51 protein-coding genes and 2 pseudogenes (1 of these 53 only partly in view) are annotated in these 56,258 nt (G+C 74.8%); 25 read left to right on the top strand and 28 right to left on the bottom strand.

The genetic code is table 11. The features are described 5' to 3' along the window. Window positions 1-31: 31 nt before the first annotated feature. The 4 genes from Q3W68_RS17435 to Q3W68_RS17420 form a co-directional block, all read right to left on the bottom strand. Complete coding sequence (locus Q3W68_RS17435) at window positions 32-421, bottom strand: DUF2267 domain-containing protein (protein ID WP_302906440.1); 390 nt, start codon at window positions 419-421, stop codon at window positions 32-34. 147 nt (window positions 422-568) lie between these two features. Next, on the bottom strand, window positions 569-2,431 hold the full coding sequence (locus tag Q3W68_RS17430) for a transketolase (protein WP_302906439.1): 1,863 nt from the start codon (window positions 2,429-2,431) through the stop codon (window positions 569-571). 80 nt (window positions 2,432-2,511) lie between these two features. After that, a complete protein-coding gene (locus Q3W68_RS17425) occupies window positions 2,512-3,750 on the bottom strand; it encodes an MFS transporter (protein WP_302906438.1) in 1,239 nt (412 codons plus the stop codon). A 205-nt stretch (window positions 3,751-3,955) separates the two neighbouring features. Then, window positions 3,956-4,975, bottom strand: a complete 1,020-nt coding sequence (locus tag Q3W68_RS17420) for a hypothetical protein (protein WP_302906437.1) — start codon at window positions 4,973-4,975, stop codon at window positions 3,956-3,958. A gap of 309 nt (window positions 4,976-5,284) precedes the next feature. Here Q3W68_RS17420 and Q3W68_RS17415 point away from each other — a divergent pair, with 309 nt between their 5' ends. Beyond that, window positions 5,285-6,193, top strand: a complete 909-nt coding sequence (locus tag Q3W68_RS17415; protein ID WP_302906436.1) for an alpha/beta fold hydrolase — start codon at window positions 5,285-5,287, stop codon at window positions 6,191-6,193. Window positions 6,194-6,241: 48 nt separating this feature from the next. Here the strand turns inward: Q3W68_RS17415 and Q3W68_RS17410 are convergent, their stop codons facing one another. The 3 genes from Q3W68_RS17410 to Q3W68_RS17400 form a co-directional block, all read right to left on the bottom strand. Next, window positions 6,242-8,029: a hypothetical protein gene (locus Q3W68_RS17410; RefSeq protein ID WP_302906435.1), complete on the bottom strand. Its 1,788-nt coding sequence runs from the start codon at window positions 8,027-8,029 to the stop codon at window positions 6,242-6,244. A 43-nt stretch (window positions 8,030-8,072) separates the two neighbouring features. Next, window positions 8,073-8,513: a DUF4395 domain-containing protein gene (locus Q3W68_RS17405; protein WP_302906434.1), complete on the bottom strand. Its 441-nt coding sequence runs from the start codon at window positions 8,511-8,513 to the stop codon at window positions 8,073-8,075. A 114-nt stretch (window positions 8,514-8,627) separates the two neighbouring features. Then, complete coding sequence (locus Q3W68_RS17400; protein ID WP_302906433.1) at window positions 8,628-9,074, bottom strand: thioredoxin family protein; 447 nt, start codon at window positions 9,072-9,074, stop codon at window positions 8,628-8,630. A gap of 223 nt (window positions 9,075-9,297) precedes the next feature. On the opposite strand from Q3W68_RS17400, the gene Q3W68_RS17395 reads away from it, so the two are divergent. The 6 genes from Q3W68_RS17395 (at window position 9,298) to Q3W68_RS17370 (ending at window position 18,102) form a co-directional block, all read left to right on the top strand. Continuing rightward, the gene (locus tag Q3W68_RS17395; protein WP_302906432.1) at window positions 9,298-10,431 is read left to right on the top strand and encodes an N-acetylmuramoyl-L-alanine amidase; all 1,134 of its coding nucleotides are present in this window, start codon (window positions 9,298-9,300) and stop codon (window positions 10,429-10,431) included. Window positions 10,432-10,688: 257 nt separating this feature from the next. Next, window positions 10,689-13,874, top strand: a complete 3,186-nt coding sequence (locus tag Q3W68_RS17390; RefSeq protein WP_302906431.1) for a penicillin acylase family protein — start codon at window positions 10,689-10,691, stop codon at window positions 13,872-13,874. A 59-nt stretch (window positions 13,875-13,933) separates the two neighbouring features. Then, window positions 13,934-15,121, top strand: a complete 1,188-nt coding sequence (gene dinB, locus Q3W68_RS17385; RefSeq protein WP_302906430.1) for a DNA polymerase IV — start codon at window positions 13,934-13,936, stop codon at window positions 15,119-15,121. 105 nt (window positions 15,122-15,226) lie between these two features. Further along, window positions 15,227-16,159, top strand: coding sequence for a hypothetical protein (locus tag Q3W68_RS17380; protein ID WP_302906429.1), 933 nt, complete (start codon window positions 15,227-15,229; stop codon window positions 16,157-16,159). A 102-nt stretch (window positions 16,160-16,261) separates the two neighbouring features. Further along, complete coding sequence (locus Q3W68_RS17375; protein WP_302906428.1) at window positions 16,262-17,479, top strand: sensor histidine kinase; 1,218 nt, start codon at window positions 16,262-16,264, stop codon at window positions 17,477-17,479. Then, entirely contained in the window at window positions 17,476-18,102 is a 627-nt protein-coding gene (locus tag Q3W68_RS17370) for a response regulator transcription factor (RefSeq protein WP_128139301.1), read from the top strand. Before Q3W68_RS17375 ends, Q3W68_RS17370 begins: the two co-directional genes overlap by 4 nt. A 6-nt stretch (window positions 18,103-18,108) precedes the next feature. Here Q3W68_RS17370 and Q3W68_RS17365 read toward each other — a convergent pair whose 3' ends face one another. The 3 genes from Q3W68_RS17365 to Q3W68_RS17355 all read right to left on the bottom strand — a co-directional run bounded on the left by Q3W68_RS17365 (window position 18,109) and on the right by Q3W68_RS17355 (window position 21,055). Continuing rightward, entirely contained in the window at window positions 18,109-18,822 is a 714-nt protein-coding gene (locus Q3W68_RS17365; RefSeq protein ID WP_302906427.1) for an RraA family protein, read from the bottom strand. Window positions 18,823-18,940: 118 nt separating this feature from the next. After that, entirely contained in the window at window positions 18,941-20,236 is a 1,296-nt protein-coding gene (locus tag Q3W68_RS17360) for an aromatic acid exporter family protein (protein ID WP_302906426.1), read from the bottom strand. 63 nt (window positions 20,237-20,299) lie between these two features. Next, a complete protein-coding gene (locus tag Q3W68_RS17355) occupies window positions 20,300-21,055 on the bottom strand; it encodes a dienelactone hydrolase family protein (RefSeq protein WP_302906425.1) in 756 nt (251 codons plus the stop codon). A 134-nt stretch (window positions 21,056-21,189) separates the two neighbouring features. Between Q3W68_RS17355 and Q3W68_RS17350 the strand changes: the two genes are divergently transcribed. Further along, window positions 21,190-21,588 carry a DUF2267 domain-containing protein gene (locus Q3W68_RS17350; protein ID WP_302906424.1) on the top strand — a complete coding sequence of 133 codons (399 nt, stop codon included), beginning with the start codon at window positions 21,190-21,192 and terminating at the stop codon, window positions 21,586-21,588. Between the two features lie 10 nt (window positions 21,589-21,598). After that, window positions 21,599-21,859: a hypothetical protein gene (locus Q3W68_RS17345; RefSeq protein ID WP_302906423.1), complete on the top strand. Its 261-nt coding sequence runs from the start codon at window positions 21,599-21,601 to the stop codon at window positions 21,857-21,859. A gap of 4 nt (window positions 21,860-21,863) precedes the next feature. Here Q3W68_RS17345 and Q3W68_RS17340 read toward each other — a convergent pair whose 3' ends face one another. Next, a complete protein-coding gene (locus Q3W68_RS17340; RefSeq protein ID WP_302906422.1) occupies window positions 21,864-22,793 on the bottom strand; it encodes a diacylglycerol kinase family protein in 930 nt (309 codons plus the stop codon). A 124-nt stretch (window positions 22,794-22,917) separates the two neighbouring features. On the opposite strand from Q3W68_RS17340, the gene Q3W68_RS17335 reads away from it, so the two are divergent. Genes Q3W68_RS17335 through Q3W68_RS17315 form a run of 5 tightly spaced genes read left to right on the top strand, consistent with a single transcriptional unit; the run spans window position 22,918 to window position 30,012 of the window. Next, on the top strand, window positions 22,918-24,621 hold the full coding sequence (locus tag Q3W68_RS17335) for a sugar ABC transporter permease (RefSeq protein WP_302906421.1): 1,704 nt from the start codon (window positions 22,918-22,920) through the stop codon (window positions 24,619-24,621). Window positions 24,622-24,668: 47 nt separating this feature from the next. Beyond that, window positions 24,669-25,235 (top strand): hypothetical protein, encoded by a 567-nt coding sequence (locus tag Q3W68_RS17330; protein WP_302906420.1) that lies wholly within the window; start codon window positions 24,669-24,671, stop codon window positions 25,233-25,235. An 11-nt stretch (window positions 25,236-25,246) separates the two neighbouring features. After that, window positions 25,247-25,792 (top strand): hypothetical protein, encoded by a 546-nt coding sequence (locus Q3W68_RS17325; protein WP_302906419.1) that lies wholly within the window; start codon window positions 25,247-25,249, stop codon window positions 25,790-25,792. Next, window positions 25,789-27,222, top strand: a complete 1,434-nt coding sequence (locus Q3W68_RS17320; protein WP_302906418.1) for a hypothetical protein — start codon at window positions 25,789-25,791, stop codon at window positions 27,220-27,222. The genes Q3W68_RS17325 and Q3W68_RS17320 overlap by 4 nt, the downstream gene beginning before the upstream one ends. 48 nt (window positions 27,223-27,270) lie before the next feature. Further along, a complete protein-coding gene (locus tag Q3W68_RS17315; RefSeq protein ID WP_302906417.1) occupies window positions 27,271-30,012 on the top strand; it encodes an AAA family ATPase in 2,742 nt (913 codons plus the stop codon). Window positions 30,013-30,037: 25 nt separating this feature from the next. On the opposite strand, the pseudogene Q3W68_RS17310 reads toward Q3W68_RS17315, so the two are convergent. After that, window positions 30,038-30,160 (bottom strand): annotated as a pseudogene (locus Q3W68_RS17310) (TetR family transcriptional regulator C-terminal domain-containing protein); the annotation flags it as partial. A gap of 5 nt (window positions 30,161-30,165) precedes the next feature. On the opposite strand from Q3W68_RS17310, the pseudogene Q3W68_RS17305 reads away from it, so the two are divergent. Then, window positions 30,166-30,534 (top strand): annotated as a pseudogene (locus tag Q3W68_RS17305) (hypothetical protein); the annotation flags it as partial. A gap of 3 nt (window positions 30,535-30,537) precedes the next feature. Here Q3W68_RS17305 and Q3W68_RS17300 read toward each other — a convergent pair. From Q3W68_RS17300 to Q3W68_RS17275, 6 genes are all read right to left on the bottom strand, one after another. Then, window positions 30,538-31,455 (bottom strand): carbohydrate ABC transporter permease, encoded by a 918-nt coding sequence (locus Q3W68_RS17300; RefSeq protein ID WP_302906416.1) that lies wholly within the window; start codon window positions 31,453-31,455, stop codon window positions 30,538-30,540. Continuing rightward, complete coding sequence (locus tag Q3W68_RS17295; RefSeq protein WP_302906415.1) at window positions 31,452-32,405, bottom strand: carbohydrate ABC transporter permease; 954 nt, start codon at window positions 32,403-32,405, stop codon at window positions 31,452-31,454. The genes Q3W68_RS17300 and Q3W68_RS17295 overlap by 4 nt, the downstream gene beginning before the upstream one ends. A 6-nt stretch (window positions 32,406-32,411) precedes the next feature. Further along, a complete protein-coding gene (locus Q3W68_RS17290) occupies window positions 32,412-33,764 on the bottom strand; it encodes an extracellular solute-binding protein (RefSeq protein WP_302906414.1) in 1,353 nt (450 codons plus the stop codon). Between the two features lie 189 nt (window positions 33,765-33,953). Next, complete coding sequence (locus Q3W68_RS17285) at window positions 33,954-34,796, bottom strand: Sir2 family NAD-dependent protein deacetylase (protein WP_302906413.1); 843 nt, start codon at window positions 34,794-34,796, stop codon at window positions 33,954-33,956. Further along, complete coding sequence (locus tag Q3W68_RS17280) at window positions 34,793-35,080, bottom strand: DUF1905 domain-containing protein (RefSeq protein WP_069088624.1); 288 nt, start codon at window positions 35,078-35,080, stop codon at window positions 34,793-34,795. The genes Q3W68_RS17285 and Q3W68_RS17280 overlap by 4 nt, the downstream gene beginning before the upstream one ends. Before the next feature lie 4 nt (window positions 35,081-35,084). Continuing rightward, a complete protein-coding gene (locus tag Q3W68_RS17275; RefSeq protein ID WP_302906412.1) occupies window positions 35,085-35,729 on the bottom strand; it encodes a DUF998 domain-containing protein in 645 nt (214 codons plus the stop codon). 133 nt (window positions 35,730-35,862) lie between these two features. Between Q3W68_RS17275 and Q3W68_RS17270 the strand changes: the two genes are divergently transcribed. Then, window positions 35,863-37,146: a histidine kinase gene (locus tag Q3W68_RS17270; protein ID WP_302906411.1), complete on the top strand. Its 1,284-nt coding sequence runs from the start codon at window positions 35,863-35,865 to the stop codon at window positions 37,144-37,146. After that, window positions 37,134-37,793, top strand: a complete 660-nt coding sequence (locus Q3W68_RS17265) for a response regulator transcription factor (RefSeq protein ID WP_302906410.1) — start codon at window positions 37,134-37,136, stop codon at window positions 37,791-37,793. Before Q3W68_RS17270 ends, Q3W68_RS17265 begins: the two co-directional genes overlap by 13 nt. A 7-nt stretch (window positions 37,794-37,800) precedes the next feature. On the opposite strand, the gene Q3W68_RS17260 is transcribed toward Q3W68_RS17265, so the two are convergent. Continuing rightward, window positions 37,801-38,223, bottom strand: a complete 423-nt coding sequence (locus Q3W68_RS17260; RefSeq protein WP_302906409.1) for a thioesterase family protein — start codon at window positions 38,221-38,223, stop codon at window positions 37,801-37,803. Window positions 38,224-38,294: 71 nt separating this feature from the next. On the opposite strand from Q3W68_RS17260, the gene Q3W68_RS17255 reads away from it, so the two are divergent. After that, complete coding sequence (locus tag Q3W68_RS17255; protein ID WP_302906408.1) at window positions 38,295-39,038, top strand: N-acetyltransferase; 744 nt, start codon at window positions 38,295-38,297, stop codon at window positions 39,036-39,038. A 4-nt stretch (window positions 39,039-39,042) separates the two neighbouring features. On the opposite strand, the gene Q3W68_RS17250 is transcribed toward Q3W68_RS17255, so the two are convergent. Then, window positions 39,043-39,348 (bottom strand): DUF1330 domain-containing protein, encoded by a 306-nt coding sequence (locus tag Q3W68_RS17250; RefSeq protein ID WP_302906407.1) that lies wholly within the window; start codon window positions 39,346-39,348, stop codon window positions 39,043-39,045. A 164-nt stretch (window positions 39,349-39,512) separates the two neighbouring features. Here Q3W68_RS17250 and Q3W68_RS17245 point away from each other — a divergent pair, with 164 nt between their 5' ends. The 3 genes from Q3W68_RS17245 (at window position 39,513) to Q3W68_RS17235 (ending at window position 41,311) form a co-directional block, all read left to right on the top strand. Next, entirely contained in the window at window positions 39,513-40,475 is a 963-nt protein-coding gene (locus Q3W68_RS17245) for a hypothetical protein (RefSeq protein ID WP_302906406.1), read from the top strand. Window positions 40,476-40,515: 40 nt separating this feature from the next. Next, window positions 40,516-40,848 carry a putative quinol monooxygenase gene (locus Q3W68_RS17240; protein WP_302906405.1) on the top strand — a complete coding sequence of 111 codons (333 nt, stop codon included), beginning with the start codon at window positions 40,516-40,518 and terminating at the stop codon, window positions 40,846-40,848. A 103-nt stretch (window positions 40,849-40,951) separates the two neighbouring features. Further along, window positions 40,952-41,311 (top strand): hypothetical protein, encoded by a 360-nt coding sequence (locus Q3W68_RS17235; protein ID WP_302906404.1) that lies wholly within the window; start codon window positions 40,952-40,954, stop codon window positions 41,309-41,311. Window positions 41,312-41,353: 42 nt separating this feature from the next. Here Q3W68_RS17235 and Q3W68_RS17230 read toward each other — a convergent pair whose 3' ends face one another. Then, window positions 41,354-42,193 (bottom strand): S1 family peptidase, encoded by an 840-nt coding sequence (locus tag Q3W68_RS17230; protein ID WP_302906403.1) that lies wholly within the window; start codon window positions 42,191-42,193, stop codon window positions 41,354-41,356. A 383-nt stretch (window positions 42,194-42,576) separates the two neighbouring features. Here Q3W68_RS17230 and Q3W68_RS17225 point away from each other — a divergent pair, with 383 nt between their 5' ends. Continuing rightward, window positions 42,577-44,022: an endo-1,4-beta-xylanase gene (locus tag Q3W68_RS17225; protein ID WP_302906402.1), complete on the top strand. Its 1,446-nt coding sequence runs from the start codon at window positions 42,577-42,579 to the stop codon at window positions 44,020-44,022. 115 nt (window positions 44,023-44,137) lie between these two features. Then, the gene (locus Q3W68_RS17220) at window positions 44,138-45,070 is read left to right on the top strand and encodes a superoxide dismutase (RefSeq protein WP_302906401.1); all 933 of its coding nucleotides are present in this window, start codon (window positions 44,138-44,140) and stop codon (window positions 45,068-45,070) included. Window positions 45,071-45,112: 42 nt separating this feature from the next. Here the strand turns inward: Q3W68_RS17220 and Q3W68_RS17215 are convergent, their stop codons facing one another. Beyond that, window positions 45,113-46,687, bottom strand: a complete 1,575-nt coding sequence (locus Q3W68_RS17215) for a Na+/H+ antiporter (protein ID WP_302906400.1) — start codon at window positions 46,685-46,687, stop codon at window positions 45,113-45,115. Window positions 46,688-46,763: 76 nt separating this feature from the next. After that, window positions 46,764-47,384, bottom strand: a complete 621-nt coding sequence (locus Q3W68_RS17210) for an L-threonylcarbamoyladenylate synthase (protein ID WP_302906399.1) — start codon at window positions 47,382-47,384, stop codon at window positions 46,764-46,766. Window positions 47,385-47,481: 97 nt separating this feature from the next. On the opposite strand from Q3W68_RS17210, the gene Q3W68_RS17205 reads away from it, so the two are divergent. Together Q3W68_RS17205 and Q3W68_RS17200 are read left to right on the top strand one after the other, a co-directional pair. Next, window positions 47,482-47,850, top strand: a complete 369-nt coding sequence (locus Q3W68_RS17205; protein ID WP_302906398.1) for a hypothetical protein — start codon at window positions 47,482-47,484, stop codon at window positions 47,848-47,850. Window positions 47,851-48,111: 261 nt separating this feature from the next. Beyond that, complete coding sequence (locus tag Q3W68_RS17200; protein ID WP_302906397.1) at window positions 48,112-51,096, top strand: glycosyl hydrolase; 2,985 nt, start codon at window positions 48,112-48,114, stop codon at window positions 51,094-51,096. Window positions 51,097-51,150: 54 nt separating this feature from the next. Here Q3W68_RS17200 and Q3W68_RS17195 read toward each other — a convergent pair whose 3' ends face one another. From Q3W68_RS17195 to Q3W68_RS17175, 5 genes are all read right to left on the bottom strand, one after another. Beyond that, the gene (locus Q3W68_RS17195; protein ID WP_302906396.1) at window positions 51,151-51,531 is read right to left on the bottom strand and encodes a VOC family protein; all 381 of its coding nucleotides are present in this window, start codon (window positions 51,529-51,531) and stop codon (window positions 51,151-51,153) included. 45 nt (window positions 51,532-51,576) lie between these two features. Then, the gene (locus Q3W68_RS17190) at window positions 51,577-52,443 is read right to left on the bottom strand and encodes an SDR family NAD(P)-dependent oxidoreductase (protein WP_302906395.1); all 867 of its coding nucleotides are present in this window, start codon (window positions 52,441-52,443) and stop codon (window positions 51,577-51,579) included. 83 nt (window positions 52,444-52,526) lie between these two features. After that, window positions 52,527-52,973 (bottom strand): glutaredoxin domain-containing protein, encoded by a 447-nt coding sequence (locus tag Q3W68_RS17185; RefSeq protein WP_302906394.1) that lies wholly within the window; start codon window positions 52,971-52,973, stop codon window positions 52,527-52,529. Further along, window positions 52,973-55,765: an FAD-binding and (Fe-S)-binding domain-containing protein gene (locus Q3W68_RS17180; RefSeq protein ID WP_302906702.1), complete on the bottom strand. Its 2,793-nt coding sequence runs from the start codon at window positions 55,763-55,765 to the stop codon at window positions 52,973-52,975. Before Q3W68_RS17180 ends, Q3W68_RS17185 begins: the two co-directional genes overlap by 1 nt. 46 nt (window positions 55,766-55,811) lie before the next feature. Then, window positions 55,812-56,258, bottom strand: the 3' portion of a protein-coding gene (locus Q3W68_RS17175; RefSeq protein WP_302906393.1) for a nucleotidyltransferase domain-containing protein. 324 nt of this gene lie beyond the right edge of the window; only the last 447 of its 771 coding nucleotides appear in the window; its start codon lies beyond the right edge, outside the window; its stop codon occupies window positions 55,812-55,814.

Below are 56,258 nucleotides of genomic sequence, written 5' to 3'. Positions count from 1 at the left end.
GGAGGCGTTAACAGGGGGCCCTTCCTTTCGCTCAGGCGGGGCGCGGGGTGGGCTGGGCCAGTTCGGCGATCTCGCGGGGCAGCTGGGACAGCGCCCGGTTGAACTGGGCCGGCCCGACCACCCGGTGCAGCGCCTGCAGCACCGCCCGCGCGCCGCGCTCGGCGTCGGACGGCGTCGCACCGGAGCGCTCGGCGACCCGGCGCAGGAACTCGTCGTACCCGAAGACCTCGGGCTCCTCGACCCGGGCGCGGGCCAGCAGCGGGCGCAGCTCGTGCGCGACGTGCGCGGACAGGTCATCGGCCTCGCCGCCACTGATGCGTTCGGCGAGCGTGCGCAGCGTCGCCTCGGTCAGCGCGCGGGCGGTCTCCACCGGCACGCCGGCGCGGGCGGACACCCGCGCGTAGAACTCGGGTTCGGCCATCGTCGGTCCTCCCGTCGCAACGGCAGCGTGGCTACCCGCCGCCGGCCACGGCAAACACGGCCGCCGCCCCGGCTCACCCCGGCACGGTCCAAGCCCCACGCCGCGGTTCCCGGCGGGCACGGCTCAGGCCAGGGCCCGCGCCGCCGGTCAGGCCAGGGCCCGCGCCGCGGAGACGATCGCGCCCACGCCGATACCGGCGCGGTCGAGCTGCTGGGCGGGGGTGCCGGAACCGGGCAGCCCGCGTACGGCCAGGTGGTTGACCCGGGCCGGCTGGCCCAGGTCGGCGAGCGCCTCCAGCACGGCCGAGCCCAGGCCGCCCTCCGGATAGTGGTCCTCGACCACTACCAGCCGCCCGCCGGTCTCCACGACGGCCTCGGCCAGGCGCTGCCGGTCCACCGGCTTGATCGAGTACAGGTCGATCACCCGCGCGTCGATGCCCTCGCGGGTCAGCTCCTCGGCGGCGGCGAGGCACAGGTGCACAGTCACGCCGGTGCCCAGCAGCGCCACGTCCCCGCCGTCGCGCACCGTCCGGCTGCCGCCGATCGGGAACGGCTCGCCGTCGTCGTAGAGCACCGGGTACTTGCCGCGCGTGGTGCGCAGGTAGCTCACGCCCGGCTGGTCGGGCATCTGGGCGACCAGGGCCGCGCAGGAGACCGCGTCGGCCGGGCACAGCACAGTGGAGCGGGGCACCGCGCGCAGCGCCGCGATGTCCTCCAGCCCCATCTGGGACGGGCCGTCCGGGCCGATCTCCACCCCGGCGTGCGAGCCGACGAGCGCGATGTCGGCGCGGGACACGCCCGCCATCCGGATGAAGTCGTACGCCCGGGACCAGAACGCGGCGAACGTCGCCGCGAAGGGCCGGTAGCCGCGCACCGCCAGGCCCACCGCCGCGGCGGCGAGCTGCTGTTCGGCGATGAACATCTGGAAGAACCGATCCGGGTACGCGGTGGCGAAGCGCTCCGCCCGGGTGGAGTCGCTGACCTCGCCGTCGAGCGCGACCACGTCGGGCCGGGCGGCGCCGAGGGCGCGCAGCGCGTCGCCGTACGCGTCCCGCGTGGCCACCTTCGCCCCGCGCTCGTACTGCGGCAGCTCGGGTGACCGGATCTCCGGCGCGGCGGCCCGCGGCGCGGGCGGTGGCTTCGGTCCGGCGACCCGGATGCGCCGGGGGCCGCCGAGCGCCCGCACGGCCCGGTCGGCCAGTTCCGGGTCGAACGGCTTGCCGTGCCAGGCCGGGTCGTTCTCCACCTCGGGCACGCCCTTGCCCTTGACGGTGCGGGCCAGCACCACAGTCGGCCCGGTGGCGTCGCGTGCCTGCCCGTACGCCTCGTCGATCGCGCCCAGGTCGTGGCCGTCGACCAGGATCGCCTGGCAGCCGAACGCCTCGACGCGCCGGCGGTAGGTGTCCAGGTCCCACTCCAGCTCGGTGGGGCCGCGCTGGCCGAACCGGTTGACGTCCACGATCGTGGTGAGGTTGCGCAGGCCGTAGTGCCCGGCCTTGTCCAGCGCCTCCCAGACCGAGCCCTCGGCGGTCTCGCTGTCGCCGCACAGCACCCAGATGTGGGCGGGCGACCGGTCGAGGTACTGGGCGGCCAGCGCCACCCCGACGCCGACCGGCAGGCCCTGTCCGAGCGAGCCGGTGGCCACGTCCACCCAGGGCAGCACCGGCGTGGGGTGGCCCTGCAGGCGCGACCCGGACCGCCGGTACGTCTCCAGCAGCTCCTGCTCGCTGATCGCGCCGGTGGCCCGGAACACCGCGTACAGCAGCGGGGAGGCGTGCCCCTTGGAGAGGATCAGGTGGTCGTTGCCGGGGTTGCCGGGGTAGGACCAGTCGTAGCGCAGGTGCCGGGCGACGAGCACGGCGAGCAGGTCGGCGGCGGAGAGGCTGGACGTGGGGTGCCCGGAGCCGGCCGTCGTGCTGCACCTGATCGCGTCCACCCGCAGTTGGGCGGCCAGCTCCGCCAGCCCGGTCAGGTCCTCGTCGCGCAGTGTGCGCTCTGCTTCCAACGTCACAGCGATCGTCCCCCGGGCTCGCCGAACTTCCGGACCAACGCTAGGCCGCGAACGCGACCATTGGTCCCTTTTCTGGCGATTCACGCTCGACCGGTGAGCAGCCACAGCGCCACCAGCAGGTACGGCAGCACGGCGAACGCGAACGCCGCCGGGTTGCCGACGGCACCGGCGAGCAGCCCGTACCCGCCGTAGAGGGCGACGACGGTCAGGTCGGTGGCCATCCCGGCCAGCGAGGTGACGGTGGCCCGGGCCGGCCCGGCGATCCGGGCCTGGAGCCGCACGTCGGCGAGCACGGTGGCCAGCTGGAACGCGGCGAACGCCGCCGCCAGCAGCAGGAACCCCGCCGGGTGACGCAGCAGCGCCCCGGCCGCCGTCGCGCCTGCCGCGAACACCAGCAGACCGGCGTACCCCCGGTGCGACAGCCGCTCGCCCAGCGGCGCGAGCAGCCCGCCCACAGTCATCCCGGCCCACACCAGCAGGAGCAGCAGTGGCACGCCCGCCTCGGCCATGCCGCTGTCGGCGGCCAGCAGCCCGGTGTACTCGTCCAGCCCGCCCCAGATCGCGGTGACGGCCGCGACCAGCAGCACGGCGGCGCGGACACGGCGGTCGGCCCGCACCTCGCGCAGGCCCAGGCGCAGGCTGTCCAGCCAGCCGGGCTCGTCCTCCGGCTCCTCCCCCGGCTCGTCGCCCGCGCCCCGCCCGTCGGGCGCGGCGCCCGGGAGCGGCGCGGACGGTGGCCGGCGGTGTTCCGGGAAGCGGGCCGCGACGGCCGCCGCCAGCAGGCACGTCGCCACGCTCGCCGCGCCGACAGCGAGGTAACCGCCGAGCGCGAACACCGGCCCGGCGAGCACCCCCGAGCCGACCGCGCCGAGCACCTCGGCGGTGCGGGTCCGGCCGATCAGCCGGGCGTACCGGTCGACCGCCCCGAGGCGTCCCAGCTCGGTGAAGACGAGCGCCTCCAGCGCGCCGGAGCGCAGCGCGCCACCGGCGCCCCAGAGCAGGAACCCCACGGCGAACGCCGGATAGGACGGCACCAGCACCCAGAGCGTGAACCCGCCGGCGGCCAGCAGCGGCGCCAGGCAGAGCAGCAGGCGACGCGACACCGCGTCGGCCCACACGCCGGAGGGCACCTCCAGCACGATGCCGGCGGCCGCCCAGAGCACGAACAGCGAGGAGATCTGCCCGACCGACAACCCGGTGTCGGCGAACAGCAGCACGTAGAGCGGGTAGAGCAGGACGAGGTCGGTGAGGAACGCGTACCCGTAGAGCGTCGCCGCCAGACGGCGGGTCGCTGGTACGCGGGCAGGAGCGACGAGCATGGAACCTTCCCACGGGACGTGACGGACACCGGTCGGAATGCACGGTGTCCGCGGCGGCCCGCGGACTCGTCGTTCAGGAAGGCATCAACATCGCCAGGTCATGCCGGGATCCTATCCGCCGCGATGCGCCCGGGTGGTCCCCCGGCGGGCACGCGATCGGGGCGGGACCGTGCGGCCCCGCCCCGGTTCGTCTCCGCTGTTCGGGTCAGCGGCGGAACTTGTCCACGTCGGCCTGCGGAATGACCATGGTGGCCTCGCTGTCCGCGGCCTGCTCGGCAGTCGGCTGGCGCGGCGTGGTCGGCTGGGTGCGCTCGGAGTCCGCGTACGCCGGGATGTGCTGCGTGGCCTCCACGCCCGCCTGCGACGGCACCGGCTCGGTGGCGTCCGCACCGGCGGCGGCCGGCTGGGCGCCCGGGTAGGCGGGGACCGGCTGCGTGCGGTCCGCCTCGGCGTCGCGGCTCACCGGCTGGGTCAGCTCGGAGTCCGCGTACGGGCCGGTTGCGGCGAGCCGGGCCTCGACGTCACGCCGCCCGGCCTGGTAGGCGCGGGCGTGGGTGGCGATGGTGCGCGACTCCTCCTCGGCCCGGGTCAGCCAGTTCTCCCAGCGGCTCTGCATCGGCCGGACCAGCCCGCCGCCGACGCCGACGACCAGGATGCCGCCGACGGTGGCGAGCACCGCGATCAGCACCGGGGTGGTGACGGTGGTGGCGACGCCGATCTGGTTGAGCGCGGCGATGACACCGAGACCCAGGATGAACACGGAGGCGAGGTTGGCCAGGACCCGACCGTACGAGAGGCCGCCGAGCGCGCTGGAGATGATGTCCTTCACCGCGCGGGCGATGGCCGCGGCGACCACCACGATGACGATGGCGACGAACGCCCGGGGCAGCCAGGCGATCACACCGGCGATCAGGTCGGAGATGGGGTTCGGGCCCCAGATGCCGAACGCGAGCTGGAGCGTGACCAGCAGCACGCCGTAGTAGGCCAGCTTCGCGACGATGTCGCTGGCGTCGTACTTCGAGCGGGCCAGCGCGGTCTTGATCCCGCCGCGCTCGACGGCCCGGTCGAAGTGGACCCGCTCCAGGACCTTGTCCACGAGCTTCAGCACGGCCTTGGCGATCAGCCAGCCGACGACAAGGATCGCGACGAACGCGACCGCCTTGGGCAGGAACAGCATCACCGAACGGAACGCGTCGCCCACCGCGTCCCCGAAGTTGTCTCTCATCGAAGGGCCTCCACGCAGACAGTCAGGGTGTTCCCGGGCCTACCCGATGCCGTCGGCGCGGAAACCCGGCCCCGGCGCCGCACGGGCCACCCGGGGGCAGTCGCACGGGGCGGCGGACGGCCGGGCGGGCGGGCGGCAGGCCATGGCGGTGGTCCTGGTCGGACAGACGGCCGGCGGGCGGTGACGGGCGGGCGCCGATTGTCGTGGGGCGGCGCCCTCTCACCTACCCGTCCATTATCTCACGAACGCCTTTCTCGGCTACCACGGGTAGTGGCTCGGGGGCCGCGCGGTGACCGCTACGGTGCAGCCATGCTCACTCGTGAGGAACACTTCGTCCGTTCTGGGCAGATTCGGTTGTGGACCGAGCGTTTCGGTCACCCCGACGACCCCACCGTCCTGCTGGTCATGGGCACCTCCACGCAAGGCATCGGCTGGCCCGACGAACTCGTGGCGGCCCTCGTGACCAGCGGCCGGCAGGTGATCCGGTTCGATCACCGGGACACCGGCCGATCCGACTCCGTCGACTTCGCCACGCATCCGTACGCGCTCGCCGACATGGCAGCCGACGCGGTCGCCGTTCTGGACGGTCACCGCGTCACAGCCGCGCACGTCGTCGGGATCTCGCTCGGCGCGGCGATCGGGCAGTGGCTCGCCGTGCACCGGGCGGCCCGGGTCCGCACGCTGACGGCAGTGGCTTCCTCCCCGATGGGGAACGACCCCGGCCCGGCGTGGACGCGGGCGATGGGAGGCGAACCGGCCGCGGCCGGCGAACTGCCACCGCCGACGCCACGGTTCCTCGACCACCTGATGGACTCGGCGAAGGCGCCGCGCACGACGCCGCAGGAGCGCATGGACGCCGACGTACAGACCTGGCGGGTGCTCAACGGCGATGTCCTGCCCTTCGACGAGGCCGCCGCGCGGCGGTTCGTCGAACACTGTTACGACCGCGCCGACGACATCACCGCCGCCTTGAACCACGATCTGGCCGGCCGACGCTGGGACGACGACCGGCGGGCCCCCCTGTCCCGCATCACCGCCGCGACCCTCGTCCTGCACGGCAGCGAAGACCCGCTGTTGCCCCCGGCCCACGGCGAAGCCGTCGCCGCGCAGATCCCCGGGGCGCGCCTGGAGATCGTGCCCGGCATGGGCCACCACCCGTTCTTCGCACCGGGGCTCACCGGGCGGATCGCCGGCTCGGTCATCCGCCACACGACCTGACCTCCGGCGCAGCGGCCCGCCCGTCGGCGCGGATGTCCGTCGGCGACGTCAGCGGCGGCGGGCGGCCGGGACGCCACCGGGCGGGGCAGCGCGGAGCAGCCAGACCGGGTTGCTCGCGCCGACGATCCCGCCGTCGCGGTCGCGGACCTGGATGCGTACGTACGTGCCGGCGCCGACGCGCACCGGCAGGTCGTGCCAGCCCTGCCGCAGCTGCCGCCAGGGGACCTGCCCGACCCGGACCGCCGGTGTCGGGTCCGCGACACCGGCCCGGTCGACCTCGCCGGTGACCGTCTCCAGCGTGGCCCCGGCCGGCAGGTCGGTGGCGCGCAGCCGCACCGTGACGGTGTCCTCGGCGAGCACGGCGAGCGCGCCCATCGCGCTGCGGCCACCCAGTTCCAGGTCCAGCGCGCCCCGGTAGCCGGCCAGGTCGGCGAACCACGCCTGCCCGGCGCGAAGCGCCGCGACCAGGTCGTCCCGGCCGGTCGAGGCCGCCCACACGGAGGTGATGTTCCGGTCCCGGCCCGCGCGCCAGTCGGTGCCGTCGTGGTCGTCGGTGACCCCCACGGCGGTGAGCGGGATCGCGTTGCGGGCCGCCACGTCGTACGCCCAGAGGTGGTCCTCTACCGGCCGGCGTCCGATCTCGATCAGGTCGACGCCGAGCGCGTTGCGGCTCACCAGCAGGCGGGCCAGTGATTCGCGGCGTTCGGTGTCCAGCGGGTGGTTCCAGCACACCACCCCGCCGTGCGAGTGCAGGAACTCCACCATCCGCTCGGTGGCGTCGACGTCGTTGTCCCGGTACGGCGGGGACGGGAAGCGCGGCAGCGTGCCGTCGCCGCCGAACCAGTTGAGGTGCCGCACCATCGACACCTCGTACGCGCGGTGGTGGGTGACGCCGGAGTACGCAGCGGCGTAGCCGCGCAGCACCTCGGCGCGCAGTTCCTCGCCCGCCTGCCCGGCTCGGCGGGCCCGGTCGAAGACGAGCCGGTCCACCAGGTACGCGCCGCGCGCGCCACCGGACACGGTCACGCCGAAGCGCAGCCCGCGCAGCGAGTTGTCCCCGGCGACGATGCCGGGCCAGAGCCGGCGTACGTCGGCGAGCAGGTCGAACGTGTGCCGCCGCCAGGCGCCCGCCGGGGCGGGCAGTTCGACGGTGCCGTGGCGGCCGTCCACAGTGTGCCGGACCGCGTCCACGCCACCGAGGCGGTAGCGCAGCACGAGCTGCCCGGCGGGCCGGCCGGGTCCGGCCGGGTGGTGCGACAGCGCCACCTCCACGGTGAGCGTGGCGTCCCGGCCCGCCGCTTCGGGGCGTACGTCGAGGTGCAGCTTCGTGTCGGAGATGTTGGCGGTGTGCGTCCAGTTCCACGCCTTGCCCGCGTACCAGTGGGTGCCGGAACCGGCGGCGGTGAGGCGCAGCGCGCGACCCGGGCCGTCGAGGGCGTCCGGCGCGTCCACGAAGTCGGCGGCAGAGGCGGACAGCCGCCCCTCGGTGGCCGGTTGCCAGGTCCAGGCCAGGCCGCCCTCGCGTTCCTCCGGGCCGTCGAAGTGGACGACCCGGCGGTGGTCGTGGGCGGCGACCCGGAAGTCGTGGTCGGTCCACCAGAGCACGTCGACGCCGTTGCGGCGGGCCTGGTCGAGGTGGGCGGCGTAGCTGGCCACGCCCTCGCTGAACGAGGCATGCAGGTGCATCGCCATGCTGACCGGCCGCCGGCCGCGCGGCGGGGGCGGCGGCCGGTCGTTCGTGGCGGCCAGCCCGACCGGCACGCCGATCCCGGCGACCACCAGCCCGCCCGCGGCGACGAGCACGCTGCGCCGGTCCAGCCGCCCGCGACCCGCCATGCCACTCCCCCCGTTCCGCCGGGGCCAGCGTACGGGTGGACGGTCAGCGCGGGGGTACCGCCACCCGGGCGGCGAGCGGGCGTCCGGCCAGCCGCCGGATCGCCAGGTACGCCTCGCAGCCGAGGCACAGCCCGAACGCGGCGTTGAGGAACGCCGCCGCCAGCGCCGCACCGGTGGCGGCCAGGCCGAGCGCGGGCAGCCCGGCGAACCAGCCGGCCGCGCCGACGGCGCTGAAGACCAGGCCGACGACCTGGGCGAAGCGCACCGGCGCGACCGGCTCCAGCTCCGCCGGCGGGTTCAGCCGGGGCGCCACCAGAGCGCGGAACAGCAGGCCGTAGGGGCCGACGCGCGGGTTCAGCGCGGTGAGCGCGAACACGACGGCCTGGGCGAGCAGGAGCAGCCCGGAGCCGGTGACGAGGACGATCGCGAGGACGACCGTGGTGAGGACGGCGGCGAAGCGCGGTCCCCGGGGATCGAGCAGCATGGGGTGGGTCCGCTCGTGCGGGGGCGGTCGGTCAGTCGGGACGCGCCGCCGCACACAGGCTCGTGCCGAGCCGGCCGTGGTCCACCACCCGGCGGCGGATCAGCCGTACGCCGGTCATCGCCCGGCTCCCACCGTGAGCGCGGCGATCAGGTCGTCGCGGTCGGGCACGCCGGCGGCCCGGCGCACCACGCGCCCGGCCGCGTCCACCACCAGCACGGTCGGGGTACGCCACACGTCCAGTTCACGGGCCACGTCGAGGTGTGCGTCCACGCCCACCTCCAGCACCGCTACCCCGTCGAGACGGGCGGCCACGTCGGCCAGCACCCGGCGGGCGGCCCGGCAGGGCGCGCAGACCGGGGCGGAGAACTGCACCAGCGTGACCTCGCCGGGGCGTACGCCGAGGTCGGTGAGGGTGGCCCGGTGCGGCGCGTCGGCGGCCGATGGGCGCTTCCGGACGGCGCGCAGCCGCCCGTCGTGGCGACGGCGCCACCAGCCGAACGCGGTGGCGGCCGCGAGCACCGCGACGAGCACGAGGATCCCGCTCAGACTGGGCGACTGCACCGGCCCAGGCTGCCACGACAGGTCGCGGAAGGCCATGGTCCGTCCCGGTCAGCGGACGTGAGATCGCCTACTCCGGCGGTAGGAGCGTTCGGCGCGCCGGCCGGCGAACGTCGCTTTTGTCCTCTGGCGCACCGCGTGAGCTTGGCAATATTCTCCACCACGCGCACAGTCTTTGCAGTTCCTTTACATTGCCCGGCGCCGGTCGGGCCATCGAGGAGGCGAGATGCACTTCGACCACCCCGAGCTGGACCGCCGTACGCTGCTGCGGGCCGGCCTCGGCGCCGCCGCGGTCGCGGTCGTCGGCAGCGAACTCGCCCTGCCGGCCGCCGCGCACGCCGCGCCGAGCGCGGACCTCGACTGGATCATCAGCTGCGACGAGTGGGCGGCCCGCCCGCCGGCCGACCCGCTGTCGGTGAGCGCGATCCCGACCAACAAGATCATCGTGCACCACATGGCGTTCCCGAACGTCACCGACTACTCCGAGGAGCACGCCAAGCAGCTCGCCCGCGACTGCCAGGACCTGCACATGGACGGCAACGGCTGGTCCGACACCGGGCAGCACTTCACGGTGAGCCGCGGCGGCCACGTCCTGGAGGGACGCCACGGCAGCCTGGACCGGCTGGTCGCCGGCGACCGCCAGATGATCGCCGCGCACTGCCCGGGCGAGAACGGGCGGGCCATCGGCATCGAGAACGAGGGCACCTACGTCACCGAGACGCCGCCGGAGGAGCTGCTCGACGGGCTGGTCCGGCTGTGCACCGCGATCTGCCGGCAGTACGGGCTGCACGCCCACGACATCTTCGGCCACTGGGACTTCCGCGCCACGCTCTGCCCGGGCGCGATGTTCTACCGGGAGTTCCCGGCGCTGCGCCGCGCGGTGTTCAAGGAGCTGGGCACCGACCTGGGCGACGTGCCGGCCCGCCGCTGGCCGGACATCTGGCGCTTCGTCGGCGGCCCGGTGGTCCGCGTCGCGCAGTACCTGCTGACGTTCCACGGCTACACCGTGCCGGTGACCGGCGTGTTCGACGCGGCCACGGTCGCGGCGGTGCAGGACTGGCAGGCGCGCAACGGCATCCCGGTCGACGTCGACGCCACGCTCACGGCACCGACCTGGGAGACCCTGTGCCCGGAGCTGGACCAGAAGTCGTCGGGCGTTCCGGTGGCCGCCGCGCAGTTCATGCTCGCCTCCAAGGGCTACGCCGAGGTCACCGCGACCGGTGAGTACGACCACGCCACCCGCACGGCGGTGAAGGACCTCCAGCGCCTGCACGGACTACCGCCCAACGGCAAGATCAGCACCACTACCTGGTGCGCGCTGGTGGGGGGTGTGGTGCGCCAGTCGTTCCACAAGCACTGACGGCGCACCGGCGGGGAGAGCGGTGGGGTGGCAACGGCGCCACCCCCACCGCGTCGTTGCGGGCTGGATCGCGGTGAAACGTCGGCCTTGACGACTGGTGAACGACGGCTATCCCGGACGGCAGTGGTGCGCAGATCATTGCCCGCAGATAGATATGAGTCATTCTCACCTCCGGGCAGGACGCCCGGGCACGGAGGCCGAGACGCCGTCAGCCGGGCGTACCGAACGGCCCTGCTCCGCGTCCCCGGAGGATCGCCATGCCACGACCCGCCATCCGCGCCCGCCTCGCGGCGCTCACCGCCGCGGCCCTCACCGCGAGCGTCCTGACCGTCACCCCGCCGTCACCGGCGCTCGCCGCCACCACGTTCACCCCCGACGACTACTGCCTCGGCCAGTGCGCCGACATCCTGCCCCCCGGGCAGAACGGCAACGCCACACTCGCCGGCATCCTGGCCCACCAGGCGCTCGGCACCCGGCCGGCGCACTCCAGCGACCAGCTCGACGAGTACGCCAACCTCGTCTACAACTACGCCGGGCTGACCGACGAGCAGATCGCCCACTTCTACAACGACGCCTCGTTCGGCGTCCCCGACGCGCAGGTCGAGAGCAGGATCTCGCCGCGCTCGGACGTCACCATCGTGCGGGACAAGGCCACCGGCGTCCCGCACGTCACCGGCACCACCCGCGCCGGCACCATGTTCGGCGCCGGGTACGCCGGCGCCCAGGACCGGCTCTGGGTGATGGACCTGCTGCGGCACGTCGGCCGCGGCAACGTCACCTCGTTCGCCGGCGGCGCCCCCGGCAACCGGGAGCTGGAGCAGAGCGTCTGGGCCAACTCGCCCTACACCGAGGCGGACCTCCAGGCCCAGGTGGACGCGCTGCGCCTCAAGGGCACCCGGGGCCAGCAGCTCTACACCGACGTCGCCGACTACATCGCCGGCATCAACGCCTACATCGACAAGTCGATCGCCGACGACAACTACCCCGGCGAGTACGTGCTCACCGGCGCCGGCAAGCCGAAGCACTTCACCATGACCGACCTGATCGCCACCGCCGGTGTCATCGGCGGGCTGTTCGGCGGGGGCGGCGGCAGCGAGATGCAGTCCGCGCTGGTCCGGGTGGCCGCCCGGGCCAAGTACGGCCCGACCGAGGGCGACCGGGTCTGGACGGCGTTCCGCTCGCAGAACGACCCGGAGACCGTGCTGACGCTGCACGACGGGCAGAGCTTCCCGTACGGCGCGACGCCGCCCGGCGCCACCAGCGCGGTGCTGCCCGACGCCGGCACGGTCGTCGCCGAGCCGCTCGCGTACGACGCCACCGGCGGGGCCGCCACGCGCACCGGCAGCAGCGCCGCCACCAAGGACCTGATCGGCGGCCTGTCCAACCTGCGCTCGCACGGCATGTCCAACGCGGTGGTGGTCTCCGGCCGGCACACCACCACCGGCAACCCGGTGGCCGTGTTCGGCCCGCAGACCGGCTACTTCGCCCCGCAACTGCTCATGCTCCAGGAACTGCAGGGGCCGGGGATCAGCGCACGCGGCGCCGCGTTCGCCGGACTGAACCTCTACGTCCTGCTCGGCCGCGGGCAGGACTACGCGTGGAGCGCCACCTCCGCCTCGCAGGACCTGACCGACACGTACGCGGTGCCGCTGTGCACCACCGACGGCAGCGCGCCGACGCTGCGCTCCAACCGCTACCTCTACCGCGGCCAGTGCGTGGCCATGGAGGTCCTGGAGAAGCGCAACTCCTGGTCGCCGACGCTCGCCGACTCCACCCCGGCCGGCGCGTACACGCTGCGCGCGCTGCGCACCAAGTACGGGCTGGTGGCCTACCGGGGGCTGGTGAACGGGCAGCCCACCGCGTTCACCAAGCTGCGCTCCACCTACCGGCACGAGGCCGACTCGGCGATCGGCTTCCAGGCGTACAACGACCCGGCGGCGATGGGCAGCGCGGCGGCGTTCCAGGCGTCCGCGGCCAGCGTCGGGTACGCGTTCAACTGGTTCTACGTCAACTCGACCGAGGCGGCGTACTTCAACTCCGGCTCCAACCCGGTCCGCCCGTCCGGGCTCGACCCGAACCTGCCGGCGAAGGCGGAGCCGGCGTACGAGTGGGCGGGCTGGAACCCGGACACCAACGACGCCACCTACGCCCCGGCGTCGGCCCACCCCCAGTCGGTCAACCAGGACTACTACGTCAGCTGGAACAACAAGCAGGCGCGCGACTTCGGCGCGGCCGACGGCAACTTCAGCTACGGCGCGGTGCACCGGGGTCAACTGCTCGACGGTCCGGTGAAGGCGGCGATCGCCCAGCGCAAGGTCGGCCGCGCCGACATCGTCCGGATCACCGCCGAGGCGGCGGTGACCGACCTGCGCGGTCAGCAGGTGCTCGGCGAGCTGCTGCGGGTGCTGGACAGCACGCCGGTCACCGATCCGGCGCTGGCCGCCGCGGTGAGCAAGCTGCGGGCCTGGCAGCAGGCCGGGTCGCGGCGGGTGGAGACGTCGCCCGGGTCGAAGGTCTACCAGCACGCCGACGCCATCCGGATCTTCGACGCCTGGTGGCCGCTGCTGACCTCGGCGCAGTTCCGCCCCGGCCTCGGCCCGGACCTGTACGCCGCGCTCGTCGACGCGCTCGAAGTCAACGAGGCGCCCTCGGGCGGCCAGAACGGTGCCCGCGACGGCACCGTGAACTGGGCGTCGCAGGGGCAGGCGCACAAGGGCTCGGCGTTCCAGTACGGCTGGTGGGGTTACGTCGACAAGGATCTGCGTGCCGTGCTCGGCGACCCGGTGGCCGGCGGGCTCGGACGCACGTACTGCGGCAACGGCAACCTCGGCGCGTGCCGGCAGGCGCTGCTCGACACGCTCGGCCAGGCCACGGCGGCGCCGGCGACCACCGTCTACCCGGGAGACTCGTCCTGCGGGGCCGGCGACCAGTGGTGCGCGGACTCGATCGCCCAGTCCGGGCTCGGCGGCATCACCCACCCGCTGATCGCCTGGCAGAACCGGCCCACCTACCAGCAGGTCGTCTCGTTCCCGGCGCGCCGGGGCGACACGGTGACCAACCTGGCGCAGGGCCGCACCGCCACCGCGTCCAGCACCCAGTTCCTGACCAGCAACACCCCGGCCAAGGCGGTCGACGGCAGTCTCGGCACCCGGTGGGCCAGCAGCTACAACGACAACCAGTGGCTGCGGGTGGACCTCGGCTCGGCCCGGACCATCAGCCGGGCGGTGCTGCGGTGGGAGGCCGCATACGCCACCGGCTACCGGATCGAGGTCTCCGGTGACGGCAACTCCTGGCAGCCGGTGTTCAGCACCACCACCGGCAACGGCGGCGTCGACAACGTGACGTTCGCCCCGGTCGCCGCACGACACGTACGGATGTACGGCGTCACGCGGGCCACCTCGTACGGCTTCTCGCTCTACGAGTTCGAGGTCTACGGACGGTGACCGCACGCGACCGGGCAGGTCAGGCACATCCGTTCGAACATGTGTGCGAGGATGGCGGGGTGTCGAGCGAGGCCACCATCCTGCACGCCGACCTGGACGCGTTCTACGCCTCGGTCGAGCAGCGCGACGACCCCCGGCTGCGCGGCCGTCCCGTGATCGTCGGCGGCGGCGTGGTGCTCGCCTGCAGCTACGAGGCCAAGGCCCGGGGCGTACGCAGCGCGATGGGCGGCCGGCAGGCGCGGCGGCTCTGCCCGGACGCGGTGGTGGTGCCGCCCCGGATGGCCGCGTACACGGCCGCCAGCCGGGCCGTGTTCGAGATCTTCCGGCACACCACCCCGCTCGTCGAAGGGCTCAGCATCGACGAGGCGTTCCTCGACGTGGGTGGGCTGCGGCGGCTCGCCGGAGCGCCGGCCGCCGTCGCGGCCGGCCTGCGCGAGCGGGTACGCCGCGAGGTCGGCCTGCCGATCACCGTCGGCGTGGCCCGGACGAAGTTCCTCGCCAAGGTGGCCAGCGGGGTGGCCAAACCGGACGGGCTGCTGGTGGTGGAGCCGGAGCGGGAACTGGCGTTCCTGCACCCGCTGCCCGTCGAACGGCTGTGGGGCGTCGGCCCGGTCACCGCCGCGCGGCTGCGCGAACGCGGCATCCGTACCGTCGGGCAGGTGGCCCGGCTGGACGAGCCGGCGCTGGTGTCGCTGCTCGGCGCGGGCGCCGGCCGGCACCTGCACGCCCTGGCGCACAACCGCGACCCCCGGGCGGTCCAGGTGGGCCGCCGCCGCTCCTCGATGGGCGCTCAGCACGCGCTGGGACGCGGGCCGCACTCCCCCGCCGACCTGGACGCGGTGCTGGCCGGGCTGGTCGACCGGGTCACCGGGCGGATGCGCGCCGCCCGCCGCACCGGCCGCACGGTGACGCTGCGGCTGCGCTTCGCCGACTACACCCGGGCCACCCGGTCGCACACGCTCGACGAGCCGACCGCGCAGACCGGGCCGCTGCGGGCCGCCGCCAGTGACCTGCTGCGGGCCGCGCTGCCGCAGATCGCGGAACGTGGCGTGACGCTGCTCGGCGTCTCGGTGGGCAACCTGGGCAGCGGGCACACGCAGCTCGCCCTGCCGTTCACCGCCGAACCGGGCCCGGCGCTGGACGCCGCCGTCGACGCGGTACGGGACCGCTTCGGCTCCCGGGCGCTGACCCGCGGCGTGCTGCTCGGCCGCGACCCGGGCGTCGAGATGCCCCGGCTGCCGGACTGACCGCCCGGCCTCCTCCTGGAGTAGGAGACACGCTCCGACCCGTGGCCGCGAACGCGGCCTGTGGGCGGGCGCGACCGGCCCGGCGCGTCACGAGCATCTACAGGCATGACTACCCTGCGGAACCGGGCGGCCGGATGGCACCGCCCCCTGATGCTCCTCGTCTCCGCGATGGCGGTGCTCACCGTCGTCGCCGCGGTCGGCGTCGTGGCCGACCCGCGCGTGCTGACCGGCGCGCCCATCTGGCTCAAGCCGCTGAAGTTCGCGATCTCGTTCGTGCTCTACGGCGTCACGCTCGCCTGGATGCTGTCCCTGCTGCCGCGCCGCAGCCGGGCGGCCGAGCGGGCCGCCACAGTGATCGTGGCCATGTCCGTGGTGGAGATGGCCGTCATCGTGGCTCAGGTGCTCCGCGGCACCACCAGCCACTTCAACGGCACCACCACGCTGAACGCGGTGTTGTTCGACGTCATGGGCGTGGCGATCACGGTGCTGTTCGCGGCCCAGTTCGTGCTCGCGGTCGTGCTGGCCCGCCGGTCCCTTCCGGACCGGGCCGGCGGATACGCGGTCCGGCTCGGCCTCGCCGTGTCCCTGCTCGGCATGCTCGTCGCGTTCCCGATGGTGGCGCAGAGCCCGGCCGGCGCGCCCGCCGGGATCAGCGGAGCGCACAGCGTCGGGGTGCCCGACGGCGGTCCGGGGTTGCCGCTGCTCGGCTGGAGCACCACCGGCGGCGACCTGCGCGTCGGGCACTTCGTCGGGATGCACGCGTTGCAGGCACTGCCGCTGCTGGCGATCCTGCTCGACCGGTTCCTCGGCGCCCGGCTGGACGAGCTGACCCGGGCCCGGCTGGTGCTCGTCGGCGCGGCCGCGTACGCCGGGCTCACGCTGCTGCTGACCGCGCAGGCGCTGCGCGGGCAACCGCTGCTCGCGCCGGACGCGCTCACGCTCGCCGCGGCGGGGGTGCTGGTGGTGGCCACGGCGACGGCCACCACGCTGGTGCTGGGCCGCCGGACCCGGCGTACCGGTGTGGTGCTCGTCGGATGAGCGCCGCGGTGTCCGGCCCGGCGGTCCACCTCGGACCGCCGGGGCGGCCGCGGCCGGCGAACGCGGTGGCCTCCGCCCGCTCCGGTTGCCTAGGCTGACGCGGTGAGCTGGGTCGGTCGGTTGTTCGACGCGCGTGACACGCTCCCGCGGATCCTGCTGCTGGACCTCAGCGGCGTCGGCTACCTCGTCTTCGGCCCGCACGGGGACTCGGCCGCCACCGGTACGGAGTGGGCGCTGGCGGTCCCGGCTTTCCTGCTGGCGCTGCTGTGCCACCGCCGGCCCCTGGTGAGCCTGCTGATCCAGTCGGCCCTGCTGGTCGCCGCGCTCGTCCTGGCCGACGACGTGACGATCAACCAGGTCGGTGCGAGCTGGGCGCTGCTGGAGCTGACCATGCGGGCCACCCGGCCGCGCACGGTCTGGCTGGGTGCCGGGCTGCTCGCCGCCGTCGACCTGACCGACCTGATCGGGCTACCGGTCCGCGCGGTGTTCACCGGCCTGTTCGGGCTGGCCGTCACAGTCGGCCTGCCGCTGCTGCTCGGGCTGGTCGTGCGGACCACCCGGGAACTGGGGCGGCAGGCCGAGGAGCGGGCCGAGGCGGAGCGGCGCCGGCGCGAGTCGGAGAGCCGGGCGGCGCGCGCCGACGAACGTGGCGCCATCGCCCGGGAGCTGCACGACGTGCTCGCCCACCACGTCGCGTCGATGGTGCTGCGGGTCGGTGTGGCCCGGCACGTGCTGCCGGACCTCGATCCCCGGGTCGGCGAGGTGTTCGACGACGTGCACGCCACCGGCACGGCCGCGCTGACCGACCTGCGGCGGCTGGTGGCGGTGCTGCGCGACCCGGACGGCGTACGCGACGACGCCGCCCTGACCGCCATCGAGCCGTCGGCGCTGCCGGCGGCGCTCGGCGCGGCGGTCGACCGGGCCCGGCAGGCGGGCGTCGTGGTGGAGGCCGACGTCGACCCGGCGGTCGGCACGCTCGACGCGGTACGCGGCCAGGCGGTGCTGCGACTGACCCAGGAGGCGTTGACGAACGTGGCGAAACACGCCGGCGCGGCGGCCCGGGCCCGGCTGACCGTGTCGGTCGAGGACGGCGCGGTGCACTGGGCGGTGACCGACGACGGGCGCGGCGCCGCGCCGGCCGTGGTGCCCGCCGGCGGCGGCCACGGCATCGTCGGGATGCGGGAACGCGTCGAGGTGCTCGGCGGGCGGCTGGAGGCCGGGCCCACCGGGTCCGGCTGGCGGGTCCGGACCGTGCTGCCCCCGGCCGGGCCGGCCGACCACACGCCCCGGCCCCGCGCGGGCACGCCGGAGCCGGCGTGATCCGGGTGCTGCTGGTCGACGACCAGCACCTCATCCGGGCCGGCCTGCGGATGCTCTGCGACGCCCAGCCCGACCTCGAGGTCGTCGGCGAGGCCGACAACGGCCGGGACGCGGTCGCCCTCGCCGCCCGGCTACGCCCCGACGTGGTGGTGATGGACCTGCGGATGCCCGGCGTCGACGGGATCACCGCCACCAGCCGGATCCTCGCCGACCGGCCGGCCACCCGGATCATGGTGCTCACCACGTTCGGCGACGACGACCACCTCTACCCCGCGCTGACCGCGGGCGCCTGCGGGTTCCTGCTCAAGGACGCACCTCCGGCCGACCTGCTCGACGGCGTCCGCCGCGCCGCCGCCGGCGACAGCCCGTTCAGCCCGGACGTCCTGCGCCGGCTGGTCGACCGCGCGGTGCACGCCCGCGCCGGCGCGCCGCGGCGTACGGCCGACCTGACCGCCCGCGAGCGGGACGTGCTGGACCTGGTCGCCGACGGGCTGTCCAACACCGAGATCGCCGACCGGCTGCACATCGGTGTGACCACGGTGAAGACGCACATCACCAGCCTGATGACCAAGACCGGCAGCGCCAACCGGGTACGCCTGGCGCTGTGGGCGCGCGGCGGCTGACGCAGGTCACTCCTCGATCGCGCCGCCCACCGCCCGTAGATGCGCCCGGAACGTCAGCGCCGGGTCGGCCTGCCGGGCCGTCAGGTACGCGCCGAACCCGACCTGCGCGCGCAGCGACTCCCCGGCCCGGATCCGGTCGGCCTGCCGGCGCTCGGTGTCCCGGATGGACTCGGCCAGGTCGAACAGCTCCCCGGCCCGGTCGGCGGGTACGAACAGCACCCCGTCGTCGTCGGCCAGCGCCAGATCCCGCGGGCCGACGGTGAACGGCCCGACCCGGGCCTGCTCCAGCGCCCCGGCCGGGCGTGGGTCCAGCTCCAGCGGGCCGCTCGGGGTGGCGCCGAGACTGAACACCGGCAGCCCGACCGCGACCAGGTCCGCCGTGTCCCGGTGCGCGCCCCACACCACAAGTCCGGCGAGGCCGGCGGCCCGAGCCTCCAGCACCACGAGGTCGCCGACGCAGGCCCGGTCGGTGCGCCCGTCGTCGTCGACGACGAGCACGTCCCCGTCGGCGGCCTGCTCGATCGCCTCCAGGAAGACGTCCACGCTGCCGGCGTGCCGGGCCGGACGGACCCGGCCCGCCAGGCGCCGCCCGGGCAGCACCGGGACGACCGCGGCCGGGGCGCAACGGACGGAAACGCCGGCGCGCAGGCAGGCGTCGGCGACGTGGGCGGTGGTCAGTGCGGCGAATCGCGCGGCCGGCGCGTCCTCACGGATGTCCATGCGCCGACGCTAACCAGCCGGGCCGGCCCCGGCAGGTGCCAGTCGACGTCCGGTGGCCTGCGGCCGGGCCGGACGCAGACGGGCGGCCGGCCGGACGCAGACGGGCGGCCGGGCCGGGTCAGGCGACGCGGGTCGGTGGCCGGAACATGTCCGGGCGCCGCCCCGGCGCGCCGCGCCCGGCGGGCCGGCGCGGGACGGGCCGGCTCATCCGGGCCCGGACCGGCGGGCGCGCCTCCGCCTCCCCCGCGCCGGCGGCCCGGCGCACGGTGCCGTTGGCGTCCTCGGGCCGGCAGCCGGTGGCCCGCAGCAACTCGCTCTGCCCGGTCCGCAGGTCGCTGATCATCGCCTCGCCGTAGGCGCGCACACCCTGCGACCACGCGCGCCCGGCCAGCTCGGCGCCCTGCCGTACCAGTTCCCGGGTGCGTTCCAGGTCCGCACCGGACTTGCAGGCCCGCTTCAGCTCCCGCACCGCGTCGCCGAGGCGGACCACCGCGTCGGGCAGCGCGGGCGGGACCGGCTCGTCGTACTGCAACGCGGTGGCGGAGCGGCGGGCGATCGAGCGGGCGTACAAAACCAGCCGTTCGAGGTGCCGGGTCGCATCGGCGTACCTGCGGAACTGGGCCCGGCGATGCCAGCGGGCGGGCGCGATGGTGACCACCTCCTCGGCCCCGCTGAGCGCGTCGTTGAGCCGCCCGATGTCCGGTTCGATCCCGCGCAGGTCCTCCAGGGCGCGCTGGGCCGCGTCGGCGTCGCGTCGGGTCAGCGCCCACGCGACGGCGTCGAGTTGCTCGGTGAGCCGGGCGACCACCGGCTCCACCGCCCGGTCCAGCACCCGGATCGGGTTGACCGGCAGCAGCAGCGCCACCACGAACAGGCCGACGAGGCCGCCGACCAGCGCGTCGAAGATGCGGGGCAGCTCCAGGCCGGGCTGCACCGGCGCGAGCGTGGCGATCAGCACCGCCGTACCGCCGGCCTGGCCGACGAGCGCGCCACCGCGACCGGCCACCAGAAGCGCGGTGGCGATGGCGAGCGTGACCACCAGGCCGGTCTGCCAGGATCCGCTGCCGAGCACTGCGCGCAGCAGGTCGCCGACCACGATGCCCAGGCCGACGCCGACGAGCAGCTCGAACGTGCGCCGGGCGCGCTGGCCGATGGCGGTGGCGATGGTGCCGACCGCGGCGGCGGGGGCGAAGACGTGCGCGCCGGGACCGAGCAGTTCCTGGGCGAGCAGCGCGGCGAGCGCCGCGGCCAGACCGGCCTGCGCGGAGATCACCACGGTGATCTCCAGCTGGCGCAGCCGGTTCCGGCCGGCCGCGCCGCCCTGGACGCGGGCCCGGGAGAGCGCGAGACCGCCCCGCTCGACCGCCCGGTCCAGTGGCGAGCGGACGGTGTCGTCGGCGCGGCGGTCGGTCATGACGGCGGTTACCCGGCCCCGGGCCGTTGAATCGTCGGCCGTGCCCCCGCGCGCCCTTCGGAGTCAGCGGCGGTACGTGCGGTCGAGCAGGTCGAACAGCGCCGTCCAGTGGCGCTGCGTGGCCTGCTCGTCGTACATCGGGGTGTCCGACTGGGTGTAGCCGTGGCGGGCGCCGGCGTACACCTCGGAGCGGTAGGTCACCCCGGCGGCGTCCAGCGCTTTCTCCAGCGTGGCGATCTGCTCGGCGGTCATCGACGGGTCGGCGTCGGCGTGCCCGAAGTAGAGTTCGCCGGTCACCGCGCCGACGGCCAGGTGCGGGCTGTCCGGCGCGTCGGTGACCACGCGCCCGGCGTGGAACGCGGCCACAGCGGCGATCCGGTCCGGGAGCGCCTCGATCGCGCGCAGCGCGTTCGTGCCGCCCATGCAGTAGCCGGTGATCGCCGCCGGGCCCCGCGCGACGTCCGGGCGGGTGGCGAGGAAGTCCAGGTAGGCGGCCGTGTCGCGGGCGACCGCCTCGGGCGTCAACGCGGCCATCATCGGTCCGATGCTCTCGAACAGGGCGGCCCGGCGGCTGTCGTCGGCGAGCGCGCCGAGGTCGATCAGCGGGGCGCGCCCGGCGCGGTGGAACAGGTTGGGGGCGAGCACCACGTAGCCGCGGCCGGCGATCGTGGCGGCCATCTCCGCGACCCGGGGCCGCAGCCCGAACGCGTCCATGAACAGCAGGACGGCCGGAAAGGGCCCGCCGCCGGACTCCGGCGTGGCCAGGTAGGCGTCGGCCGTTCCGTCGGGGGTGGGCACGTCCACGATCGTCGGCTGCACTGCCGGGCCTCCTCGCTGCGGGTTCCGGGCTGCACGCTACCCCCGCTCCGGCGGCGCCGGCGCCTCGGGCTCGCGGCCCGTTTGCCGACGTCCAGCGTGGGAATCCGGCCATCCCGGCGGAGGAAGGCGGCGAGATGGACCAGGATCAGTTCATCGGCGCGGTGGCCCAGCGGTGCGGCGCGTCCGCGGAGCAGGCCACCGCGATCACCCGGGCGACGCTCACCACGCTGGCCGAGCGCATCGACGGCGGGGAGGCCCGCGACCTCGCCGACCGGCTGCCGGAGGCGCTGCGGGCGTACGCGTTCGGCCCGGCCGAGGCCGCCGAGCCGTTCGGGCTGGACGTGTTCGTGGAGCGGGTGAGCGGACGGGCCGACGTCGACGTGGACGCGGCCCGGGACGGGATCACGGCGGTGTTCGACGTGCTGCGCGACGCCGTCGACCCGGCCGCGTACGCCCAGGTCGTCGGGCAGCTCCCGGCCGAGTACGGCGACGTGGCCGACCAGAGCGCGCCGTACGTGCGGCGCACGGCGTGACGGGGACGCGATGAGCGAGGACGCGCTGCGCCGGCCGCCCGAGGCCGACGCGCAGGAACAGCGGCAGGACGAGACACTCGTCGGACCGCCCGACACGGTCGGCGCGGCAGTGCCCGAGGCGGCCGAGGCGGACCTGGCCGAGCAGGGCGTGCTGCGCCCGCCGAGCGACCGGGCCGGCCTGGGCGAGTCGGTGCGCGACGACCTGACCGCCGCCGACGCGGTGGAGCAGAACCAGGAGATCCCACTGCCCGACGAGGAGCACTGGGCCTGACCGGTCAGTGATCCGGGCTGTCGGCCCGGGCCATCAGGCGCAACGCGTTCGGGTCCAGGCCGATGCGGACCGGCGTCTGCCCGTACGGCTCGCCGTCGACCTCGATGCGGGCCGGCCGGTCGGTCTCCAGCCACAGCTGGCGTACCGCCAGGAACGGCTCCTCGCCGAGGGTGCGGCGGTGGCCGGCGGCCGCGTTGCGCGCCGTCTCGCGCAGCAGCCCGCGCCGGGTCGGCCCTCCCACCGGGTACGCGACCAGCAGCCGGTCGTCGGCGGTGGCGTCGGCGGTGATGGGCCGGCCGGCGTGGAAGCCGCCGTTGGCCACGTACACCTGGTGCGTGGTGAAGGTGTGCTCGCGGCCCTCGGCGCGGACCGTCACGGCCAGCGGCCGGTGCCGGGCCAGCAGCCCCAGCCCGGTCATCGGGTACGCGAGCCGCCCGACGGCCCGTTTCAGCCCCGGCGGGGCGGCCTGCATGATGTCGGCGGACAGCCCGATCCCGACGTGGTTGGTGAACCGGGTGTCGCCGATCAGGCCCAGGTCGACGTCGATGACCTTGCCGTCGGTGAGCACCGCGATCGCGGCGTCCAGGTCGAGCGGGACGCCGACGGTGCGGGCGAAGTTGTTCGTGGTGCCCAGCGGCAGCAGGCCCATCGCGACGTCCCGGTGCGCGAGCAGCCGGGCCGCGGCGCCGACGGTGCCGTCGCCGCCGCCGGTGACCAGCAGGTCCGGCCCGAGGTCGGCGGCCTCGGCGAGCACCCGGTCCAGCTCGCCGGGCCGGTCCACCGGGTACGCGCCGAGCAGCGTGAACCCGGCCGCGCGCAGGCGGGCGTGGACGGTGTCGTAGAGCCGCCGGCCGCGGCGGGAGTGGGCGTTGACCACGAGCGCCGCCCGCCGTCGTTCCCGGATCGCCGTCGACAGCTCCTGCTTGGTCCGCACGTTGCGACCCTATCCGGCGGCACCCGGCCGGACCCGGCCGCCGCGTCGGCCGCCGCGCGCGGGTGGACGGCGTCGGTTATCGTCGCGGCGGCCGCGATCGTCGATCTTCGAGGTGGATGTCCAGATGAGCCAGCCCGCAGTGCCACAGGCGACAGCGCCGGTGCCCCCGCTCACGCAGCCGTACCGCCCGGCCCACGCGCTGATCGGGCTGGCGCTGGTCGTCCCGGCGGTGATCGCCTGGGTCTGGTCGTACGTCCTGCCCACGCTGTCCACCGTGGTCCGCAGCTTCGAGGCCGACGGGCCGCGTCGCTCGGGCGAGTCGGTCGGCACGGCGAACTACGAGGCGGTGTTCACCGACGGGGTCGCCGGGCAGATCGGGTTCGCGTTGCTGCTCGGCCTCGTTCCGCTGGCGGTGGCGCTGCTTGTCGCGCCGCTGCTCGCGGTGCTCGCCGACCGGGCCGGCCGGGCCGCCCGCCTGGTGACCCGGGGCGTGCTCGCGCTGCCGCTCGCCGCGTACGCGCCGGTCGCCGTGCTCCTCGGGCTACGCGCCGATCGCATCGAGGCGGGCACCCTCGCCCGGGATCTGCAGTCCCCCCGGATGTTCCTCGCCTCCACGCTGGCGCAGGTGACGTTCGGTCTGGTCGTCGCGGCGGCCGCGACGCTGTACCTGAGCGCCCTGCACCGCCGCGAACCCGGCCACCGGCCCGCGCCCGCCATGCTCGCCGTCGGCGGGCTGCTCGCCCTGGGCGTCCTCGCCACCGCCCTGCAGACGTACACCGCACCGGCGGTGCTGACCGCCGGCGGCCCGCGGGGCGACTCCGCCACTCCGGTGTTGGCGACCGTGCAGGGCGCCTTCCGGACGATGCGCTTCGGTCTCGGGTCCGCCACGTCGACGCTGCTGCTGGTGCTGCTCGGGCTGCTCGGGCTCGCCGCGGTGGCGCTCGTCCTGGCCACCCGGCTGCGCATCGAGTTCGACGGCTGGCGGGACCGGCCGGCCACCGGGCTGCCAGAGTCCTCCGCCGAGCGCCGGCCGCTGTTCGTCGGCCTGCTCGCGGTCGCGCTCCTCGTCGTCGTCGGCGTGACCGTCTGGGCCCTGGCCCCCTGGCTGGGCAACCTCTCCTCCGACACCGGGCGTCTGCCCGCCGCGATCACGACCTCGACGGTGCTCGCCAACACGTGGGTGCCGCCGCTGCTGTCCACGCTCGTCGCGGTGGCCCTCGCGGCGCTCGCCGGGTTCGGGATCGGCGCGCTGCGCCCGCTGGGGCGTTACAGCGAGCTGCTGCTGGTGCCGTTCGCGCCGTGGCTGTTCGTCGGCGTCGGCCCGCTCGCCATCGCCGGATTCGAGCGCACCCGGGAGTTGGACCAGATCGGCTCGTTCCTCGGCCTGATCCCGCCGGTCTGGCTGTCGGTGCCCGCGCTGTTCGCGTTCACGCTGCTCTTCCGCGGCCAGCACGCCCGGTGGCGCTCCGGCGGCGGCGCCGGCCGTACGCTGCTCCTGCCGGCGCTGCCGATGCTCGCCGTGACGGCGCTGCCGACCTGGCTGGCGCACGCCCAGCAGCCACTGTGGGCGATGCTCGTGGGGCAGGGCCCGGACAGCATGACCGCACCGGTGCTGGTGCAGATGCTCGCCGACCGCCGCTTCAGCCCCGACGGCGGGCTCCCGCTGGGCCTGGTCCTGCCGCTGCCCCTGCTGGTGCTGTTCGTGCTGCTGTTCGCCGCGCTCATGATCGGCTACCTGGATCGGCTCGCCGTCCGGGTGGGGCGGCAGACCGGCGCGGACGCGCCGCCCGCCGGGGCGGACGAGCCCGTCCACAAGGTCACCGCATAGGGAAACCCCCGATTACGGCCGGTGACGACGCGCCTAGCGTCGGAGCCATGGCAGCTGACGCGCTCACACCGGCCCGGACCGCCCGTACCCGCCGCGACGGCGGGCTCCCGCGAGGGCTGATCCTGCCCCTGCTGCTGCTCGCCCTGCTCGCGCCCGCCGGGTGCGACTCCGGCGACGGGATCCTCGACGGCGGGTCGGCCGACACCGCGGCGGGCGAGGACGGCGGCGACGTGGACGCGGGCGCGGTGGACGAGGTGCGGCCACCGTGCCCGTTCACCGCCGCCCAGGTCTCCGAGCTGGTCGACCGGAAGCTGCGCGACGAGGGGAACTGCTCGTTCGGCGACGGCGTCGCCCAGCTGGCGGTCACCACCGCCTCCGTCACCGCAGGCAAGGCCACCTACGACTACCAGTACGACCAGGCCGGCCAGCAGTACGAGAAGGTCGTCGACCTGGACCGGGGCGAGCGGGGCTACCTCGCGGTCAAGGACGTCCGCGGCGAGGCGGTGCTGATCGACGGCAAGGGCACGTACACGGTGACCATCAGCAGCTTCGGCGGCGGCACCGCCGGCAACGAACAGATCCTGCGCCGTACGCTCGACGCGATCCCGGCCTGAGCGGGGCAGACGTGCGAACCCGCCGACTGGTCGTGCTCGCGTTGACCGCGACCCTGCTCACCGCGTCTGCCGGCTGCGGCGACGACGAACCGCCGGCCGCCGGTGGCGCTCCGCCCGGTGCGGCCACGCCGGTCGCGGAGCCGACCGGGGAGGCGCCGGCCGAGCCGAGCGCCGGACCGGTGGACGACGCCGCCGCCCCGCAGGCGTGCGCGCTGGTGTCGAAGGCCGACGCGGAGCGCCTCGCCGGCACGCCGCTCGACGAACCGGTGGCGGCCGGGCAGTCGTGCACCTACACCGGACCGGTGAGCGGGCCGACCGCCCAGGTCGAGGTGTTCGTGGGCGAGGGCGCCAAGAAGTACCTCGACATCGAGCGGCAGCTCGGGCACGAGATCCGCGAGCTGGCCGGGACGGCCGACGAGGCGCTGCTCACCTATGAGGCGTTCTTCCTGCGCAAGGGTGAACTGTGGGTCGCGGTGCGGCTGATGCGGCTCAACGACCCGCAGGAGAACCGGGCGCCGCTGGAACGGCTCGCCCGTACCGTCGCCGGGCGGATGTGACGGCGGCGGTGCGCGGCCGGCGGCTGCTCGCGGCCGGCCTGGTGGTGCTGCTCGCGCTGACCGGCTGCGGCGGGCCCACGCCCGGTCCGGCGGACGAGGGCGACGGCGGGCACCCCCGGTACGGGCAGGCGCCGGCGCCGGGCAAGGACGTCACGCTGCAACCGGACGTGGTGCTCGTCGGGGGCGGCAGCCGGACCGTGCGGTCGGTGAGCCCGGACGGGCTGACCTGGCGGCTCGATCCCGGCGCCCGCCACGCCGACCGGCTCGCGCCCGGCCGGGTCATGTTCCTCACCGGACGCGGCGTGGGCCGGGTGCTCGACGTGGCCGAGTCCGGCGGCGACCTGGTCGTCACGATCGGACCGGTCACGCTCACCGAGGTGATCCGCGACGGCACGTTCGGCGGGGACGACGTCACCCTCGACCGCCCGACCGTCTACGTGGCGGGTGAACCCTCGTGGACCCGGGACGCCGCGGCGGCCGGCGGCACGCTGGGCCGGTCGCGCCCGCTCGCCGTCGCACCCGCGCAGCCGCCACCGGCGCCGGGCGGGCAGGCGGCCGCCGGCGCCCACGGCTACCGGGTCCGGACGTTCTGCTGCGCCGGTGGCGTCGGCACGCACTTCACGTACGACGACGGCGGCCTCCGGCTGGCCGGCACCGTGACGCTGACCGTCGGACGGCCCACCGCGTCGTTCCACCTGGCCGTCGGCGCCGGCAAGGTGACCCGGGCCGAACTGGAGATCGGTGGCGGCTTCGGCATCAAGGTGGACTTCACCGCCGGCATCGACGGCGGGCAGAACCACAGCCGCACGTTCCCGGTCCCGGTCGACATCGCGTTCCCGATCGGGCTGGTCGCCGGCCTGCCGCTGTCGTTCACGGTGAGCCAGACGCTGGAGGTGGCCACCGCGTTCGGCGCGCGCCGGGGCACGTTCCGCGGCGCCGGTGAGTACGCGCTCGCCGGCAAGCTGGGGCTCGGCTACGCGGGCGGCCAGGTGGGCTCGCGCGTGACGGAGGGCTTCGCGCGCCGGGTGAGCCTGCTCGACTCGCTCACCGGCGTGCCGGTCGGCGTGATGGGCCTGGTCGTGCGCCACGGCGTCCGGTTCACCATGGGCATCAGCGCGTTCCTGTTCACCGCCGGGATCTGGTTCGAGCTGATCGCCTCGTACGGCGCCACCATCGGTTCCGCGCTCGGCGCCCCGTACGCGCTGTGCCGGGGCGTGGGGCTCGGTGTGCACGCGCGGTTCGGGATCGGCTACCGGATCCTGGAACCCGTCGTCCAGGTGATCAACAAGTTCCTCAGCCTGCTCAGCCCGTCCCGAGCGCCGCGGATACCGCCGATCGTGGCGTCGGGCGGGCCGAGCTGGAGCGCCGCCGTCTACCGCAACCAGGAGGTGATCCCGCCCGTCTCGATATGCGGACAGGTTCCCGGCTAGGCCGCGCCGACGCTGGGTTCGCGGGCGCGGCTGTGCCACCATCCCGCCATGGACGCCGCACTGGTCGGCCGCGACGCGGTCGTCGAGCGGGTGTGGCGTGCGCTGGCCTCCGGTACGCCGGTGCTGCTCGGCGGTCCCAGCGGCATCGGCAAGACGGCGCTGTGGCGCGCGGTGGTCGCCCACGCCGGGCGCACCGGCTGGCGGGTGCTGTCCGCCGCGCCCACCGAGGCCGAGACCGCGCTGCCGTACGCGGCTCTGGCCGACGTGCTCCGCCCGCTCGCCGACGCGCTACCCGGGTTGCCCGCGCCGCAGCGGGTCGCGGCCGACATGGTGCTGCTGACCGGTGAGCACGACGGCGCGGTGGACGAGCGGGCGGTGGGTGCGGCGACCCGGACGCTGCTCGACGCGGCGGTCACCGATGCGCCCCGGGTCCTGCTCGCGGTCGACGATCCGCAGTGGCTGGACCCGCCGAGCGCCCGGGCGCTGCGGTTCGCGCTGCGCCGGCTGACCCGGTGGCCCGCCGTCCTGGCCACCCACCGCACCGGGGACAACCCACCGGTGCCGGTGCCGCTCGGGCTGGACGACGACCCGACCGGCCGGCATCCGCTGCTGCGCGCCGACGTACCCCCGCTCACCCCGCCCGACCTGCACCGCGTCCTGGCGGCCCGGCTCGGCGGCACGCTCAGCCGTCCGCTCACCGACCGGCTGGCGCGCGACGCCGACGGCAACCCGCTGCTGGCGATCGAACTGGCCCGGGCGGTGCTGCGGCTGCCCCGCCCGCCCGCGCACGACGAGGATCTGCCCGTACCGCCGTCGCTGCGCCTGCTGCTCGCGGAGACGCTGCGGGCGCTGCCCGGCCCGAGCCGGGACGCGGTGCGGCTGGCCGCGCTGCTGACCGTACCGACAGTGCGGGACCTGGCGGCGGCGGGCGTGCCGCCCGGCGGGCTGGACGCGGCCGAGGACGCCGGGCTGGTCGTGGTCACTCCGAGCCGGATCGACTTCGCGCACCCCCGGTACGCGGCGGCGGTGCGTGAGAGCATCCCGGCGGGCGCCCGGCGGCGGCTGCACGCGCTGCTCGCCGGCGCGGTCGCCGACCCGGACGAGCGGGCCCGGCACCTGTCCCGCTGCACCGTGGCGCCGGACGCCGCCGTCGCCGCCGACCTGGCCGCCGCGGCGGCCCGGCAGCGGATGCGCGGCGCGTCCGCGCTCGCCGCCGACTGGTACGCCCGGGCGGCCGAGCTGACCCCGCCGTCCGCTACCGCCGACCGGAACCGGCGTCGCCTCGACGCGGTGCAGTGCCGCATCGACAGCGGCGACTACGCGGCGGCCGGGCGTGCCGCCGAGGCGGCGGCCGGCGAGCTGACCGGCGCCGAGCGGGGCGAGGCGCTGTTGTTGCGCGCGCTCGTCGCGTGGTGCGCCGACGACCTGGTCACCGCCGTCCGGGTCGCCGAGCAGGCGCTCGCCGCCGCCGGGCCAGAGGGCCACCTGGCCGGGCGGATCCACACCCACCTGACCATGTTCCACGACCAGCCGGAGCCCGCCCGCCGGCACGCGCGGGCCGCGATCGCCCGGCTGTCCGACCGGGACGAGCACCGCCCGCTGCTCACGGCCGCGCTGCTGCTGCTGTTCTTCCACGAGGTACGCGCCGGCGGCCCGGCGCCCACCGACCTGCTGGACCGGGCCCTGTCGCTGGAGGACGGTGAGCCGTCCTTCCTGGCCGGTTCGGTGCCGGCGATCTGGTGGAAGTCGGTCGACGACCACGACCGGGCGCGGTCCCGGCTGCACGTGATGCTGGATCTGGCGGTGGCGCGCGGCGACGATCCGCTGCGGCACGAGGTGCTGACCCACCTGGGCGAGACGGAACTGCTGGCGGGGCGCTTCGCCGAGGCGGGCACGCACATCGCCGCCGCCCGTGACCTGGGTGAGCAGCTGGGCACCGGGCTGGTGGGCGAGAGCTGGCTGGCCGGTGTGCTCGACGCGCACCGGGGGCGGCTGGCGCAGGCCGCCGCCGCAGCCGCCGGGCTGCGCCGCGAGGACGACCTCGGTGACGCGTGGACACGGCGACTGCACCACCAGCTCACCGGGCTGGTGGCGCTGGCCTCCGGCGAGTGGGCCAGCGCCGCGGCGGCGTACGGCGCGCTCGCCGCCGACCTGGACGGGTCGGGCATCGCCGAACCGCTGGGGCAGCGCTTCGAGCCGGACTGGATCGAGGCGTGCGTGGGCGCCGGTGACCTGGACACCGCGCACGCCGCGCTGGACCGGCTGGCGCGGCGCCACAGCAGGTTGCCGCGCCCGTGGACGGCGCTCGGGCTGGCCCGCAGCCGGGTGCTGCTGGCCGGGGCGACCGGGGCGGATCCGGGCGCGGCGCTGGACGCGCTGACGCAGGCCCGGGCCGCGGTTCCGGAGGCGGTGCTGCCGCTGGACCGGGCCCGCTGCCTGCTCGCCGCCGGCCGCACGTACCGGCGGGTGCGGCGGCGCCGGGAGGCGCGGGCGGCGCTGGACGCGGCGGTGGCCGAGTTCGACGCGCTCGGCGCGTCCGCGTTCGCCGACCGGGCGCGGGCGGAGCTGGGCCGCATCGGCGCCCGCACCCCGGCCCCGACGACGCTGACCGCCACCGAGGAGCGGGTCGCCCGGCTCGCCGCCCGGGGCCAGACCAACCGGCTCATCGCCGACGCGCTCTACATCAGCCCGAAGACGGTGGAGGCCAACCTGGCCCGGGTGTACCGCAAGCTGGGCATCGCCAGTCGCGCCGAGCTGGGCGCGGCGATGGGCCGCCCGCCGGGCGACTGAGTCGCTCAGGACGCGGCCAGGGCGCTCAGGCCGCGGCCAGCCCGTCCAGGTGCGCGCCGAGCAGTTCCAGGGCGCGCGCGGGCGGCATCCGCTCGGGGTGCAGCAGCGCGTGCAGCGCGAGCCCGTCGAGCAGGGCGTGCAGCCGGGCGACCGACCGCCACGTTCGCCCACGGCCTCGCCGCCGCGTACCTCGGGTTCTCGGTGGCGTTCGGGCACAGCATGGTGCGCTGGGCCGACCAGCGCTTCGCGCACCGGTTCGCCGGCGGCCCTCCCCCGCGCCGGGCCCCCCGGTACGGCATGGCTCGGGCCCGGCACGAGTGGCGCGAGTGGGGCAAGGGCATGATCGGCTGGGCGGTCGCCTGCGCCGTGCTGCTCGCCGGCATCGCCGTGGTCGGCGACGGCGACCGCACCGCCGAGCTGTGGGCGTGGACCGGCCGGCTCACCGTGGTGATGGCGGGCTGGCTGGTGTTCTGGCCGGTCGCGTACACCGTCTTCCCGAAGCGGGCACCGCGCGACGCGTGAGGCTCACCCCTTGCGCCCGCCCGTCGCGATTCCCTCCACGAAGTGCCGCTGCGCCAGGAAGAACAGGATGATCATCGGCACGGTGGCGATCACGCTGGCGGCGAGGACGATCTCCCACTGCTGCTCGCCGCCGTAGCCGAACCGGTCCAGGATCACCTTCAGCCCCCGGGGCAGCGTGTAGAGCTGCTCGTTGCGCAGGTAGATCAGCGGCTTCACCAGGTCCGTCCAACTCGCCTTGAACTCGAACACGAACGCCACCAGCAGCGCCGGGCGGACCAGCGGGAACGCCATCCGCCAGAACAGCTGCGGATAGCTCGCGCCGTCGACCCGGGCCGCCTCGAAGTACTCCCGGGGCAGCGACAGGAAGAACTGGCGCAGCAGGAAGATGTAGAACGCCGAGCCGAACAGGTTGCCCGCCCAGAGCGGCACCTGCGTGTCGACCAGGCCGAGCCGGTTCCAGATCAGGTACGTCGGGATCATGGTGACCGCGAACGGCAGCATCATGGTGGCCAGCACCAGGCCGAAGAGCAGGTTACGGCCGGGGAACCGGAAGTACGCGAACCCGAACGCGACCCAGGCGCTGGACAGCGTCGCCGCGGCGGCCGCCGCCACACCCACCACCAGGCTGTTCGTCAGCCAGGTGACGAGCGGCATCGCCTCCCACGCCCGGGCGTAGTTGTCCGGCGCGAACGGGGTGGGCAGCAGGCCCGGCGCGAAGACGTACTCCCGTGGTCGCAGCGACGCGCCGACCAGCCAGACGAACGGCAGCAGGAAGACCACGGCGGCGGCCACCAGGGCGAGCACGAACAGCGCCCGCTGCCAGCGGGGCCGGCGGCCCTCGTCCGGCTGCGGCGCCGGCCCGGGCGCGGGCACCGGCGCGACGACGGCGCCGGCGGCCGGCGGCTGACTCGTGGTGGTCACCGGTCCTCCCCCTCGTAGTAGACGAACCGGTTGCCGAGCTTCACCTGCACCAGCGTGATCACCAGGATGATCAGGAAGAGCAGCCAGGCCATGGCAGAGGCGAAGCCCATGTGCAGGAACTGGAACGCCTCCCGGAACAGGTGGATCACGTAGAACGACGCCGCGTCACTGCTGAACGAGCCGGCGGTCTGCCGGTTGCCGAAGTACATCGTGTAGACCTCGGTGAACATCTGCAGCGACGCGATGGTGTTGACGATCAGCGTGAAGAACAACGAACCGGAGATCATCGGCAGCGTGACGTGCCGGAACCGCGCCCAGGCGCCGGCGCCGTCGAGCTGGGCCGCCTCGTACAGGTCGCGCGGCACGCCCTGCAACGCGGCCAGGTAGATGATGACCGTGGAGCCGAGGCTCCACAGGCTCATCAGCACGATGCCGGGCATCACCCAGTCCGGGTCCGTGGTCCAGCTCGGACCGTCGATCCCGACCAGCGCCAGGCCGCGGTTGATCAGGCCGTCCTGGGTGTTGAGCAGCAGCAGGAACAGGATGCCGACCGCCACCGCCGGCGTCATCACCGGCAGGTAGAACACGGTACGGAAGAAGCCGGAGAGCCGGCCGACGCGCTTGAGCAGCAGGGCCAGCCCGAGCGAGATCGCCATCACCAGCGGCACGTGCAGCGCGGTGTAGTAGACGGTGTTGCCGAGGCTCCGCGCCACCTGCGGGTCCGACATCAGTTGCCGGTAGTTGTCCAGCCCGGTGAAGCGCGGTGAGTTGATCACGTCGTACTCGGTGAAGCTGAGCCACAGGCTGGCGATCATCGGCCCGGCGGTGAACGCCAGGAACCCGACGATCCACGGCGCCAGGAACAGGTACGCCCAGCGGGCCTCCCGCCGGGCCAGCGACGCGCGGCGCCGCCGGCCCGGTACGGCAGGGGTGACGGTGGTGGTGGCCATGGCGGGCTAGTCCGCTGCCTTGTCCAGCGCGGCGGTCGCCTCCCGCTGGGCGCGGTCGAGCGCCTGGGCGGGCTGCTCCTGACCGGACAGCACCCGGTTGACGGCGTCCGTCCAGGCCTTGTCGAACTCGGCGCCGGCCGGCGAGGCGGGCATCGCGAACGCGGCGTCCTGCGCCTGACGGATGGTCTGCACCGCGTCGTCGAAGCGCTTGTTGCCGGTGGGCTTGTACACCTCGTCGAAGATCTTCTTGTCGGCGCTGGTGTTGCCGGTCCAGAGGCCGGTGAAGGGCAGGTTGGCGGCCTTGCGCGCCTCGGCGCGGGCCCGCGCGGCGGCCAGCCAGGTGTCGGTGGCGGTCATCTGCTTGACGAACGCGCAGGCGGCCTCCGGGTTCTTCGCCCCCTTGGTGATCACCCACGCCTGCCCGGAGGACAGGCTCAGCGGCTTGCCCTGCCGGTCCACGAACGGCTTGACCACCAGTTCGGCGTCCGGGCTGTTCTTCGCGGCCTGGTTGAGGAACCACTCCTCCATCGGCCACGCGGCGATCTGGTTCTTGGCGAGCGGGTTCTGCGCGCCGAAGAAGTCGAACGTGTCCCGGAACGACTTGAACTTCCCCCAGCCGCCCTGGGCCTGGATCAGCCCGACACCGGTGGTGAGCGCCTCGACCACCTTCGGGTCGGTGAGGTTGGCCCGGGTGCCGTCGGCGGAGATCATGTCGGCGCCGTTGGCCTTCGCCCACATCGGCAGGAACTCGGGGATCTTCGGGTCGATGCCGATGCGGCTGAGCCGGCCCCCGGACACGGCCGCGAGCTTGGCGTTGAGCGCGGGCAGGCCCGCCCAGTCGGCCAGGTTCACCTCGTCGGCGCTCAGCCCGGCCCGCTTGAGCAGCGCCTCGTTCAGGTAGAGCACGCGGACCTGGGAGAACTCGGGGATGCCGTACACGGTGCCGTCGAGCGTCACCTGCTCGCGCGCGGACTGCCGGTACTGCGCCATGTCGATCCGCTGCTTCTCGACGCAGTCGGTCAGCGGCTGGATCGAGCCGCGCTCGGCGTACGTGCCGATGAGCTTGCGGTCCATGTAGACCAGGTCCGGCGGGTTGCCCGAGGCAACCGCTGACAGGAACTGCTGCTCGTCGAACGCGCCCTCGGTGACCGTCAGCCGGACGTCGCCGTGGTCGCGCTTGAACGCGTCCACCCGGGTGGTGGCGATCTCGTCGGAGAGGCTGAAGCCCATGGTGCTCAGCGCGCCGCTGCCCTTCGCGCCACCGCCGCCGGAGTCTCCTCCCCCGCCGACGCCGCCGCAGCCGCTGATCGCCAGGGTCAGCACCCCGGCCAACGCGGTCGCCCGCAGTTTCCGTGACATCGCCACCTCCCGTGATCGCGCCGGCCGCTCTGCCGGGCGCGACCTGCACTTCTCCGGTGGGTGCGGCTTTCAAACCGGTTGATGCGTACCGGTTACCTTCGACCGCGGCGGCGGGTGGCGGCTCACCGGACGCGGCGGCCGGCGCCGGCGCTCAGCCGGCGGGCGCGTCCGGCCAGGCGGCGCCGGCGCTCAGCCGGCGGGCGCGTCCGGCCAGGCGGCGCGGACCAGCGCGGGCAGCACCTCGCCGGCCGGGCCGCGCAGGTTCACGGCGCAGATCGCGTCCAGCGGCGTCGGCACCGGGTTCACCTGCACCACCGGGGCGCCGAGCCGGGCCGCGACGAGCGGGATCTCGGCGGCCGGGTGCACGAGCGCGGAGGTGCCCACTGTCAGCAGCAGATCGCAGCCGGACGCCGCCTCGACCGCCGCGTCGAGCGCGGCCGACGGCAGCGCCTCACCGAACCAGACCACCCCGGGTCGCACCGGCGCCCCGCATCCCGCGCACGCGGGCGGGGTCAGCGGCCCGTCGTGCGGTTCCGTCACGTGCGGCACCGGCTCGCCGTGTGGCACCGGCCCGACGTGCGGCACCGGTGGATCGGCGGGCGGCGGCAGGTCGGACGGCAGCGGCGCGGGCCGGGCGCAGGCCGAGCAGCGGGGCGCGAACAGGCTGCCGTGCAGGCGTACCGGGGCGGGCACGCCGCCGCGCTCGTGCAGGTCGTCGACGTTCTGCGTGATCACCACCGTCTCCGGCAGCCGGGCCTGGATCGCGGCAACCGCCAGGTGCCCCGGATTCGGCCGCGCCCGGCGCACCCCGTGCCGGCGTGCCTCGTACCAGCCCCAGACCAGCGCCGGGTCGACCCGGAACGCCGCCGGGGTCGCCAGCTCCTGCGGGTCGTACCGCTGCCAGAGCCCGGTCTGGGCGTCCCGGAACGTCGGCACGCCGCTCTCCGCCGACATGCCCGCCCCGGTGAACACCACCGGCCGCCGCGCGGCGGCGAGCAGCCGGCCCGCCTCGGCCAGCTCAGGCCCGGTCACACGTCCACCGTCAGCCGCACGTCGACCCGGTCACCCAGCTCGATCCCCTCCGCCCGGCGCGCCGCGACCCGCAGCGGCACCACGTACCGGCCGTCCTTCGGCCACAGCGACGTCCGCCAGTCGGTGCCACCGATGCGGACCGTCACCGGGATCATGCCCCAGCCGTAGGTGACCGACGCCGAGGCCGCCTCGATCGCCGCGCTCTGCTCGTCGGGCACCGTGACGAAGTGGTACGGCGCCGGGCCGCGCCAGAACCACACCTCGCCGCTGAACGCCAGCTCCATCCGGTCAGGATAGGGGCCGGGACCGACGCGAGCGCAGCAGCCGGAGCCCGGCCGCCGTCACCCAGGCGAACAGCGGGAACACGGCGACGCGTTCCATGCCGCCCACGCCGATGCCGGCGTCCACCCGGGACAGGAACAGCACGGTGCCGGCCAGCCCGAGCAGGCCCAGGAGCGCGCCGGCGGTCCGCAGCTCGCGCAGCAGCGCCGACCGGCCGGCGAGCGCGGCGGCGAGCATCGCGGCGTTGCCGAACGCGAAGACCAGCAGCGCGCCGAGCACGTGCAGGTTCTCGTCCACGTCCGCCGGGTAGAGGCCGGCCAGCACGTACCCGGACCCGGCGGCCACGATCGACGCGACGGCGACAGCAGCGGCGCGGCCCGGGCGCAGCGCCCGGTGTGCGAGCAGCGCGCCGAGCGCGAGCAGCAGCCCGGCGCCGACGAACACGGCGTTCATGGCCGGGTGCCACGGCGAGCAGACCGGGCGCGGCCGGCTGGTGTCCCACACGCCACAGGTCACGTTGCCGAGGTCGCTGACGTTGTGCTCGGCCCAGCTGAACCCGGGTTGCTCCCAGGCCAGGCCGACGATGACGTTGGCGACCAGGAACGACGCGGTGGCGAGCAGCCAGCATGCGGCCGCGAGGCGGTTTCTCATCCGCCGAGTGCACCGTGTCGGGGCGGCCCGGCGCACGGGGCGTGGCGGGCCGGTTCCGGGTAGGGCCAGACCTACCCGGAGAGCGGGGTCCAGCCGGCTGGGCCGGGCGGCGTGGCCTGGCTAGCGTCGGGCCATGACAGTTGATCACGGGCTGGCCGCCGCGCTGCGCCGCCGCCACTACCTGCTCTCCGCATGGCCGTGGCGGGCCCTGGCGTACGCCGTCACGACCCTGCCCTTGGCCGGCGCGGCGGCGCTCGGCGCGACGGTCGTCGCCGCGCCGCTGCTGCTGGTGGCCGGCGCGCTGCGGCGGGGCCGCCCGGTCGACGCCGGAGTGCTGGCGGCGCTGGCCGTGGTGGCACTGGCGGTGGTGGCGCTCGCCCCGCTGACCGGCGCGCCGGTGGCGGCGGTCGAACGGTGGCGCCTCGGCCTGGTCGACGACCGCCCGGTGACCACGCCGAGGTGGCGAGGGCTCGCCGCCCGTTTCACCACCGCCACCGGATGGCGGGAGGCCGCGTACCTGGCCGTACTGGGTGCGGCGGTGCCGCTGGCGTACGGGGTGTTCGGTCTGCTCGTGCTGCTGGACGCGGCGCTCGTCGCCGGCCCGTGGCTGGCCGGCGGCGAGGACCGGATCGTGCTGGTCTGGGCCACTGTCGACTCCCCGGCCGAGGCGGTGCCGTACGCGTTCGCCGGTGTGCTGGCGGTCCCGGCGCTGGTCTACCTGGCCGGGCTGCTCGTCGCGGTCCAGGCGGCGGTGACCCGCCTGCTGCTCGACGACGCACCCGCCGGGACGGCCCTGCGCGAGGTGACCCGGTCCCGTGCCCGCCTGGTGAGCGCCTACGAGGCGGAGCGGCGCCGCATCGAGCGGGACGTGCACGACGGCGTGCAGCCGCGCCTGACCAGCCTCACCCTCCAGCTCGGGCTGGCCCGCCTCGACGTGCCGGACGGCTCCCCGGCGGCGGGGCCGCTCGCCGCGGCGCACGAGCAGGCCAAGGAGCTGATGGTGACGTTGCGCGGCATCGTCCAGGGCATCCGCCCACAGCAGCTCACCGAACTCGGCCTGGCCGCGGCCGTCGGCGACCTGGCCGGCCGGTCGGTCGTCCCGGTCACCGTGCACGCCGACCTGACCCGCCCGGTGCCGGAGCTGGCCGAGACCACCGCCTGGTACGTGGTCTCGGAGACGCTCGGCAACGTCACCAGGCACGCCGGCGCCACCCGGGCGCAGGTGCGGCTGACCCGTACCGACCGCATGCTGGTGGTGGAGGTGCGCGACGACGGGCGGGGCGGGGCCGACCCGGCGCGCGGCACCGGCCTGACCGGGCTCGCGGACCGGGTCGCGGCGGCCGACGGGCGGCTGCTGCTGTCCAGCCCGCCCGGTGGGCCTACCCTCGTGCGGGTGGAGTTGCCGTGCCGGCCGTGACCCGGGTCGTCCTGGCCGAGGACGAGGTGCTGCTCCGGGAGGGCCTGGTGGGCCTGCTGACCCGGTTCGGCTTCGCGGTGGACGCCGCCGTCGGCTCCGCCCCGGAGCTGCTCGACGCGGTCCGCGCGCACCGGCCCGATCTGCTGGTGACCGACATCCGGATGCCGCCGCAGCACCGCGACGACGGCCTGCGCGCGGCCGTCACTCTGCGCGCGGAACGCCCGGACCTCGCCGTGGTGGTGCTCAGCCAGCACGTGCAGAGCGGGTACGCCGCCGCGCTGCTCGACAGCGGCGACGGCCACCGGGTCGGCTACCTGCTCAAGGACCGGGTGGCCGACGTCGCCGAGTTCGCCGCGACGTTGCGCCGGGTGGCGGCCGGCGGCACCGCCGTCGACCCGGACGTGGTGCGGCACCTGCTGCGCCGCCCGCGCGACCCGCTCGGCGCGCTGTCCCCGCGGGAGCGGCAGGTGCTGGGGCTGGTCGCCGAGGGCCACTCCAACACCGCCGTCGCGGCCCGCCTGCACGTCACCGAGGCAGCCGTGGGCAAGCACGTGGGCAACATCCTGGCCAAGCTCGGCCTGCCGCCGGACGACGACACCAACCGGCGGGTGCTCGCCGTGCTCGCCTACCTGCGCGCGGCGGGCTGACCGGGCGCTACAGGCTCATCGGCCCCGGGTCGGTGGCCAGCGCCCGGAACCGCTCGCGCGGGTCGGACACGAGCCGCCGTTCGGTGAGGTCGAGCAGGCCGCCGACGCCGGTCACCGAGGCGACCGGGGTGCCGTCCGCGCGGGTGAACTCCTGGCCGATCCGGAACGTCTTGCCCTCGCCCCAGTGGAACTCGCAGGTCACGTCGACCTCGTCGCCGCCGCGCAGCTCCCGCAGGTAGCGCACCGTCACCTCCAGCGCGACCGGCCCGACGCCGCCGGCGAGCAGCCGGTCCTGGCCGACGCCGGACGCGCGCAGGCACTCCCAGCGGGCGTGCTCGGCGTACTGGAGGTAGACCGCCTGGTTGAGGTGCCCCTGCGTGTCGAGTTCGTAGCCGCGCACGGCGACGCGTACCCGGAACGGATCTGCCATGCCGGCAGCCTAACCAGGGGCCCCGACAAATCGGCGTGCGGTCCGCGCCGCGGGGCCCTAGCCTGCCCGGCGTGACAGTGGAGATCGTGACCTTGGCGCAGCGGCCCGACCTGGCGCCACTGCTCGACACCGACTTCGACGGCGCCTGGCCGCCGTTCATGCTCTGGGATCCGATGGGCGCGCTCTACTACGGCGTCGTGCACGAGCTGTATCCCGAGTTCGTCTTCGCCGCCGTCGACCCGGCCGAGCCGGGCCGGGCCGTCGCCCGGGGCTACGCGGCGCCACTGCGCTGGACCGAGGACGAGCTGCCCGACGGCGGCTGGGACCGGGTGATCCAGCGGGTCACGCTCGGCCGGCTCACCGGGTCCGAGCCCAACCTGGTGTCCGCCCTGGAGATCTGCGTGCGCCCGGACCGGCGCGGCGGCGGCGTGTCCGGGCTGATGCTCGCGGCCATGCGCGCGGCAGTGGCCCGGGCCGGCTTCGACACGCTCGTGGCGCCGGTGCGCCCGAACGGCAAGGCCGCCGTCCCGGACGTGCCGATGACCGAGTACGCGGCCCGGCGCCGCCCCGACGGGCTGCCGGCCGACCCGTGGCTGCGGGTGCACGTACGGACCGGCGGGGTGATCGAGCGGGTCGCGCCCCGGTCGATGACTGTGACCGGCACGCTCGCGGACTGGCGGCGCTGGACCGGGCTGCCGTTCGACACGTCCGGGCCGGTGACCGTGCCGGGCGCGCTGACGCCGGTGCTCGTCGACGTCGACCACGACCACGCCGCGTACGTTGAGCCCAACGTGTGGGTGCGTCACCGGCTCTGACCGGTCAGGCCGGCCAGGCGTGCCCGATCCCGTCGAGCAGCAGGACCACACCCTCGGTGGCCGCCTCCCGGTCCCGGGAGATCTCCCGGTACTCCGGCGAGGTGGACCAGCGCTCGAAGTCCTCGCGGCTGTCGAACGACAGCAGTACCGCCTTCTGGTGCGGCCAGTCGCCCTCGACCACGCGGGGGGCGGTGTCGGCGGCGAGCAGCTTCCCGCCGTAGCGGGCCAGCACCGGCGGGAAGGCGGCGGCGTACCTGTCGTAGCGCGCCCGGTCGTGGACGGTGAGCTGTGCGAGGGCGTAGACGGTCACCGGCTCAGGCTACCGACCGCCCGAGCGCTCCGGCCTCGTCCGTCGGGCCGGATCCCGCGCCTTCGCGAGCTGTGTCGACTGTCCGGTGTGCGCTAGCCGTCATGACCCTGACCTGGGAATAGTGATAGCAGGTCCGCGCGGCGCGGGGAAAGAGGTGGGGCACCATGAGCGAGCAGGAGACCCAGCCCGGGGCCATACCCGGGCCCCGGAACGCACCGGAGGGCCTGCCGTTCCCGCCCGCCACGTCGGTTCCCCGCGCGGTGTGGCAGGTCCGCGTCCGCACCAAGCTCGACGACCTGTACCAGCAGCTCGCGGTGCTGGCCACGCGCAACCCCGAGCAGGCCGCGGCACTGCGTGCGCAGCTGTCCGGCGTGGAGGCGGTGCTCGGGCGCAGCGGCGTCATCGAGTGGCTGCGCGGCGGCAACCTGGAGTACGCGTGGCAGACGATCCACTGGGTGGAGCGGGCCATGGTGGGGCTGCGCTCCGCGGACGAGCTGACCGGGCTGCTGCCCGCGTACCGCAGCGCGGCGGCGCAGATGCTGCCGGCCGACGACAAGGTGCTCACCGACCTCGACACCGTGACCAGCGGGGTGCCCGCGGATCTGCTGCGCGCCCGGGTGCAGGCGCTCCTGCAGCGCTGCCACGCCGTCTCGGACGAGTTCCACGAGTCGGCGCGCCGGCTGCGCAACCGGATGCTGGGGCTGTCGGTGTTCGCACTGGTGGCGGAGGTCCTGGTGGTGCTGGTGCAGTGGCGCAGCCACGACGTACGGCTGCTGGAGGCGCCGACCGACGCCGGTGGCGTGCCGGCCTGGCGGCTGCTGTTCTTCGTGCTGATCGCCGGGGCGCTCGGGGCGTTCCTCAGCGCGCTGCCCTCGATGATCACCTCACGGTCCGGTGGGCTGCCCTACAAGCTGCCGTTCCAGCAGGGGCTGCTGAAGCTCGCGATCGGCCCGCTGGTGGCGGTGGTCGGCATCATGCTGGTCATCGGCGGCCTGGTGGAGACCAGCGTGAGCAGCACCGCCGCGCTGCTGGGCCTGGCGATCGTGTTCGGCGCCGGGCAGCAGGCGGTCACCGCGTTCGCCGACCGGCGGGCGGCCGAACTGCTCGGGCCGGCGGCCAAGAGCTGATGCCGCACGGCGGCCTGTCCGGCCTGGGTAGCCTGATCCCATGATCTTCATTACCGCGAAGTTCCGGGTCCGCCCGTCCGACGCCGACCGCTGGCCGCAGATCGCCGCCGACTTCACCGCCGCGACCCGGGCGGAGCCCGGCTGCCTGTGGTTCGACTGGTCCCGCAGCCTGGACGACCCGACCGAGTACGTGCTGGTCGAGGCGTTCCGCGACGACGAGGCGGGCGCCGCGCACGTGCAGTCCGAGCACTTCCGGACCGCCCAGCGCACGCTGCCGCCGCACCTGGCCGAGACGCCCAGGATCGTCAACGTGACGGTGCCGCAGCAGGACTGGTCGCGCCTGGGCGAGATGGCCGTGCCCGGCGACGCCTGAGCTGAAGAATTCCCACGGTTTGCCACTCAGGCATTGAAGCTTGTTTTCACCTCCCGTTACCCTCGGCGGAAAGATCCACCATCCACCGTGGAGGAGCTGAAGCATGCGCAAGCTGATGGCGGCGCTCGGCGCCGGGGCGATGACGGCCGCGGGCCTGATCGCGGTCGCGACACCGGCCCAGGCCGCGGCCTGCACCCTGGTGCAGTCGGAGATCTACAACGGCGCGAACCTGATCGCCTGGTCGCGCGGCCTGGACGGCTGCTCGGGCGACGTCTACTGGGAGATCCAGTCCGGTGACGGCGGCACGTGGCAGGTGACCGACAGCGGCACCACGCACTACGACGACCAGGTCGTCAGCTACTACGGTGACGTGGACCTGCCGTGCTACCTGCGGGTGTACGCGGCGTTCGGGGACCAGGAGCGGCTGACCCGGCCGGTGCGCAACAACAACTGCGCGGGCTGACCACCGGCCGGGGCGCGTCGGGCGCCCCGGCCGCACCGCCGGTCAGGGGATGGTCAGGCCGTACGCGGCGAGGACCTCCAGGATCGGCTGGTAGTAGCTGGTGCCGCCGCTCGTGCAGTTGCCGCTGCCGCCGGAGAGGACGCCGATCACGGTGCCGGTCGCGGCCACGTAGAGCGGGCCGCCGCTGTCGCCCGGCTCGGCGCAGATGTTCGTGCGGATGAGCCCGGTGACGCTGCCCTCGGCGTAGTTGACTGTCGCGTTCAGCCCGGTGACGGTGCCGCACCGCACGCCCGTGGTGGCGCCGCTGCGGCATACCGCCTGCCCGACGTACGCGCTGCCGGCGGCGGTGACGGTGACCTGCCCGGGATAGGTGTGGATCGCGCTCGGATGGGAGACGGCGCCGGTGTAGCGGACCACGCCGTAGTCGTTGCCGGGGAAGCTGCTGCCGGTCCGGCTGCCCAGCACGGTGGTGCGGGCGCTGTCGGCGTACCAGGTGGCGGCCAGGCGGGTGCAGTGCCCGGCGGTCACGAAGTACCAGGTGGTGCCGCTGCGCACGTTGGCGCCCAGTGAGCAGCGCCCGCCGCCGCCGTAGATCGCCTGGCCGCCGGCGATGAGCGTGCGCAGCCGCCCGGGTTCGTGGCGCAGCACGGCGCCGGCCCGGTCCGCGGTGCGTCGCAACGCGGCCAGTTCGCGGCCGCGTACCGTGTCGTCGGCGGTCACAGTGAGCCGGCCGGCGGCCGGGTCGTACCCCCAGGCGGTGCCGGGCGTGCGGATCGCGGCGAGCGCGGCGGGGCCGGGCGGCGGCGCGCCGGCCCGGGCGACCGCCGGGGTGCCGGCGAGCAGGGCGGCGAGGACGAGTACGACGAGCGCGGGCCGGCGCATCCTCCAGGACCTCCTCCGTCGTCTACGGTCGATTCGCCAAGCATCGGTCCGCAGGCGCGATCGACTCAAGCGGCAGAACCGGCGGCCCCCGAAACTTCCGGAGCGCCGCGGGCGGTACGGGCGTGCCCGCAGGCCGTGCCCGCACTCGGATCCCGCCCGCCCACCCGCCGCCGCGTGCCCGGATGTCGACGTATCGAGGTGATTAAGTTTTCGGAACGCTTCCGGTAGGCTCCAAGCAGAGATTCGCTTCGATCCACTCACGATGTGCCGGGGATTCGCTCCCCGACCTGACGCGGCCACCGGGCGGCCGCGCGGAGCCGACGTCGTGGCGGGCGGTGGCCGAGGCGAGCCGATCCCATTGACAGGCTAGGAGAGGCGTTCAGATGGACAAGTTGCTCGCCCGCGGCAGCGGGAGCGCGGCAGCCCGGTCACGCCCGCGAACCGCTGTGGTCGCGATGGTGGCGGGGGCCGCGGTGGTCGCCGCCACGATAGCGGCGGCGACCAGCGCCAGCGCCGGCACGACGCTCGGCGCGTCGGCGGCGGAGCAGGGCCGCTACTTCGGCACGGCGGTGGCGGTGAACAAGCTGTCCGACAGCACGTACGTCGGCATCCTGAACCGCGAGTTCAACATGGTCACCGCCGAGAACGAGATGAAGTGGGACGCCACCGAGCCGTCCCGGAACCAGTTCAACTTCAGCGCCGGCGACCGGCTCGTCGCGCACGCTCAGGCCAACGGCATGCGGGTACGCGGCCACGCGCTGCTCTGGCACCAGCAGCAGCCCGGGTGGACGGGAAGCCTGTCCGGCAGCGCGCTGCGCGAGGCGATGATCAACCACGTCACCCAGGTCGCCACCCACTACCGGGGCAAGATCCATTCCTGGGACGTGGTGAACGAGGCGTTCGACGACGGCAACAGCGGCGCCCGCCGCAACTCGAACCTCCAGCAGACCGGCAACGACTGGATCGAGGCCGCGTTCCGTGCCGCCCGCGCCGCCGACCCGGGCGCCAAGCTCTGCTACAACGACTACAACACCGACAACTGGACGTGGGCCAAGACCCAGGGCGTCTACAACATGGTGCGGGACTTCAAGTCCCGGGGCGTGCCGATCGACTGCGTCGGTTTCCAGTCGCACTTCAACAGCGGCTCGCCGTACCCGAGCAACTACCGCACCACGCTGCAGAACTTCGCCGCGCTCGGCGTCGACGTGCAGATCACCGAGCTGGACATCGAGGGCTCGGGCAGCAGCCAGGCCACCACGTACGGCAACGTGACCCGGGACTGCCTGGCCGTGCCGCGCTGCAACGGCATCACCGTCTGGGGCATCCGGGACACCGACTCCTGGCGGGCCAGCGGCACCCCGCTGCTGTTCGACGGCAGCGGCAACAAGAAGCAGGCGTACACCGCCGTGCTGAACGCGCTCAACGAGGGCGGCACCCCGCCGCCCACCACCGCGCCGCCGACCAGCACCCCGCCCACCTCGGCGCCGCCCACCAGCACGCCGCCCACCAGCGCACCGCCGACGACTCCCCCGCCGACCGGCGCCTGCACCGCGACGTTCACCACCAACCAGTGGCAGGGCGGCTTCGTCACCAACGTCCGGATCACCGCGGGCTCCAGCGGGCTCAACGGGTGGGCCGTGTCGCTCACGGTGCCCTCGGGCTCGGCGATCACGAACACCTGGAGCGCCCAGGCCAGCGGCACCAGCGGTGCGGTGACGTTCCGCAACGTGGACTACAACCGCCAGGTCGGTGCCGGTGGCACCACCGAGTTCGGATTCCAGGGCACCGGCACGGCGCCCTCCGGCACACCGGCCTGCGCGGCCGGCTGACAGCCGGCGCGACCCGGCACGGGAGCACCGTGCCGGGTCGCGTCCCCGGCGGGCACCGGCCGGCGACCGTACAGTGGGGTAGGTCCTGTTCCACCGTTTCGCCGGAAGGACCACAGTGAACCGACGCATCAGGACCGCCCTCGGCGTCGCCCTGACCGCCGCCCTCGTCACCACCGCCGCCCCGGCCCCCGCCACCGCCCACGACCGCCGCCCGAGCGTCAGCGCGCTGCCCGACGGCTTCCAGCCGGAGGGCGTCGCCGCCGCCGGCCGGTACGCCTGGTTCGGGTCGCGGGCCACCGGCGAGATCTACCGCGCCGACCTGATCACCGGAGCCGGTAAGCAGATCAGCCCCGCCACCGGCACCCCCTCACTCGGCCTGAAGGTCGACCCGCGGGGCCGGCTCTTCGTCGCGGGCGGCACCGCCGGCGACGCCCGGGTGATCGACACGCGCACCGGCGCGGTGCTCGCCCGCTACCGGTTCGCCGACGCCCCGACGTTCGTCAACGACGTGACGCTCACCCGCGACGCCGCCTGGTTCACCGACTCGAACCGGCCGGTGCTCTACCGGCTGCCGCTGGGACGCGGCGGCAAGCTGCCGCCCGCCGACGGCTTCACCACGCTGCCGCTGACCGGCGACTTCCAGCAGATCGGCACCGGCGTCAACCTCAACGGCATCGCGCCCACGCCGGACGGGCGCGCGCTGATCGTCGTGCAGTCGAACACCGGCACCCTGTTCCGGGTGGACCCGGCCACCGGCGTCACCACCGCCGTCAACGTGCCGGGCGCCACCTTCCTCAACGGCGACGGCCTGCTGCTACTCGGCCGCACGCTGTACGTGGTGCAGAATTTCCTCAACCAGGTCGCCGTGGTCGACCTGAACCGCTCCGGCACGGCCGGCGTCGCCCGCGGCGTCATCACCGATCCGGGCTTCGACGTGCCGACCACCGTCGCCGCCGCGCTCGGCCGGCTCTACCTGCCGAACGGCCGGTTCACCACCCCGCCGACGCCGACCACCCCGTACACGGTGGTCGCTGTCGACCCGCGCTGAGCCACGCCGGCCGCCACCCGGACGGGTGGCGGCCGGCCCGGCTCACTCCTCCATCTCCGGGCCGAGCAGCCGGATCTCCTCGATGTCGATGGCCGCCTGGAGCTGGCGCAGCACCGTGTCGTCGATCTGCCTGGTGTTGCGCAGCCGGGTGATCTCCTGCCGCTTGTGGTCGAGCACCCGCAACCGCAGCCGCCGGGCCATCTCCCGCTCCCTCGCCGCGTCCTCACCGCCCGGGTCGCGGACGTCGGCCAGATGATCCTCGTAGTCGGCGCGCAGCCGGTCCACCGTGTCCTGGGTGGCGCCCACGTCACTGGCGGCCCGGGGCAGCGCCTCCAGGGCGGCCTCGGTGGCCCGGATCCGGGCCCAGCGCACCTCGTCGTCGCGTTCCCGGTCGCCGTCAAGGCCGGCCCAGCTCACGACGGCGGGCAGCGTGGTGCCCTGCACCAGCATGATCAGCACGATCACCACGACGGTCACGAAGATGATCAGGTCGCGTTCGCGTACCGAACTCCCGTCGTGCATGGTGACCGGCACGGCGAGCGCGGCGGCGAGCGAGACGGCGCCGCGGAACCCGGCCCAGCCCACCGCGGTACGCATCCGGCCGTCGAAGCGCCGCGCCCGGCTCGACTCGCGCCGGTCCACCCGTTGCAGCACCGACACCGACAGGTGCACCCAGACCAGCCGGATCACCACCACGACCACCGCGACGAGCGCCGCGATGCCGAGCGACGCGGCCGGCGAGTGGCTGGTGATGCTGCGCAGCGAACGCGGCACCTGCGTGCCGAGCAGCACGAAGAGACCACCGTTGACCATGAACGTGGACAGGTCCCAGAAGGCGAACGCGGTGACCCGGGAACGGGCCCGGATCACCCGGGGCGCCGCGTAGGACAGCAGCAGTCCGGACACGACCACCGCGAGCACGCCACTGGCGTGCACCGCGTCGGCGAGCAGGAACGCGACGAACGGGGTGAGGATGCTCAGCCCGCCCTCGCGCATCGGGTCGTCGACGTGCTTGCGGATCAGCACCACGACCACGCCGACGAGCAGGCCGGCGGCCACCCCGCCGAGCGACTTGCCGACGAACTCGCCGGTGAGCGTCAGCGCGTTCGGCACCGTCCCGCCCGCTACCACACCCGCCGCCACGGCGAACAGCACGAGCGCCGTACCGTCGTTTACCAGGCTCTCCGCGCGCAGCGTGGTGAGGATGCCGCGCGGCATCCGCTTGGCCAGGCCGGCCACGGCGGCCGCGTCGGTCGGGGCCAGGACCGCGCCGAGCACCCACGCGGCGGCCGGCTGCACGCCGAGGGCCTGCGCGGTGTACGCGACGGCGACCATCGTGACGATCACCAGCACGACGGCGAGCCCGACGATCACCGTGAGGTTGGCCCGGATCTCGCGGAGGCTGATGACCAGGCTCTCCCGGTAGAGGATCGCCGGGAGGAACAGCACCAGCACGACCTCGGGTTCGAGGATCAGGTTGTCGAACGGCGGCAGCAGGCCGATCAGCGCGCCCATCGCGATCAGCAGGACCGGCGGCGCGACGCTGTAACGACCGCCGATCGTGGTGCCGACGAGCACGGTGGCGCCCAGCACCGTGATCAGCACGAGTGCTTCCACGCCGTACCCCCGTCACCGTCCGCCGGGAATCACGGTGCCCTACGGCGGCGGCCGGGCGGGGCGGAACGGGTGATCATTACTCGAAGCGGGCCGGGTCGCCGGCGCCGCGGCGCAGGATCTCCGGCTCGTCACCGGACAGGTCGACCACGGTGGTCGGTTCCAGCCCACAGTCACCGGCGTCGACGACGGCGTCGACGAGGTGGTCGAGCCGTTCCTTGATCTCCCAGCCCTGCGTCATCGGCTCGTCCTCGCCGGGCAGCAGCAGCGTGCTGGTCAGCAGCGGCTCGCCGAGTTCGGCGAGCAGCGCCTGGGTCACGGTGTGCCGGGGCACGCGTGCCCCGACCACCCGCCGCCGCGGGTCCTGCAACCGGCGCGGCACCTCGGCGGTGGCCGGCAGCAGGAACGTGTAGCTGCCCGGGATGACGGACTTCACCTGCCGGAAGACCGCGTTGCTGAGCTTGACGAACTGGCCGAGCTGGGCGAAGTCGGCGCACATCAGCGTGAACGGGTGCCGGTCGTCGAGCCGCCGGATCTCCCGGATCCGCTCCACGCCGTCGCGGTTGCCGATCCGGCAGCCGAGCGCGTAGCAGGAGTCGGTCGGGTAGGCGATCACCCCGTCAGCGCGCAGCAGGTCCACCACCTGCCGGATCACGCGGGGCTGGGGGTTGTCCGGATGCAGGTCGTAGTACCTCGCCACGCCGGCCAGCCTATGTCGGCGCCCCGGGCGGGCGCAGGTTTGGCCGGGGCGGTTTCCGGAAACAGGTGGGGGCCGTTCACGACAGGGGGACCGAATCATGTCCGAAGCCAGCACAGACCGCGTCGCCGACCGCCCCGCGGAGGTGACCGATCCGCTGCTGTGGGACCTGGCCGCCGCGGTGGCCGACGCGCACCAGCCGGACGCCGAGCGCGTCTGCGCCAGCCCGAGCTGCGCCGGGGCCGCGTGGCCGTGCGCGGCCTGGAACAACGCGCAGGCGGGGCTGAGCGCCGCCCGGACGCCGCGGCAGTCCGCCGCGCCCCGGCAGCCGGCCACCTCGCCGCAGTCCGCCTCGCCGCGGCCGGTCGACGGCGGGCAGCCGGGCGCCGCGCAGGCCGGTGCCGCGGATGAGCGGGGCACGGCCTCGGCGCGGACCGGCGTACGGAACCTCGCCGCCACCGCCGCCTGACTCAGCGTAGGCGCACTGCTCTTCGCGCCGCCCCCGGCCGCCTCGGTCGGGGGCGGTGCCGTCGCGTGCCGTCGAGGCTGGTCAGCGCGCTTTACAGGGGTGCCGGGGAGTCCTCGGTGGGCATGGGAGAGCGCTCTCTTTCGTAACAAGACATTGACGGATCGGTAACCCGAACCTTAATGTCGCTCCCCAAGAGAGCGCTCTCACGACTGCCGGACCACCACTCCGCACCCCCGCCTTCTCCTCGTGAAGGGGACCTCCATGACCCATCTGCGGGACTTCTCCCCCGACCCCGTACCCCCGACCGCGCCCGCCCCGTCCCCGGCCCGGCGGCGCGGTCTGCGGGCGACCGCCCTCGTCGCCGCGTCGGTGCTCGCCGCCGGCCTGCTGGGCGTCGTGGTCGCCGGTGGCGGCACGGCCACCGCCGGCGCCGTCGGCGCGGGCAGCTACACCGAGACGCGGCCGGCCGGCGCCCTGCTGCCAAAGGGCTGCGGCGCGATCAGCACCAACCCGCGCATCTTCACCACCGCCGACGCGCCCACCGGCGCCATCCCCACCAACGACTGGTGGTCGTCGCTGATCTGGAAGCGCAACAACTGCACGGGCAGCGAGGTCCTGCACGCCCACCCGCTGGCGTTCAAGGCCGAGAACAACGGGCTCGGGCTGTCGTACACCACCACGCCCGCGATCAGCGGCACCGCGACCGGCGTCGGCGAGTTCCACTACCCGTACACCGAGGACGTCCGCGTCGGGATGCCCGGACTGTCCGCGCCGGTGGTCAAGGCCGCCGGCTGGAGCGACTGGACGGTCACCGCCGACTGGAGCGACGGCAGCCGCACCATGCGCGCCACCATCGGCCACGGCCTGCCGTTCAGCTACTACACGGTCAGCGGCGGCACCGCGCAGCTCACCACCGCCGGGACGCCCACCGTCTGGCGCAACTCCGGCGCCACCATCGGCTTCACCGTCCGCGGTCACGACTACGTCGCGTACGCCCCGACCGGCGCGACCTGGACCGTCAACGGCACCGGCATCAGCTCGACGCTGGCCGGCAAGGGGTACTTCTCGGTCGCGGCGCTGCCCGGCGGCGGCGACCGGGCTTCCCTGGCCGACACCTACGCCCGGTACGCCCACGCCCACGTCACCGGCACCCGGATGAGCTACAGCTACGACCCGTCCGCCGGCACGGTGCGCACCACGTACGCGTTCACCACCACGCCCCGCGAGGGCAGCGAGACGAAGACCGTGGTGGCGCTCTACCCGCACCAGTGGCGCAGCCTCACCGGCGCGACCCCGATCTCCCCCACGTACGTCTCCGCGCGCGGCGCCATGCGGGTGCTCACCGGCGTGCCGTCGTTCACCACCACGATGCGCTTCACCGGCGTCCTGCCCGAGGTGCCCGCCGTCGGCGACTCCAGCGGCGCGGACCTGTCCACAGTCACCGGCTACCTGAACGCCGAGCAGGGCAACCCGGAGGGCGTCAGCGGCCCGGACACCTACTGGGCCGGCAAGGGGCTCGGGCGGGCCGCCCGGATCGCCGAGATCGCCGACCATCTCGGGCAGACCTCGGTCCGCGACGCCGCGCTGACCGCCATGAAGAACCGGCTGACCAACTGGCTCACCGCCGGCTCCGGCGAGACCGGCCAGCTGTTCTACTACGACCGCAACTGGGGCACGCTGATCGGCTACCCCGCCTCGTACGGCTCCGACGAGGACCTCAACGACCACCACTTCCACTACGGCTACTTCATCGCCGCCGCCGCCACGGTCGCCAAGTTCGACCCGGGCTGGGCCGACGACAGCCGCTACGGCGGCATGGTCGACCTGCTCATCCGCGACGCCAACAACTACGACCGCGCCGACAGCCGCTTCCCCTACCTGCGGGACTTCGACATTTACGCCGGGCACGACTGGGCCTCCGGCCTGGCGCCGTTCTTCGCCGGCAACAACCAGGAGTCCTCCTCGGAGGGGATGAACTTCGCCAACGCGCTGATCCAGTGGGGCCAGGCCACCGGCGACACTGCCGTCCGCGACGCCGGGGTCTACCTGTGGACCACCCAGTCCGCGGCCATCTCCGAGTACTGGTTCGACGTGTACGACCAGAACTTCCCGGCCGCGTTCGGGCACAAGACCGTCGGCATGGTGTGGGGCGACGGCGGGTCGTACTCGACCTGGTTCTCCGCGGCGCCGGAGATGATCCAGGGCATCAACATGCTGCCGATCACCGGCGGCCACCTCTACCTGGGCGACTTCCCGGAGTACGTCAAGGCCAACTACGCCGAGCTGGTCACCAACAAGGGCGGCCCGCCCACGGTGTGGCAGGACATCGTCTGGGAGTTCCTGGCCCTCGGCGACGGTGAGCAGGCGCTGCGCAACTTCCGCGCCAACAGCGGGTTCACCAGCGAGGAGGGTGAGAGCAAGGCGCACACGTTCCACTGGATCCGCAACCTGGCCGCGCTCGGCACGGTGGACACCTCCGTCACCGCGAACCACCCGCTGGCGAAGGTGTTCGTCAAGAACGGCGCCCGCACCTACGTGGCGTCGAACATCACCGCCCGGCCACTGACGGTCACGTTCTCCAACGGCACCACCCTCGTCGTGCCGGCCGGGAAGACGGCCACGTCCGGGGCGTACACGTGGAGCGGCGGCAACGCCACCGGCGGCGGAACCGTGCCGACCGGCAGCCCGTCGACGTCGGCGCCCAGCCCCACCCGGACCACCGCCAGCCCGACGCCGACCTCCGCGAGCCCCAGCCCGACGGGTACGGGCAGCCCGCTCAAGCCGGTCCGGTACCTGCGCTCCGGCGGCGGTCTGGACGGCACCGCCGGCACGAGCGGCACGGTGACCGTGGCGGCGGCGAACGGCAACCACGACGGCACGCCGACCAACCCGCAGGTGTTCACCGCCACCGGGCTGACCGGCACGTACACCGGCGGGGCGACCGCGTTCGACCTGGCCGTCGACGCGGGCACCGCGGTCGGCAACGGCGTCCAGATCCGGGTCTCCTACGACCTGACCGGAAACGGCAGCGTCGAGCGGGTGGAGACCTACCGGTACTTCGCCACCGATCCGGTTCCGGGCGCGGAGCGGTACCGGCAGACCCAGGGCCTGCTCTCGTCCACCGGCACGCTGGGCAACCTGTCCGGCGGCACCGTACGCGTCGAGGTGTGGAACGCCATCGGCGGCGCGCCCACGACCCTCGGCGTCGGCAACAACTCGACGGTCACGCTGCCGTACGGCTCCTGACCGGCGGTTCCGGCGCCCCGGCCGCAGCGGCCGGGGCGCCGGTTCGCGACCGGGTCACGGCCAGCGGGTGGCGGTGCTCTCGAACAGCTCGCTGTCGCTCGCCACCGGGATGACGCACAGCAGGTGCCCGCCCGGCGCGCGCAGCACGTGGCAGTCGAGCCAGCGGGACACCGGCGTGGCGCCCAGCCCGCACAGCCGCTCGACCTCGGCGGCCACGTCGTCGGTCTCGATGTCGAGGTGGTAGCGGGGCGCGTCGCCGACCGACTGCACGGCGGTGACCAGCCCGGGCACCACGTCGGACAGGCCGGTGAACTCCGGTTCGCCCGGATCGGTGCGCAGGTCCGCGCCGAGTGCGGCGGACCAGAACGCGGCCGCCTCCCCCGCCTCGTCCCGCGGCGCGTCGATGATCAGGGCGTACAACCGCGATCGATGCATCGGCCGAGCCTAACCACGACCGCCGTCGCCGGCAGCCCCGTGAGGTCAGGCGGTCACGTGGGCGCTGTCGCCAGCGGTCGCGGCGAAGGACGTGCCGCTGACCATCCGCGCCGCGTCGGAGGCGAGGAACACCACGAGCGGCGCGACGTCCTCCGGCTCCACCCACGGCACGCCCAGCGGCGTCTTCGCCCGCAGAGCCCGGATCGCGGCTTCCTCCACCTCGGCCAGGTCACCGGAGGCCGGCTTCCCCGCCTCGGCCAGCGCCTGCACGTAGCGGTCCCGGTGCCGGGTCAGCGCGGTGTCGACCAGGCCCGGGATCACCGCGTTCACGGTCACGCCGTGCGGCCCCAGTTCCAGCGCGGCGGACTTGACCAGGCCGATCAGTCCCCACTTCGACGCCGAGTACGCGGACCCGTTCGTGGTGCCGTGCTGCCCCTGGGTGGACGACGTCACGACGATCCGTCCGCCACCGCGGCGTACCAGCAGCGGCGCGAAGACCCGCAGCACGTTGGCGGCGCCGGTGAGGTTCACGTCGATCTGGTCGTGCCAGTGCTGGTCGGTCATCTCCAGCAGCGGCGCGAACGCCTGGATGCCGGCGTTGGCGAACAGCACGTCCACGCCGCCGTGCTCCCGTTGCACCGCCTCGGCGACCGCGCGGACGGCCCCGATGTCGCGCTGGTCGGCCACGTGCGCCGACCAGCGGGCGCCCGTCGCCGTCACCCGCCGGCCGGTCTCGGCCAGGTCGTCCGGGGTGGCGGGCGGGAGGTCCAGGATCGGGCTGACCGGCCCGGCGACGTCCATCCCGGCCACGTCGGCGCCCGCCTCGGCCAGCGCCACCGCCGCGGCCCGGCCGATCCCCCGCGCGGCGCCGGTGACCACAGCGACCCGCCCCGACAAAATCCCGGCCGACATCGTTCCCCCTCCGCGGGCGCCGTCCGCGACGCCCTCTTCGCACGGTATGCCCGCCGGGCCGTCCCGTGCCGGGGTTCGCCCGGTCAGGCCCCGGGCCGGGGTTCGCCCGGTCGGCCCCCGAGCCGCGCCCGCAGCCACGCCGGGTCGGGATTGACCACCGCCCCGTCCGGCAGCACCACCGTGGGGACCGTCTCGTCGCCGCCGGTCACCGCCCGGACGGCGGCCGCAGCCTCCGGGTCGCGCCAGATGTCCACCCAGTACGCCCGCCGGGCCCGCCCGCCCAGCCGCAGGCGCAACCGGAGGCAGTACGTGCAGCCGGGCCGCCAGTAGACGACCGGCCGGCCGTCGTCCGCACTGCGCCGACGCGCCTGCGCCGAGGTCAGCGACCGGGGGAAGGCCAGCGGTGAGAAGAGCGCCGCCACCACGGCGAACGCCAGGAAGCCCAGCACCGACGAGACCGGCGTGTCCTGACCGGCGCCCACCGCCACGCCGACGGCCAGCATCAGCGCGGCGAGCCGCCAGCTGCGCATCAGGCGGTCACCTCCGCCAGCAGCTCCAGCAGGTGCCGGTACGGCTGCCCGGTGGCCCGCGCCAGCCCGATCTCGCAGGTCCGGTTCACCGAGGCGTACCCGTCGAAGGGGCGTGCCGCGACGGCGGCGGCCTCGGCCCGGGTGGCCGAGGCGGTCAGCTCCGGGTGCAGCAGCCCCCGGTCCCCGGCGAAGCCGCAGCACTGCCAGCCGTCCGGGACCACCACCTCGTCGGCGACCGCCCGGGCCACCGTGAGCAGCGCGTCGTCCAGGCCGAGCCGGACCGACGAGCAGGTCGGGTGCAGTGCGAGCGAGCCGATCCGGCGGCGCACTGTGAGCCGGGGCAGCAGCGTGCCGGCGGTGTACGCGACCGCGTCGACGACCCGCACGTCACCGGCGCCGTCGAGCAGCCGCTCGAAGCCCTCGGTGCAGGACGCGGCGTCGCTGACCACTGGCAGCGCGCCGTCGCGGCTCGCCGCGCGCAGCACCGGCGGGACGCGGTCGCGCACCGCCCGGTAGCCGTCGGTGAGTCCCTTCGAGGACCACGGCGTGCCACAGCAGAGGTCACCGATGCCGTCCGGCACGAGCAGGCGTACGCCGGCCCGCTCGGCGAGCGTCAGCAGCGCGGCGGCGACCCCGCTGCCGCCCTGCGCCGGGGCGAACAGCGTGCCCAGGCAGGAGGGTACGAACACGGCGTCCGGGTCGTCGGCCGGGTGGGGGCGGCGCGGGGTGCCGCCGCGCGGCAGGTCCCGCTGCCACCGCGGCACCCGGTCGGCGCCGAGCACCGCGCGGGCCGCCCGGGTGGCGGCCTCGGGCAGCGCGGGCGGCAGCGCCCCGGCCAGGTCGAGTCCCCGGGCCATGCCCCTGGTGGTGGCGCCCCAGCGCCGGGCCGCGCCGCGCCAGGCGGTACCCGCCGTGCGGCCGTGCTCCTGTGCGCGCAGCCGTTTCACCAGGTCGCCGGTGTTGATCAGCACCGGGCAGGCGGTGGCGCACATGCCGTCGACCGCGCAGGTCTGCACCGCGTCGTAGTCGTAGTCGTCCGTCAGCTCCCGGGCCAGCGCGGTGTCGCCGGCGGCCCGCGCGGCGGCGATCTCCCGGCGCAGCACGATGCGCTGCCGGGGTGTGGTGGTCAGGTCGCGGCTGGGGCAGACCGGCTCGCAGTAGCCGCACTCGACGCAGCGGTCCACCTCCTCCTCCACAGTCGGCACGGTCTTGAGGTGCCGCATGTGGATCTCCGGGTCGTCGCTGAGCAGCACACCCGGGTTGAGCACGCCTTCCGGGTCGCAGAGCGTCTTCAGTTCGCGCATCACCTCGTACAACTCGTCGCCGAACTGGCGGCGCACGTACGGGGCCATCACCCGGCCGGTGCCGTGCTCGGCCTTGAGCGTGCCGCCGTGGCCGAGCACCAGGTCGACCAGCTCCTCGGTGAAGTCGGCGTAGCGCGCCGGGGCCTGGCCGCCGTCGAACCGCTCGTTGAGCATGAAGTGCAGGTTGCCGTCCTTGGCGTGGCCGAAGATCACGCTGTCGGCGTACCGGTGCCGGTCGAACAGCTCGGCCAGCGACGCGCAGGTGCCGGCGAGCGCCTCGACCGGCACGGCGATGTCCTCCAGCAGCGCCGTGGTGCCGGACGGACGGGCGCCGGCCACGGCCGCGTACAGGCCCTTGCGGATGTGCCACAGCGCGGCCCGGGCGGCCGCTTCGCCGCTGAGCCGCGCCGGGGCGCTCAACGGCAGGCCGGCGAGCACCCGTCCGGCGTCCGCGACCCGGTCGGCGAGCGCCTCCGGGTCGGACTCCTGCCACTCCACGAGCAGCGCGGCGTGCTCCCGCACGGCCAGGCCGCGCAGCGCGGCGTCCGCCTTCGGGTCGCGCTGGGCCACCCGCAGGGCGACGGCGTCGAGCAGCTCGACCGCCGCCGGCCCGGCGGCCACCAGCGCCGGCATGGCGGCCATCGCCGCGCCCAGGGAGTCGAAGACCAGCAGGCCGGTCGCGGCGTGCCGGTGCACGGGTACGGTGCGGAACGTCGCCGAGGCGACGAACGCGAGCGTGCCCTCGCTGCCCACCACGAGCCGGGTGAGCAGGCCGGCCGGGTCGTCGTGGTCGAGGAACGCGTTCACGCCGTACCCCATGGTGTTCTTCATGGCGTACTGGGCGCGGATGCGGCGCACCGAGTCGGGATTGCCGCGTACCCGGTCGCGCAGCCGCAGCAGCCCGGCGTGCAGGTCCGGCTCGGCGGCGCGCAGCCGGGCGTCGGCGTCCGGTGCGCCGGTGTCCAGCACGGTGCCGCTGGGCAGCGCGAGGACCAGCGACTCCAGCGTCCGGTACGTGTTGAACTCGGTCCCGCAGGTCATGCCGCTGGAGTTGTTGGCGACCACGCCGCCGACCGTGCACGCGGACTCGCTGGCCGGGTCGGGGCCGAGCTTGCGGCCGTACGGCGCGAGCCGCGCGTTCACCTGCCGCAGCACCACCCCCGGCTGCACCCGCACCCGTCGTCCGTCGTCGAGCACCGTCAGGTCGCGGAAGTGCCGCCGCACGTCGACGAGCAGCCGGTCGGTGACCGCCTGGCCGCTGAGGCTGGTGCCGCCGGAGCGGAACGTCAGGGCGGTGCCGGTGCGGCGGCTGTGCGCCAGCAGCGCGGCGACCTGGCCGGCGTCGGACGGGGTGATCACCGCGCCGGGGTGCAGCAGGTAGTGCGAGGCGTCGTGGGCCATCCGCAGCCGGTCCGCGGCCCGGGTCGCCACGCCGCCGGGTACCACCGACTCCAGTCCGGCCCGCGCGGACGCGCTCAGCTCCATCATGATCACCGCACCTCCCCCGGCCCACAGTAGTCACGCACGGCGGGGCTCAGTCCGCGGTGATCCGGTCCAGCACCCGCCGCTGGAACGCGCGGGCAGCCGGACCGGGCGGCGGCGTACCGCCGAGGCGGGCCTCGATCGAGGCCCGGATCAGTGCGGCGTCCGGGTCGTCGGCGGCCACCCGCAGCCCGGCGTCGACCTTGCCCAGCCAGACGCCGTCGCGGTGGCGCACCAGTGTCCGGCAGGCCCCGAGTACCGCGTCCTCCGCGCCGGGGGCCGGTTCGTCGCCGGGCGGGGTGGGCAGCGCCAGCCACCAGCGCAGCGCGTCCGCGAGCAGTGCCCGCAGCGCCTCCGGGGACGGGTCGGCGAACACCTCGGCGGCGGGCGGGCCGAGCAGCGCCAGGCCGGACTGGCGCAGGATGCTGCGGTCCAGCGCGTACCAGAACCGCCCGTCGGCGGCGGGCCGGTCGGCCGGCTGGTAGGTGGCGCGGAACGG

The organism is Micromonospora sp. C28ISP2-4 (assembly GCF_030519385.1).
Taxonomy (GTDB): Bacteria; Actinomycetota; Actinomycetes; order Mycobacteriales; family Micromonosporaceae; genus Micromonospora; species Micromonospora tulbaghiae.
This window is presented reverse-complemented; position numbering and strand designations above follow the sequence as displayed.

What these genes read in the sequence shown, in the direction of transcription:
- Q3W68_RS17185 (WP_302906394.1), bottom strand. Translation starts at nt 52,973, where the DNA reads ATGCGCAGCTGGCGGCTCGCCGCGCTGATGCTGGCCGTCGGCGTGGCG.
- Q3W68_RS17380 (WP_302906429.1), top strand. Translation starts at nt 15,227, where the DNA reads ATGACTACCCTGCGGAACCGGGCGGCCGGATGGCACCGCCCCCTGATG.
- Q3W68_RS17365 (WP_302906427.1), bottom strand. Translation starts at nt 18,822, where the DNA reads ATGGACATCCGTGAGGACGCGCCGGCCGCGCGATTCGCCGCACTGACC.
- Q3W68_RS17330 (WP_302906420.1), top strand. Translation starts at nt 24,669, where the DNA reads ATGGCAGCTGACGCGCTCACACCGGCCCGGACCGCCCGTACCCGCCGC.
- Q3W68_RS17180 (WP_302906702.1), bottom strand. Translation starts at nt 55,765, where the DNA reads ATGATGGAGCTGAGCGCGTCCGCGCGGGCCGGACTGGAGTCGGTGGTA.
- Q3W68_RS17260 (WP_302906409.1), bottom strand. Translation starts at nt 38,223, where the DNA reads ATGGCAGATCCGTTCCGGGTACGCGTCGCCGTGCGCGGCTACGAACTC.
- Q3W68_RS17410 (WP_302906435.1), bottom strand. Translation starts at nt 8,029, where the DNA reads ATGGCGGGTCGCGGGCGGCTGGACCGGCGCAGCGTGCTCGTCGCCGCG.
- Q3W68_RS17345 (WP_302906423.1), top strand. Translation starts at nt 21,599, where the DNA reads ATGAGCGAGGACGCGCTGCGCCGGCCGCCCGAGGCCGACGCGCAGGAA.
- Q3W68_RS17390 (WP_302906431.1), top strand. Translation starts at nt 10,689, where the DNA reads ATGCCACGACCCGCCATCCGCGCCCGCCTCGCGGCGCTCACCGCCGCG.
- Q3W68_RS17235 (WP_302906404.1), top strand. Translation starts at nt 40,952, where the DNA reads ATGCGCAAGCTGATGGCGGCGCTCGGCGCCGGGGCGATGACGGCCGCG.
- Q3W68_RS17270 (WP_302906411.1), top strand. Translation starts at nt 35,863, where the DNA reads ATGACAGTTGATCACGGGCTGGCCGCCGCGCTGCGCCGCCGCCACTAC.
- Q3W68_RS17275 (WP_302906412.1), bottom strand. Translation starts at nt 35,729, where the DNA reads ATGAGAAACCGCCTCGCGGCCGCATGCTGGCTGCTCGCCACCGCGTCG.
- Q3W68_RS17190 (WP_302906395.1), bottom strand. Translation starts at nt 52,443, where the DNA reads ATGTCGGCCGGGATTTTGTCGGGGCGGGTCGCTGTGGTCACCGGCGCC.
- Q3W68_RS17350 (WP_302906424.1), top strand. Translation starts at nt 21,190, where the DNA reads ATGGACCAGGATCAGTTCATCGGCGCGGTGGCCCAGCGGTGCGGCGCG.
- Q3W68_RS17195 (WP_302906396.1), bottom strand. Translation starts at nt 51,531, where the DNA reads ATGCATCGATCGCGGTTGTACGCCCTGATCATCGACGCGCCGCGGGAC.
- Q3W68_RS17290 (WP_302906414.1), bottom strand. Translation starts at nt 33,764, where the DNA reads ATGTCACGGAAACTGCGGGCGACCGCGTTGGCCGGGGTGCTGACCCTG.
- Q3W68_RS17360 (WP_302906426.1), bottom strand. Translation starts at nt 20,236, where the DNA reads ATGACCGACCGCCGCGCCGACGACACCGTCCGCTCGCCACTGGACCGG.
- Q3W68_RS17230 (WP_302906403.1), bottom strand. Translation starts at nt 42,193, where the DNA reads ATGCGCCGGCCCGCGCTCGTCGTACTCGTCCTCGCCGCCCTGCTCGCC.
- Q3W68_RS17435 (WP_302906440.1), bottom strand. Translation starts at nt 421, where the DNA reads ATGGCCGAACCCGAGTTCTACGCGCGGGTGTCCGCCCGCGCCGGCGTG.
- Q3W68_RS17415 (WP_302906436.1), top strand. Translation starts at nt 5,285, where the DNA reads ATGCTCACTCGTGAGGAACACTTCGTCCGTTCTGGGCAGATTCGGTTG.
- Q3W68_RS17295 (WP_302906415.1), bottom strand. Translation starts at nt 32,405, where the DNA reads ATGGCCACCACCACCGTCACCCCTGCCGTACCGGGCCGGCGGCGCCGC.
- Q3W68_RS17225 (WP_302906402.1), top strand. Translation starts at nt 42,577, where the DNA reads ATGGACAAGTTGCTCGCCCGCGGCAGCGGGAGCGCGGCAGCCCGGTCA.
- Q3W68_RS17405 (WP_302906434.1), bottom strand. Translation starts at nt 8,513, where the DNA reads ATGCTGCTCGATCCCCGGGGACCGCGCTTCGCCGCCGTCCTCACCACG.
- Q3W68_RS17280 (WP_069088624.1), bottom strand. Translation starts at nt 35,080, where the DNA reads ATGGAGCTGGCGTTCAGCGGCGAGGTGTGGTTCTGGCGCGGCCCGGCG.
- Q3W68_RS17245 (WP_302906406.1), top strand. Translation starts at nt 39,513, where the DNA reads ATGAGCGAGCAGGAGACCCAGCCCGGGGCCATACCCGGGCCCCGGAAC.
- Q3W68_RS17420 (WP_302906437.1), bottom strand. Translation starts at nt 4,975, where the DNA reads ATGAGAGACAACTTCGGGGACGCGGTGGGCGACGCGTTCCGTTCGGTG.
- Q3W68_RS17425 (WP_302906438.1), bottom strand. Translation starts at nt 3,750, where the DNA reads ATGCTCGTCGCTCCTGCCCGCGTACCAGCGACCCGCCGTCTGGCGGCG.
- Q3W68_RS17240 (WP_302906405.1), top strand. Translation starts at nt 40,516, where the DNA reads ATGATCTTCATTACCGCGAAGTTCCGGGTCCGCCCGTCCGACGCCGAC.
- Q3W68_RS17395 (WP_302906432.1), top strand. Translation starts at nt 9,298, where the DNA reads ATGCACTTCGACCACCCCGAGCTGGACCGCCGTACGCTGCTGCGGGCC.
- Q3W68_RS17335 (WP_302906421.1), top strand. Translation starts at nt 22,918, where the DNA reads ATGAGCCAGCCCGCAGTGCCACAGGCGACAGCGCCGGTGCCCCCGCTC.
- Q3W68_RS17205 (WP_302906398.1), top strand. Translation starts at nt 47,482, where the DNA reads ATGTCCGAAGCCAGCACAGACCGCGTCGCCGACCGCCCCGCGGAGGTG.
- Q3W68_RS17315 (WP_302906417.1), top strand. Translation starts at nt 27,271, where the DNA reads ATGGACGCCGCACTGGTCGGCCGCGACGCGGTCGTCGAGCGGGTGTGG.
- Q3W68_RS17200 (WP_302906397.1), top strand. Translation starts at nt 48,112, where the DNA reads ATGACCCATCTGCGGGACTTCTCCCCCGACCCCGTACCCCCGACCGCG.